This window comes from Gracilibacillus lacisalsi DSM 19029, from assembly GCF_000377765.1.
In the GTDB taxonomy this organism is placed as follows: Bacteria; Bacillota; Bacilli; order Bacillales; family Amphibacillaceae; genus Gracilibacillus; species Gracilibacillus lacisalsi.
In genome coordinates this window covers 114,307-171,977 of the sequence record NZ_KB898663.1, presented here as the reverse complement: position 1 = coordinate 171,977, position 57,671 = coordinate 114,307, and the positions used below count along the sequence as shown (strand labels likewise).

The following is a 57,671-nucleotide window of genomic DNA, read 5'->3' as shown; positions in this document are numbered from 1 at the left end:
AAAAAATTGAATCTCGCGAAGAACTATTAAAAAATAGATTGCGTTCGATTCAACAGAACGGTGGTAGCACAAGTTATTTAGAAGTAATCTTAGGTGCTCAAAGCTTTGGGGATTTTATCAACCGTGCTACAGCAGTAACCAAAATCATGGACTCTGATAAAAAAATTATGGAAGAACAAGAAGCTGATAAAGAGAAATTGGAAGAAAACAAAGTTGCAGTTGAAGAAAACAAAGAAGAAGTAGAAGAAAAACAAGTATCTTTAGAAGAAGATAAGGAAGAATTAGAAGATACTAAGACTTCTTTAGTAGCACAAAAACAGGAATTAGATGAGATTAAAGCAACATTAAATCAACAAATGGATAGTAAAGAAACGCTTATGGCACAATTGGAAACCAAAGAGGAAGAATTGCATGATCATAAGATGAGCTTAGCTGAAGAACAAAAAATTATTGCAAACAGAGATGCTACATTAGAAAAAGCAATAAATGAGGCTAAAAAAGAAAAAGAACAAATTGAACAATTCTCTAAAAATGATGAGCAAAATAATTCTGAAGTTGCGCCAACCCCTAGTGGGAACTCTACATTTATAAGACCTGTAGAGGGTTACATAACTGATTGGTATGGCACTCGTGGTGGTACACACTATGGGATTGATGTAGGTAACGCGTCAGCTAAAAATGGTGGGGACGTTCCAATTGTAGCTTCAGCAAGTGGTGTTGTTCATTCTTCTTATTTCTCAACATCTTATGGTAATGTAGTATTTATTACGCACATCATTGATGGTCAAGAGTTCACCACAGTTTATGCACATATGAAATATACACCTAAAGTTAGTGCTGGTGAGGTAGTTTCACAAGGTCAAACTATAGGCTATATGGGTAGCACTGGAAGGTCAACTGGTCCCCATTTACATTTTGAATTATATAAAGGTCCTTGGGTATCTGTACAAGATGGACGAGCACAAAAAACTATAGATCCTTTAAATTATTTCTCATATTAAAATTGAAAGACATCACAAAATACTTGTGATGTCTTTTTTAAACCTTCATAATATAGAAGTAAAGATATTTTTAGGAAGGATCCAAAAACTCAATTCTAAATGGAAAGAACAAAGAAGTGGAGTGTGGGATCAAGAAGCTAACTCTGCTAACCATCTGAGGTGTTAAAATCCTGATGGTAGTCTCACTTTATTTAAGGCTATGGGGTGGAATAATGAATATTAGAAAAAGGTATCTCGTGTTAATTTTGTTTGTAGCGATTGCTTTTGGAGCAGTTGGTACATATGTAGGCTTGGCTTTCTTTGCAGATGGAACAAGCTCTAATGGTAATTTAGCAAGTTTAGATCAGGATTTACTAACAGAACTGGCTGATCAACAAGAAACAATCGAAGAAAATATGGGGAAAATGTCAAAAGTAGTAGATGCGTTTTCCATTATTCAAGAAAATTATGTAGAGGATGTTGAAGATACACAATTAATTGAAGGTGCGATACAAGGTATGCTTCAATCTCTCGAAGACCCTTATAGTGTTTATATGGATCAGGAAACGATGGAGCAATTCAATGAACAAATTGAGTCTTCTTTTGAAGGAATCGGTGCTGAGGTCTCGATGACAGAGGGAAATGTGACGATTGTTGCACCGATAAAGGATTCTCCAGCTGAAAAAGCAGGGTTAAAGCCTAATGACCAAATCCTTTCGGTTGACGGGGAAAGCGTGGAAGGATTAGACCTTTATGAAGCCGTCAATAAAATACGTGGCGAAAAAGGTTCACAGGTCGTATTGGAAATCAGACGACCTGGCGTCGATGATTTGTTAGAGATAGAACTGACCAGAGATGCGATACCGTTAGAAACGGTTTATGTTGATACAAGAGAAGAGAATGGAAAGTTAATTGGTATTATTGAATTAACCTCATTCTCGGAGAATACTGCTAGTGATTTTGAGAATGGCTTAGCGGACTTAGAGGAACAAGGTATTGATGGATTAGTGATTGACGTGAGAGGTAACCCAGGTGGTTTGTTACCTTCTGTCCAAGAAATTCTAAGTAATTTTGTTCCTGAGGATACCCCTTATCTTCAAATTGAGGATCCTTCAGGCAAGAAAACAAGATATTTCTCGGACATAAGCTCTGCTAAAGACTATCCAATTGTCACATTGATTAATGAAGGTAGTGCTTCTGCCTCTGAAATTTTAGCCGCTTCTCTAAATGAAGCATTAGATTATGATATTGTTGGTGAAACATCATTTGGAAAAGGAACGGTTCAACAGACTGTATCAATGGGAGACGGTAGTACAATCAAAATTACGCGATTCAGATGGTTAACACCTGAAGGTAATTCGATCCATGAAGTTGGGGTAGAACCAACAATTGAACAAAAGATGCCGGATTATTATTACACCAATCCTGTCCAAGTCGATGAACCATTAACTTTTAACGAGAGTGATGACAAAATTGAAAATGTGCAAATTATGTTGGAAGGACTAGGATATGAGCCAGGAAGAACAGACGGCTATTTTAATGAAGAAACCCAAGCGGCAGTTGAAGCGTTCCAGCAAGATCAAGAACTGAATGTAACAGGTGAGGTAGACGAAAAGACTGCAGAAGTATTGCAAACAACGATCATCGAAAAAATCCGAGACCACCAAGATGATTACCAATTAGAAAAAGCAATCAACACCCTAACCGAATAAGCAAGCATTCAAGCTGTCATAGAATTTACTATGACAGCTTTTTAAAAGTGTCCAGTAAATACTCAAAAGTGTCCAATAAATCTACAAACAAGTGTTTAGTGTAAAAAAATAATGTACAACCATTTTAACTAAAATGAAATTATGGGTAGCCAAATTTGATTTTTTTTATCATAATAGAAGTAATATACATATTTTTTACCAAGATAGATAAAAAACTAGATTTCGCCACTACATGAGGAATTGGCGAATGTTTCTAATGACGTTTGTTGGGGAGGGGTTGTTTGAGATGGATTGGTTGATTGAATTTGGCGGGGTTATCGTACGTGTTTTTATGCAGCCGTTTATCTATTTATTTGTACTGCTCCTAATGCTGAGCGGTTATTGGCGCATTAAAAAGGATCGTCAAAATTTTGGAACGAAAGTATATCCGTATTTTCACGAGGCAAAACATACATGGTCGATTTCGATCATGGTAGGATTGATCCTATCGATTTTAGCGATTGCGTTTGGTTTTGTCATTTCCATACCATTTGCTCTATTATTAGGTCTCGTTATGTTAATCGTTGCAATCGGTAACCGGTTCAGTTGGCTGTCAGCAGGGTACTCTTTAGCAATTGTGTCCGCAATGATGTATTTTCTCAACATATATGGGGAGAATTATCTTCCAAGTAATTGGCTCCACTTATTAGAAGCAACAGATTTATTTTATATACCTTTTATTATCGGTATCTTATTACTAACAGAAACGTGGATCTTAGCCAAATTACAGCATGATGATACATATCCGGAACTGGTAAAAAGCAGTCGCGGTAAATATTTAGGTCAGCATCGAATCAAAAAACTGACCATTATCCCATTTATTGCTTTAGTACCTGGTGGGTGGATAGAGCCTTTTGCAGAATGGCCATTATTAGAGATTTCTGGCGAGTCTTTTGGGGTGATGATTTTACCATATGTTTTCGGTTTTGAATATACCGTGAAGTCACGATTGCCACGTGATGCAGCCAAATGGCTATCCAAAAAGGTTGCATTATTAGCGATATTGATTTTGCTAATTGCAGCAGGCAGTTACTTCGTGCCATTTTTAACAGTTGTTGCGCTTGTTGTAGCATTTTTAGGAAAAGAATTTATACAGCTTGTTTACCGCTCCTCAGAAGAGCGCCGTACACCATATTTCCGCCCAGCCAAAAAAGGACTATTAGTACTTGGCACATTGCCAGATACTCCAGCTGTCGATTTAGGTTTAATTCCTGGGGAAAGAATTGTGAAAGTGAACGAAATATCAGTAGAAAATGAAGAAAGCTTTTATCAAGCAGTGAATCAAAATCGAGCATTTTGTAAATTAAGTGTGAAGGACTTAAACGGGGAAATCCGCTTTGCGCAACGAGCATTATATGAAGGCGAGCATCACAAACTAGGAATATTGTTTGTGAAAGAAACTGATAGTTACGTACAAGAAACCAGATTAGAAAAACAAGAGAGCTGATGATCAGCTCTCTTGTTTTTCATTAAATTGCAAAAGTTCGCGAATCTCTTCTTCTGATAATTTTGATAGTAACGTTTCGCCTGGCTGAATAATTTGATCGACAAGTTCGCGTTTCCTCTGTTGCAGTTGATAAATTTTTTCTTCAATTGTTCCCTCGGTAATAAAGCGAATCACTTGTACTACGTTTTTCTGACCGATTCGATGTGCTCTACCTGCAGCTTGTTCCTCCACTGCTGGATTCCACCATAGATCATATAAAATGACAGTATCTGCTCCTGTTAGGTTAAGACCTGTTCCACCAGCTTTCAGAGAAATCAGGAAAAATCCTTTTTCTCCTTCATTAAATGCTTCGACCATCTTCATTCGTTGTTCTGAAGGAGTGGAACCGTCTAAATAAAATACTTCCTGACCATTAGCTTCAAGTGCATCACGGATAATCTCCAACATGCTGGAAAACTGTGAAAAAATCAAAGTTCGCTTGCCGTTTGCTTCCAATTCAGTTGTTAACTCCATTAATTGCTCAAGCTTACCTGATTTTCCGCTATAATTTTCCAAGAACAAGCTCGGATGGCAACAAATTTGTCGTAGTCGGGTGAGACCTGCTAAGATTTGCAGTTTGCCACGGTCAAATCCTTTTTCTTCAATGGTTTGATCTAGTTCATTTTGGATCCGTTGCAAGTATCCAATATAAACTTCTTTTTGATCCTTCGTTAGTTCGGAATATTGAACAGACTCAATTTTATCCGGTAGTTCATCCAGTACTTCTTTTTTCACTCGTCGTAAAATAAATGGCCTAGTAATCTTGGCGATATAATCTGTATCTAGGTTACTGAATGCTTTTTTGCTGCCGAAAAGTCCGGGTGATATCGTATAAAAAATCGACCATAATTCATCCAAAGCATTCTCGATAGGTGTACCACTCAGTGCGAAAAATTGTTTCGCCTGTAATGACCGCACCGCTTTTGCTGTTAAGGTTAAATGATTTTTGATCGCCTGTGCTTCGTCTAAAATGATGCAATCAAACAAATGATTTTCATACAAATCCTGGTCTTTCCTAAGCGTCGGATAGGATGTAATGAGAATATTGGTATCTTGATGCTCTTGCAACAATTTTCGTCGATCCTGCTTAGGTCCGATAATAACACCCGTAGTCAATGTCGGTGCGAATTTTTCAACTTCTTTTTTCCAATTGTATAACAGGGACGCAGGTGCAATGACGAGTGCTTGATAATGTCCTACTTTATCATTTGCTTCTGACAGAATGTAACTGATCGTCTGCAATGTCTTACCTAATCCCATATCGTCCGCTAAAATACCGCCTAAATGATAATGCGATAATGCTTTCATCCATTGAAATCCGGTAACTTGGTAGTCGCGGATATCCGCTTCTAACTGATCTGGTAATTCAAATTGTAATTGCTCGGGATGCTTTAACTGCTCCAGCATTTGCTGAAATGATTCACTATAGCGATGATCAGTCTTATTCAATGCTTCTTCGACCTGGAAACTTCGAGCAGCCGGAATCGATATTTTGCCATCTTCCATCTGTTTTTTGGACAAGTCTAGCGTCTTTTGCAGCTTTTGAAAGGAAGAAAAGTCATCTGATTCTAGACGGATAAGTGCTCCATTCGGGATCCGATAATATCGCTTTTTTTCGACTAAAGCTTGCAAGATATTTGCGACATTTTCGTCTGAAATACCTTCCAAGTCGAATTCGATATCTAGCATTCCTTCAGACGGACGATAATCGACGTTGGATTGTAAGGTAATTTGATCGATTCCTTCGACCATTTGTTTAACACTTCTTGAAAGGAAGACAGATGCCACGTTTTCCATGTGATAGACACCTTCATGGATAAACGAATAAATCGCATCATCATTAAACAAATAAAACGCCTGGTTCATTTCGATAAAAGCTTCATCACGAAGCATTTGCATTATTTCCTGTTCCTTGTGTGTTTCGCGCTTTACAATTGTTTCTCCTGATCCTTGTTCAGAGTAAGGGGTAAATACGGACTCGCCATAGTGATATTCCACTTCAGCTTTTAAGGCTCCATCGATTTCGTCGACAAAGATTTTCGTCTGTAATGGTGCCGTGTTAATCTGCTTTTCCATTCTTTCCGTCATATTTAATGTACCAACCTGTTCAAATTGCGGCATGACATTTTTGACGAAGACATCCATTTCATTTGGCGAAATCATTTGTTTTTTCTTATTTTGAAAAGGGATCACACGGAACAATTTTTCTAAAATCATTTTCTGTTGATACGTTATTTTGTAAAAGTGATGTTCATGGATCACGTATCGGTAACTATCTAAAAAGTAATATTCAGATAGATCGGTCATTTCTAATGTATAATTATTGGACTGTTGATAATCGAGATGAAACTGTAGCTGATTATTCATTTCGCTCACTGCTATTGCTGGATATTCCTTACTGTTTTCATGTCGAAATACATAGTCCATTTCCGTTAGTTGATCTAACAATTGGTCAATTAAGCTTGGAGGAATATAAATACTTCTAGGTTGCTCCAACTTTAAAACATAGCTATTTCCGAATAGGCGCTCTTGTTCATAACAAGTCAAAAGCATTTCGATCATCTTTTGATCTTTGGATGTAAAGTAATGAATCGATGGATAAAAAGTAAAACTTTGATTTACTTTATAGGAGTCACCACTACTCAATGCTTTTAAAAATCCGCGAATATCCCGAATTACATACGGTCTTTTATCCCCGATTTTTACTTCGATACTAAGGGCATACTGAGAGTTTTTATTTGCCTTTGTTAAGGACAAAAGGTATTCCGTCTCAATCACTAGTGGTGTCTCCGTCTGTTCTTTTTTATCACGAAATGTATGTAATAATTGTTTAGCGAACAGATCAGTATCCTGTGTAGGTGCTTGTTGTGCACCACGATCCACTGCAAATTTTCTGCGATTAGATTGAGCATCCTGCGTAATGGCTAACAGCACTGCCGCAACATGTTTACATGTACCATGTGCTTCAAAGGCTGGACAGTTGCAGGTCGTATCTACCTTCATGTCGTCCGTAAAATAAATGCGAACGGTATAAATTTTCGTTCCTTTTACAAGTCCGCGCCAAGAGTTGGATTCCGGATTATAGGAAAGCCCGTATACTTTTCCTGTTTGATAATATTGATAACCTCGTTTATAGAAACGTTCACCAGTAAGCTGGCGGATCGATTGTTCTGTCATTTGAATTTGTTGCAAATTGATCCCATCCTTATTTAAAGAATCCATCATTATATTATATCAGATTCTGTTTTTGATGCCATCCAGATGATATTTTTATTTTATCTCTGTTTGATAAGTGGTAAAATAGGAGAGGTTAAAAGGTACGTTAAGTAGAAAGTAGGTAACAATATGGGATTACAAGAAGAAGTGCAAAAAAGAAAAACATTTGCGATTATTTCCCACCCTGATGCAGGGAAAACAACGATGACAGAAAAGCTCTTGTTGTTTGGAAATTTAATACGCTCGGCAGGTACTGTCAAAGGGAAGAAGTCTGGAAAATTTGCGACATCGGACTGGATGGAAATTGAGAAGCAACGTGGGATTTCGGTCACTTCCAGTGTGATGAACTTTGATTATAAAGGGCATAAAGTGAATATTCTCGATACACCCGGTCACGAAGATTTTAGTGAAGATACCTATCGAACCTTAACAGCTGTCGACAGTGTAGTCATGATTATTGATGCAACCAAAGGGATCGAAGCCCAAACGATCAAGCTGTTTAAAGTTTGTAAAATGCGTGGGATACCGATCTTCACGTTTATCAATAAATTAGACCGGGAAGGACGCGAACCGTTAGAGTTATTAGACCAAATCGAGGATGTCCTGAATATTGAAACCTATCCTATGAATTGGCCGGTCGGTATGGGAAAACGATTCTTAGGTATATTAGATCGTTACCATGATCAATTTATCCGTTTTAATGGTAATGAAGAAGAAACCTATATACCTATGACTGAGATGGAAAAAGAAGAAGATATTTATAATCATCCGACCTATCAGGATACGGTGGAAGAATTGGAATTACTGGATGAAGCAGGTGATCAATTTTCGTTGGATCGTGTATTAGCTGGCGAGCAAACACCGGTATTTTTCGGTAGTGCGCTCGCTCCATTTGGGGTCCAGACCTTTTTCGATACATTCATCGATATGGCTCCTGCACCAGGACCGCGTCGTACCGAAGAAGAAGTCATCAGTCCTGATTATCCTGATTTTTCCGGATTCATTTTCAAAATTCAAGCAAACATGAATCCTCAGCACCGTGACCGGATTGCCTTTTTACGAGTCTGCTCAGGTCGGTTCGAGCGCGGGATGAATGCAACACTTGCTCGTACAGGGAAAAGTATTCGTCTGGGGCAGACACAACAATTTGTCGCATCCTCACGTGATACGGTAGAAGAAGCCTATGCCGGTGACATTATCGGTGTCTATGATCCAGGATCGTACCGAATTGGTGACACATTAATCGAGGGGAAGAAGTCATTTCAATATGATGAACTGCCACAATTCCCACCTGAAATGTTCCAGCGCGTAACAGCGAAGAATGTGATGAAGGCGAAGCAGTTTAGAAAAGGGATCGAGCAACTCGTACAGGAGGGTGCGATCCAATTGTTCCGTGGTTATCCAACCGATTCGATGATCATCGGCGCTGTAGGACAGTTGCAGTATGAAGTGTTCCAGCATCGGATGAAAAACGAGTACAACGTAGAAGTGATGCTTGAATCAATAGGTGATCGCATTCCACGTTGGCTAAAAAAAGAACAAGTTGATCCAACATTATTTGATGAACGCAATCTGTTAGTGAAAGACCGTGAAGACGAATTCCTCGTCTTGTTTAAAAATGATTTCGCATTAAGATGGTTCATTGATAAACATCCAGAGATCGATCTGATTGATTTATACGAAGTAAACCAATACGATCAAACCACATAATAAGAAAAGCCACAGCTGTGATAGTTGTGGCTTTTTGCTGACTGAAAGTTGATAATAAAGTACTCGAAGTTGATAGTAACCTCTAACATAGCTCCGTGTTCCACTACTATCCCTCCATTACATCATATCTTTTTATCATCCCGGCAGCTTTGGTTATAATGAAGAAAGAGAATCAAAAATAAAAACGAATATTTGTTCGCTTTTTGTTGGAATATAGTGTATAATATGACAAGTAGTATGAGAACGGAGGTATCAAGGTGGAAGAACAAACTTTTTCATTACAAGCACCTTATCAGCCACAAGGGGACCAGCCTAAAGCGATTAAGGAGCTGGTAACAGGCATTGAGAAAAAGAAACGTCACCAGACTTTGCTCGGAGCAACTGGGACTGGGAAGACGTTTACCATCAGTAATGTGGTCAAAGAGATTAATCGGCCAACATTAGTCATTGCACATAACAAGACGTTAGCGGGTCAGCTTTACAGTGAATTTAAAGAATTTTTCCCGAACAATGCAGTAGAATATTTTGTTAGTTACTATGATTATTATCAACCAGAGGCATATGTACCATCTACAGATACGTTTATTGAAAAAGATGCGAGCATCAATGATGAAATTGATAAATTGCGACACTCCGCAACATCTGCATTGTTTGAACGTAATGATGTCTTAATTGTTGCTAGTGTATCTTGTATTTATGGGCTAGGTTCGCCGGAAGAATATCGTAGCCAAGTGTTATCCTTGAGAGTAGGTATGGAAAAAGACCGAGATGAGTTATTAAGAGGTCTTGTCGATATTCAGTATGCTCGAAATGATATTGACTTCCAACGCGGTACATTCCGTGTTCGTGGTGATTCGGTAGAGATTATCCCAGCATCAAGGGAGGAACACTGTATCCGTGTCGAGTTTTTCGGTGATGAAATCGATCGAATTCGTGAAGTAGATGCGTTAACAGGTGAAATCATCGGTGATCGTGAACATATTGCGATATTTCCAGCATCTCACTTCGTTACTCGGGAAGAAAAATTAAAAGTAGCAATGGAAAACATCAAAAAAGAATTGCAGGAACAACTAGAAAAATTCCGCGAAGAAGATAAATTATTAGAAGCACAACGTTTGGAGCAACGAACCAATTATGATCTGGAAATGATGGAGGAGATGGGATTTTGCTCAGGAATCGAAAACTATTCCCGCCATCTTACATTAAGAGAACCTGGATCGACTCCCTATACATTAATTGATTATTTTCCAAATGATTCACTTATTGTGATTGATGAATCTCATGTTACCTTACCGCAAATTCGTGGGATGTATAATGGAGACCAGGCACGGAAACAGGTATTAGTCGATCATGGTTTCCGTTTACCGTCTGCATTAGATAACCGTCCATTGACATTTGAAGAGTTTGAGAAAAAGGTAAACCAACTGATCTATGTCTCAGCAACTCCAGGACCATACGAGCTAGAACATACACCTGAAATGACGGAGCAAATTATCCGTCCGACAGGTTTATTAGATCCAGAAGTGGATGTTCGCCCAATCGATGGTCAAGTAGATGATTTAATCGGGGAAATCAACAAACGAGTCGATCGCAATGAGCGTGTGTTAGTAACAACACTTACGAAAAAAATGTCAGAGGATTTAACTGATTATTTAAAAGAAGTTGGGCTGAAAGTAGCTTATTTACACTCGGAAATAAAAACATTAGAACGAATTGAGGTTATTCGTGACTTGCGAGTAGGGAAATATGATGTATTAGTTGGAATTAACCTTTTACGTGAAGGGTTAGATATTCCCGAAGTATCGCTTGTGGCAATCCTCGATGCTGATAAAGAAGGTTTCTTACGCTCTGAGCGCTCCTTAATTCAAACGATGGGGCGTGCGGCTCGTAATGAAAATGGTATGGTTATTATGTATGCCGACAGAGTCACCGATTCGATGCAAACCGCTATCGATGAAACGTATCGACGTCGTGAAAAACAACAAGCCTATAATGAGAAACATGGCATCACACCTCAAACGATCAATAAAGGAGTTCGCGACGTGATCCGTGCTACGATGGCGGCAGAAGATGAAGAACAATATGATAGTACAGCAAAACAAGTAAGTGACATGACGAAGAAGGAAAAGCAAGATTTAATCGAAAAAATGGAAAACGAAATGAAACAAGCGGCTCGCGAGCTCGATTTCGAACGAGCAGCAGAGCTTCGTGATCTTGTTTTAGAATTGAAAGCAGAAGGGTGAAATAAATGGCTAAAAAATCCATTTCGATAAAAGGAGCTCGTGCTCATAATTTAAAAAATATATCCATTGATATTCCAAAGGATAAGTTAGTTGTTTTAACAGGGTTGTCTGGTTCAGGTAAATCATCATTAGCTTTTGATACAATTTATGCCGAGGGACAACGTCGGTATGTCGAATCACTCTCGGCTTATGCTCGCCAATTCTTAGGCCAAATGGACAAACCGGATGTCGATTCAATTGAAGGTTTATCACCTGCCATCTCGATTGATCAGAAAACGACAAGTCGAAACCCACGTTCCACGGTAGGTACTGTAACAGAAATCTATGACTATATGCGTTTACTTTTTGCCAGAATTGGACATCCGATTTGCCCGATTCATGGTGAAGAAATTACTTCTCAAACAGTCCAGCAAATGGTCGATCGCATTACGGATTATCCCGAACGAACGAAATTACAAATTCTTGCGCCAGTCATTTCTGGTCGTAAAGGTACACATGTAAAAGTATTAGAGGACTTGCAAAAAGAAGGGTATATCCGTTTGCGCATCGACGGAGAAATGCGGGAAATCAGTGATGATATTCAGTTAGACAAAAATAAAAAGCATTCGATTGAAGTGGTGATCGACCGGATTGTTGTCAAAGACGGTGTTACAGGTCGACTATCCGATTCTTTGGAAACAGCCTTAAAATTAGGTGATGGCAAAGTTATTGTTGATATTATTGATGATGAAGAACTGTTATTTAGCGAAAATCATGCCTGTCCTATTTGTGGTTTTTCAATCGATGAATTAGAGCCAAGACTATTCTCTTTTAACAGTCCATGGGGTGCTTGTAAAACTTGTGACGGGCTCGGTTCACAATTGGAAGTTGACATTGATCTGGTAATCCCGAACAAAGACCTAACCCTTAATCAGGGGGCTATTGTTGCATGGGAACCAACAAGTTCACAATATTACCCGCAACTACTGAAAAGTGTTTGTAAGCACTACGGCATAGATATGGATGTACCCGTTAAAAAACTACCGAAAAAACAATTAGATAAAATTTTAAATGGCAGTGGTAAAGAAAAAATCTATTTCCGTTATGAAAATGATTATGGCATGCTGCGTGAAAACGATATTTATTTTGAAGGAGTATTAAATAATATTGCTCGTCGATATCGTGAAACGTCATCCGATTTTATCCGTGAACAAATGGAAAAATATATGACAACGAAAGCCTGCCCGACATGCGAAGGATACCGTTTAAACGAGGAAGCACTTGCTGTTAAAGTAAATGATTTGCATATTGGTCAAGTCACAGCACTATCAGTGACAGAAGCACATCACTTTTTTACATCACTTAAATTGTCTGAAAAAGACAAACAAATCGCACATATGATCATAAATGAATTAGATGATCGCTTAACATTCTTGAAAAATGTTGGTTTGGAATACCTGACTTTATCTCGCTCTGCTGGTTCGTTATCAGGTGGAGAAGCACAACGTATTCGTTTGGCAACACAGATTGGTTCAGCATTAACCGGTGTGCTTTACGTGCTAGATGAACCATCGATCGGCTTACACCAACGTGATAATGATCGGTTGATCCAGACATTAGAACGCATGCGCGATCTCGGTAATACGCTGATTGTTGTCGAACATGATGAGGATACAATGTTAGCAGCAGATTATTTAATTGATATTGGCCCAGGTGCGGGGGAACATGGTGGAGAAGTCGTAGCACAGGGAACTCCAAACCAAGTAATGAAAAAGAAAAAGTCATTAACTGGCCAGTATTTATCCGGAGATAAGTTCATCCCAGTTCCTGCTAAACGGTCTGAACCTAATGAACGTTTTATCGAAATTATTGGAGCAGAAGAAAACAATTTAAAAAATGTCGATGTCAAAATTCCGATCGGTATCTATACAGCAGTTACTGGTGTTTCTGGATCAGGAAAAAGCTCCTTAATCAATGAAATATTACACAAAAGTCTTTCGGTGCAATTGCATCGCGGGAAACAAAAACCTGGTAAACATCAAGAAATTAGAGGTATCGAGCATTTAGAAAAAGTTATCGATATTGATCAATCACCAATTGGAAGAACACCGCGATCCAATCCGGCAACTTATACAGGTGCGTTTGATGATATTCGTGATGTTTTTGCCCGAACGAATGAAGCAAAAATCCGTGGTTATAAAAAAGGTCGTTTCAGTTTCAATGTCAAAGGCGGTCGTTGTGAAGCCTGCCGTGGTGATGGCATTATTAAAATCGAAATGCACTTTTTACCGGATGTTTATGTGCCTTGTGAAGTCTGTGAAGGAAAACGATATAATCGTGAAACATTAGAAGTAAAATATAAAGGGAAAAATATTGCTGATGTGTTGGATATGACCATTGAGGAAGCAATGAAATTCTTCGAAAATATTCCGAAGATTAAACGAAAGTTAGAAACCATTTATGACGTTGGATTAGGTTATATCCGTCTCGGCCAACCAGCAACAACGTTATCAGGTGGTGAAGCACAGCGTGTAAAATTGGCAAGTGAATTACACCGCCGTTCAAACGGAAAATCATTATACATTTTGGATGAGCCGACAACCGGCTTGCACATCGATGATATCTCCCGTCTGTTAGCGGTAATCGAGCGTCTGGTTGAAAATGGAGATACTGTTATTATTATTGAGCATAATTTAGATGTGATTAAAGCAGCAGACCATATTATTGATCTCGGTCCAGAAGGCGGCGATGGTGGTGGAACGATAGTCGCAACTGGAACGCCAGAGGAAATCGCAGAAGTGGGGGAATCCCACACTGGAAGGTATTTAAAACCTATTTTAGAGAGAGACAAAGCGAGAATGGAAGCGAAGATAGGTAGTTAAGCATCGATGGCTGTCCCCTAAGGGCAGCCATTATTTCTATTCCAAGTTACTTACTATCAGAAAAGTCTTGCAATTCTGAGACAAGAACTTCTGCTCATACTATGCTAAAATAGAGGCAGAATGTTGGAAGAGGAGGAGTCCATTTTCTATGGAACCAATTGAAATCAATCAACTACAAGAACACATTGATAGTTTTGCAAATAAAGAAGTATATGTTCACTTGGAAACAACCAATGGAGCATATGCAAGTCATTTTAATCAAGATGCCTATAATGTAGGTGCGTTTATTCGGAACGCGAAAGTAACTTATCAGCGTGGAAAAGTAGTAGGCGCAGGCGCTACATATCGTGTTGGATTAAAACTGGATATTGGCTGGATATATGCAGAAGGTGTTAACCAGTTTGAAGTGGATGAGCAAAATAGACTTTTAATGGCAGGTCATGATCGTGAAGGAAGACTGATGGTAGCCTTACAAATAAGTGAATCACCATTTCAGTATTAACGAAGAGGGGGAATTATTGTGTCAGAACACGTTGTAGTTATTTATCCGCATCCAGATGATGAAGCATTTGGTGCATCTGGAACGATCACAACTTTTCGGGAAAAAGGGGTTCCTGTCACCTATTTATGTGGAACATTAGGTGAAATGGGAAGAAATATGGGTAATCCTACTTTTGCGACAAGAGAAACTTTACCTGAAATTAGAAAAAAAGAATTAATCCAAGCATGTGAAGTACTAGACATCAACTTGGAGATGCTAGGATACCGTGATAAAACATTAGAATTTGAATCGACTGAGGAAGTAGCAGATCATCTTTTTTCTTATTTAAACAAAATGAAGCCATCACTAGTTATAACGCACTACCCAGGACACGCTGTACATCCTGATCATGATGCATTTGGTGCAGCGGCAATTAAAGCAGTAGAAAAGTTCGCTGAAAATGAACGCCCTACTGTTTGGGCACAAGCAATCAGCCGTAATCATTTGGAAGAACTAGGTGAGCCAGATATCCAGAATGATGTAAGTGAAGTGTTCACCAAAAAATTTGAAACAATCCAAGCGCATAAATCACAGGCAGATGGTATGCTCTCCAAGGTCAGAAACGAAGCAGATGACATTGTAGAAGCAACCAAACAATGGTTAGGTGTCGAATCTTTTTACACATGGAAGTTTTAAGCAATATCTATAGAAAAAAATCATAGTATAATGACGAGGTTTAATCTATCTCTTTTGTGGAAAAGTAATAATATGAAACGGACCTAGGAGGATTAACGATATGAATAATAAATTGTATCGTTCCGAAACGAATAATATGGTAGCAGGAGTATTAGGCGGAATAGCAGAAGCTACTAATTTAGATGCGACGATATTACGCTTGATATATATTATCTTACTTATTTTTACAGCAGGATTTCCACTATTTATTCTATATATAGCAGCTGCAATCATTATACCTAAAAGAGGTGATTATTAAGCATGCGCTGGATTTTATCACTCGTATTTAATGCATTAGCATTAATGTTAATTGACTATTTATTTGATGGCTTTATCCTTGATGGTTTTGTCGTTGCTTTAATTGCTAGTGTGATTCTTGCCGTATTAAACGCCATTGTGAAACCAATTTTAGTCATATTAACGTTACCTATCACGATAATTACATTGGGCTTATTTTTATTGGTGATTAATGCTATCACATTGTGGCTAACACAAGCGTTATTAGGTAATAACTTCATTATCGAAGGATTTGGTACAGCATTTATAGCAGCCATACTCTTCTCGATTATGAACTTAGTCATTAATAAAATAGTAAAAGATTAACCGTTATGTGCTCACATAGCGGTTTTTTTCTGCTGAATCAAGAAAGTCATTCCTGTGCCGTTACAGTATTTTAAATAGGCAAAGCGTGTGTTGAAGAGGGTGGCCTTCGTTAATAATAATGCTATAACGTCATTAGTAAGTAGCTGATTGTCTATCTTGCTAAACGTAGTAAAACCCCATTATGTTAGCTGTATTAATCGTTGTAGAACATAATATAAAGCGGAGGGAAAATGTGTAGACTCCTACTGGAATAGCATGAGCTGAAGATCCATTTCGTGAAGAAATTCTAATTTTCTTCACGAAATTAGCTGAAGCCATGCCAGTGGAAAGCGAAACATTTTTCCGGAGCTTCTTCTAGCAGTTACAAAATGTCAAAATGGTTACTTGGTTAAATAACTAGCGAACTTCATACACCGTATTTGACTGAGATTCGTAGTATTTACCTTATGCAATTAGGACATATGCTCGAATTTTTTCGAATAAATCTGTACTATATCTTTGAAAAAGTGCTACAATAGTTACATCATGGAATAAAAAAGATAAGAAAGAATGGGACGAGGACACTGTTCCTCTGTTCCGAGATAAGGGGGGGCTTTTGTATGGCAAAGGTGCGTACACAGGATTTGTTGGATCGCTTTAAGATTGAACTAATTGCTGGTGCGGAGGGAGTTCATCGTGAGATTTTTATGAGTGAAGTTTCTCGACCGGGAATTGAATTGACAGGTTATTTTAAATATTATCCGAAAGATCGATTGCAATTATTAGGAAAAACGGAATTATCTTTTTTTTCAGAATTAACACCAGAAGAAAAAAAGGACCGCTCTTATCGTCTATGTACGGATATTACACCGGGCATCGTCGTGACCAGAGATATGGCCGTCCCAGTTGAGTTAGTGGAAGCATGTGAAGCTTCAGGTGTACCATTAATGCGTTCACCATATAAAACAACACGTGTCATTAGTCGTATTACTAACTTTTTAGAGGCGAAATTTGCCCCTTTTACAGCAGTCCATGGTGTTCTAGTTGATATATATGGGATTGGTGTACTGATTACTGGACAAAGTGGAGTAGGTAAAAGTGAAACTGCACTGGAATTAGTCAAAAGGGGACATCGTCTTGTAGCTGATGATAGCGTTGAAATTCGCCAAGAGGACTACGACCGTTTAATTGGATCATCCCCTCCTCTAATTGAGCACTTATTAGAAATAAGAGGATTGGGTATTATTAATGTCATGACCTTATTTGGTGCGGGATCGGTTCGCTCTCATAAACGAATTTCATTAGTGATTAATCTTGAAACATGGGATCAAAAGAAACAGTATGACCGATTAGGATTAGAAGAGGAAACGATGCAAATTATAGATGTTAAAATTCCAAAAGCAACACTTCCTGTTCGACCTGGTCGTAACCTAGCTGTTATTATAGAAGTGGCTGCGATGAATTTCCGCCTGAAACGAATGGGCGTTAATGCAGCAGAAGAGTTTTCCCAACGATTATCGAAGATGATTCAAAATGGGGAACAAGAGGTTTCAGAATATGATACAGATCTAGATATGGATTAATTAATGAACGGAGGAGATCAACTTTGTCATGTGAAGCTCCTGCACTTGATCCTGTTTTCCTGCAGTTAGGACCATTTTCTATCTATTGGTATGGCGTGATTATCGCATCTGGTGTCTTTTTGGCATTATGGCTTGCGACAAGGGAAGCAGACCGATTAGGTGTAAAAAAGGATTATATAGTTGATTTAGTAGTGTTTGCAATCCCGATTGCTATTCTATCTGCACGTGCATACTATGTCATATTTGAATGGGATCGTTATGTCGGGGAACCATGGTGGAAAGTGTTCGCAATTTGGGAAGGTGGAATTGCCATACATGGTGCATTGATTGGTGCAGTGTTAACGGCTATCGTTTATACACGAGTGAAAAAGTTATCTTTCTGGCAAATTGCCGATATTGTAGCACCAAGTCTTATATTAGGACAAGCAATTGGTCGCTGGGGTAACTTTATGAACCAAGAAGCACATGGTGGACCTATTTCAGAAGCTACATATCAAAATTTCCATCAATACTTACCAGATTTTATTATGAATCAAATGTGTATTGAAGGTACGATGTATCACCCGACCTTTTTATATGAATCAGTTTGGAATATCATGGTATTCATTTTATTATTAATCTTACGTAAATACCCATTGCGTCGCGGAGAAATGTTCTTGACGTATGTCATTTCGTATTCAATCGGACGTTTCTTCATTGAAGGAATGAGAACTGATAGTTTATATATTATTGGTGATCTGAGAACAGCGCAGTTTATTTCAATATTGTTAATCGTCGGTGCGATCATCATGATGATCTATCGTCGTAAGAAAGGTTTATCTGACAGAACGTATCAAGGTAAAAAAATAACACAAGATAAGAGGAAATAAGGAACTTTGAGCTTTTGCTATGTTCAAGCAAAAGCTCGTTTCTCGTCAGTTGGAGGTAAAAACATGAAAGTAGAAACCATTTTATTTGATTTAGATGGAACGTTAATCAATACGAATGAATTGATTATCGCTTCCTTTAGCCACACGCTAGAAAAATACGGAGATCGAACATATACAAGAGAAGAAATCCTCGATTTTATCGGACCGCCATTAGCGGATAGCTTGAAAAAAGTTAACCCAGAAAAGGTAGAAGAAATGATGGAGGCTTATCGAGAGCATAACTATGCCAACCATGAAAGATACGTGGAGGCATACCCTACTGTAGTCGATACCATCAAAAAATTGAAGGAATCAGGATACAAGCTAGGAATTGTCACTACAAAACTGAACGATACTGCTAAATTAGGTTTAAAAATCACCGGAATGGATCAACTTTTTGATGTATTAATCGGTCTTGATGATGTGGACCATGCAAAACCACATCCGGAACCGATTTTAAAAGCTATTGATGAATTAAAAGCAAACCCGATGACAACAATGATGGTTGGAGATAACTACCATGACATCGAAGCAGGTCATAATGCAGGTGTGCAAACAGCAGGTGTTTCCTGGACGATCAAAGGAAGAAAGGTCTTAGAAGACCATGATCCGAATTATATGTTAGAAGAAATGAGTGATTTATTACAAATCGTTGGAGTGGAATAACCATGCGAAAAACAAATCGATATCGTGTCCATGGTGCCAATAGTTTATGGCACGTCTATAAGACCGTTCCTTTCTGGAAAGTAATCAAAAATTTTATTGTTATCCAACTTGCTAGATATACGCCTTTTTTAAAACTTAAAAATGCGATGTATCGAACTCTTTTGAGGATGGATGTTGGGAACGAAACTGCTTTTGCGTTAATGGTCATGTTAGATATTATGTTCCCGGAAAAAATTCACGTCGGGAAAAATACGGTAATCGGTTATAACACCACGATTTTAGCTCATGAATACTTAATTGAAGAATATCGTTTAGGTGACGTTTATATCGGACAAGAAGTAATGATTGGAGCAAACAGCACTATCTTACCTGGCGTGAAAATAGGTGATAGAGCAGTTGTCGCAGCAGGCACGGTTGTACATAAAGATGTAGAAGCAGGAACGTTTGTTGCAGGTAATCCTATGCGAGTGATTTATACAAAAGAAGAAATGCAGGAACGTAAACAAAAGGATACCTTTTTTCAAAAAGCTGATGATCAATAATCTGATCATCAGCTTTTGTATAGTGATATCTTTGCTTTTAAAATACCATAAATGGTTGTTAGATGTGGGATATCAAGTTGATGTTTACTTGCTAATTCGATAGCTGCACCTTGTAAATGTTCTAATTCGACATGGAGTCCTTTGCGATAATCCTGGTGCATGGAAGACGTCGAACTGGCAGGTAAACTGTACAATGTTTTCCAAGCTTTCTCGAGATGCTGAACAGTCAGGTCTACCTTTTCACAAACAGCAATCTGTCTCATTTCATGAAGCAACTGTTGTATAATATCCTTCGTTTCCTCATGTATGAGAAGCTCACCAATTTCCATGTTACTGACGGTAGTGATTCCCGAAAATGCTGTAATAAACATATACTTATACCAGATATCCGTTACAATCTTATCACTGTAGATAGAGGTCATGTTGGCAGCAGCTGAAATCTCTGCTAGTTGTTCGCAAAAGTCAACCTGTCCTTCATCAAGAGGACCAAATCGGATTTCATCGATCTTGCTTGTGTGTTTTACATGTCCGTTGTCATCTAATGTCGCTATAATATTGGCTAGACCTCCAAGTACTTTTTCCTTGCCAAAATGATTAGTTAACACGTCGTAATGCTTAACCCCATTTAAAATAGGTAAAATATATGTATGAGCATCAACTAATTTTTCAAGTGTATCGATGACGCTTTCCATGTGGTACCCTTTTACTGACACGACGATAATATCAGCAGGTGCTGCTTGCGTTGGATCAGTAACGATCACAGGATTTTCGATCTGGTCATCGCCGTTCCTACTATTGATTTTAAGCCCATTTTCCTGCAATTGGGCAGCACGTTTCTCACGAACGATAAATTGCACATTAGCATCAGCTTTACTCCAACGAATACCAAAATAACTTCCTAATGCACCTGCACCAACAATTGAAATATTCATATCATCTCCACCTTTCTACCTTCATGATACTATAACTTCCACATTTGAAAAAAGCTCTTTCAATGTAGCAAAAGTGTGTTATAATGCTAAAGTCATTATATTTAAAATGAAGGAACGATTATATAGAAAATAAAGTTAGAATGGGAGGGGAATACAAAGCGTGACAAATCCATATCAAATAGAAGGAAACATCATACCTTTCATACCAGAAGGGGATTTTTATTTTTCAAAGGGAGTTGAAGCCTTTCAAAAACGAAAATTTGACCTCTCCTTAAAATGGTTTAAAAAAGCGATTGCCGACAAACCGGATAACCCGCTTTATCAATGTCAGGCATCAATTGTCTACACGGAAATGGGCTCCTATCATTTAGCTAATCAAATGTTGACGAAAGTGCTGTCTACCCACGGTGAAGATTATGTGGATTGCTATTATTTAATTGCTAATAATTATGCGCATTTAGGTCTCCTTCAGGATGCTGTTAAATATGCGGAATTATATATCGAAAAAGCACCTGATGGAGAATTTACGGAAGCAGCATCTTCCTTACTCGAGGTATTAGATTTGAGTGAAGTAGAAGAAGACGATGATGATGAGTGGATGCTAGAGGAAGAGGATGATCTGATAATTTATCAGGAAACAGCTTTTTATCACTTGGAACGTGAAGAGTGGGAAGAAGCCATTGCCATTTTAGAAGAAATGATCACATTGTTTCCAGAGTTTTCACAGGCAAGACATGAATATCACTATGCATTATTTTTTGCTGGTGAACGAGAAGAAGCCATTGCGATGGAGGAAAAATATTTACAAGACCATCCTGACTCGTTGTTCAGTTGTATGAATTTAGCTTGTTTTTATGCACATGAAGCCAATCAAGAAAGGCAGCAATATTATACGGAGCTACTTGATAATATTTATCCGATTCATGAACAACAAAAACTAAGGATTGCCGTGACATTTGCTCAAATTGGACTGTATGAACAAGCACTATATCGGTTTAAATTGTTGCATAAATCAAAGCTAAAAGGCCATCCTTCCTACTATAGATGGTTTAGTACTTGTCAGTATTATTTAGGGCTGAAGGAAATGGCGCAACATTTATGGGAGGAAGGTTGTAAGCAACATAATATTTTAGCAGTACAGACACCTCCATGGAAATGGGAAAAGTGAGCAGAATAGTAGACCTTTTATTTAGACCGTAGGATAATGGTTTTAAGATAAAGTAGAAAGGAATGACGATAATGACTGGAGAAAGAATTTATGATGTTATTATTGCAGGTGCTGGACCGGCTGGTATGACTGCAGCGGTTTACACATCACGTGCAAATTTAGATACATTAATGTTGGAAAGAGGAATTCCTGGTGGGCAAATGGCAAATACGGAGGATGTTGAAAATTACCCAGGTTATGATCACATCTTAGGACCGGATTTGTCGAATAAAATGTTCGACCATGCCAAAAAGTTTGGCGCGGAATATGCATATGGTGATATTAAAGAAGTTATTGATCAAGGTGATTACAAAACAGTTGTAGCTGGATCAAAAGAATATAAAACGAAAGCTGTCATTATTACAACTGGTGCGCAATATAAAAAATTAGGTATACCAGGTGAAGAAGAACTCGGTGGTCGCGGTGTATCTTATTGTGCAGTTTGTGATGGTGCTTTCTTTAAAGAGAAAGAACTTATCGTCGTAGGTGGAGGAGACTCTGCTGTTGAAGAGGGTGTGTATTTGACAAGATTCGCTAGTAAAGTGACTATCGTTCACCGTCGTGATGAATTACGTGCACAAAAAATTCTACAAGATCGTGCCTTTAATAATGACAAAATTGATTTCATCTGGGATACGATTGTGAAATCTATTAATGATAAAGACGGCAAAGTCGGCAGTGTCACATTATTCAATAAAAAGACTGGTGAAGAATATGAGCATAAGACAGATGGTGCATTTATTTATATTGGAATGGTGCCATTAAGTGAACCATTTAAATCATTAGGTATTACTAATGAGGAAGGTTACATCCCGACAAATGAGAATATGGAAACAAGTGTACCAGGCGTATTTGCTGCGGGGGATATCCGAGAGAAAGATTTACGTCAAATTGTAACAGCAACTGGTGATGGTAGTATTGCAGCACAAGCAGCACAGGCATATATTGAAAATTTAGAAGAAGCTGTTAATACACCAAGCTAGTAACTGTAATCTTTTCGACATAAATACGTAATTGGAAATTAACGTGTCTGTAACACGCACGAAATATTAATTAGATATAATGTAATTAACTAATTGACCCCCTTTTTAATAAATATAACTTGACGGCATAGGTTTCCATACCTATGCCAATTTTTTTGATGTGAAAATTGCTCATTATTGGTAAATGCAGAAAATCCTACAATAATGACTACTAATAGACAAATTCTTAATAAGTATTTTGGTGGTAGAGGGCATTCACTCCGTGTATAATGGAAGTATAAATACAAGTAGTCTCGTTACATAAATTTCTGAAAAGAGAGGAGTGTTTAACCTATGGGGAGACAATCTGAGGAAACCAAGCTTGTCATTATCACAGGAATGTCAGGTGCCGGTAAAACAGTTGCCGTTCAAAGCTTTGAGGATCTCGGTTATTATTGTGTTGATAACCTTCCACCAGCTCTCCTGCCTAAATTCCTTGAACTCATGAAAGACGCCACCAATAATATCCAAAAAGTAGCACTGGTAATGGACTTACGTGGTAGAGAATTTTTTGATACACTATTTGAGGCATTAGACACACTCGGACAAGAAGAATGGTTGGAAGAACATATTTTATTTTTGGATGCGAATGACCATGTTCTGGTATCCCGTTATAAAGAAACTCGCCGTTCTCATCCATTAGCGCAAGACGGATTACCACTTGAAGGGATCCATGCTGAACGAAAAATATTGGATGAATTGCGTGGCCGGGCACAACATTTCATTGACACGTCTAAATTAAAGCCGAAGGAATTACGTGAAGAAATTGTGCAACGCTATAGTAAAAAGGACCAAGAAATCTTTTCAGTCCATACGGTTTCTTTTGGGTTTAAGTATGGTTTGCCGATAGATGCAGATTTGGTATTTGATGTCCGTTTCTTACCGAATCCACATTACGTGGAGCAAATGCGCCCACTCACAGGTTTAAATACGGAAGTTTCGTCTTATGTATTTAAATGGTCGGACACGCAGAAATTTTTAGAAAAAACGATCGACCTATTGCAATTTATGCTTCCGCAATATAAGCGTGAGGGGAAAACTCAGCTCGTGATTGCGATTGGATGTACGGGTGGGCAACACCGATCTGTTGCGATTGCTGAGCATTTGGCAAAGCATTTTCAAAAAAATTATGTCACACATGTTAGTCACCGTGATATAGAGAAACGAAAGGGATAAAAATGTCACAATCTGACCCAAAAAAAGTAGTGGTCATCGGTGGTGGAACAGGGATGCCGGTTCTGCTTCGAGGACTCAAACAACAACCAATTGATTTATCCGCGATTGTAACTGTTGCTGATGATGGTGGCAGTTCTGGTCGCTTACGGTCTGAAATGGAAATGCCGGCACCAGGAGATATCCGTAACGTGATTGCCGCACTTTCTGATGTCGAACCAATGTTGATGGAATTATTTCAACACCGATTTACCAAAGGAAATGGTCTTTCCGGACATTCGATGGGGAATCTCTTATTAGCAGCTATGACATCTGTTACCGGAGACTTTTACAACGGAATTAAAGAGATTTCACGTGTGTTAAATGTAAAAGGGAACATTTACCCGATTGCTAATCAAAACATGTTTCTCCATGCCGAATATGAGGATGGTGAAATAGTAGTCGGGGAATCCAATATACCGAAAGCTAATAAACGGATTAAACGTGTCTTTCTAAAGCCAAACCCGGTATTGCCATTACCGGAAGCAGTTTCGGCTATTCAAGAAGCGGATTTGGTCGTGATTGCACCGGGAAGCTTATATACAAGCACATTACCTAACCTGATTGTTCCGCAAATTGGGGAGGCTTTGCGCAATACAAAAGCAAAAGTTGTCTATGTATGTAATGTTATGACGCAAGCTGGCGAAACTAATCACTATACTGCATCCGATCATGTGCAAGCAATCATGGATCACATTGGTACCGGATGCCTACAATCTGTTATTGTACACAATAAAACAATTGCTCGCGACGTACAAATGGTTTATGCGGAAGAAAATGCCGAACCGGTAAAATATGATCTGGATAAATTACGTGAGATGGGCTTGGAAATTATTGAAGAAGATATTGTCAAAGAATTAAATCATTCATTACGGCACGATACAGACAAAGTGGCGAACGTGTTGTGTTCGTTAATGTAGAGGGGTTAGCAGTTGGCGAAGAGGGGAGGGAGAAAGTTGTCGTTTGCAGCAGATATTAAAAAAGAATTAACGAAAATAGAAAGTGATGATTGTTGCGAACAAGCAGAATTAGCAGCATTGATTCGTATGAATGGTGCGATCTCTTTTTCCAAAAATCATTATTCCTTAGATGTACAAACAGAGAATGCAGCGATTGCACGTCGTATTTATACGTTAATAAAATCGATATACCAAATACCGGTTGAATTATTAGTACGTAAGAAAATGAAATTGAAAAAGAATAACGTCTACATCGTGCGGATGAAGGAAGGCGTAAAAGAAATGCTTCAAGACATGGAGATATTGGCAGCGCCCTTGCAATTTATTCGTACGATCTCAAAGAAATATACGAAAAAGCACTGTTGCCGAAGAGCTTATTTGCGAGGTGCATTCTTAGCTGGTGGATCAGTTAATAATCCAGAAACTTCTTCCTATCATTTAGAGATATATAATTTTCACGAAGAGCACAATCAATCATTGTGTGATTTGTTAAATGAATATCAACTTCATGCACGCATTTTGGAACGGAAAAAAGGGTTTATCACTTATATTAAAGAAGCAGAAAAAATTACCGAGTTTTTAAATTACATTGGCGCACATCAAGCATTATTTAAATTCGAGGATGTTAGAATTGTTCGGGATATGAGAAATTCTGTCAATCGCTTGGTGAATTGTGAAACAGCTAACTTAAATAAAACTATCGGTGCAGCATTCCGACAGGTTGAAAATATCCGTTTTATTGATAAGACGGTCGGATTGGATGCATTACCGGATAAACTACAGGAAATTGCCAAACTACGAATGGAACACCAAGATGTATCATTGAAAGAACTAGGTGAAATGGTCTCAGGTGGTAAGATTAGTAAATCTGGCATTAACCACCGATTGAAAAAAATCGATCAATTTGCAGATCAATTACGAAAAGAAGAGTTAACCATGAGATAACAAGAGGAGGATTTTCCCTCCTCTACAATATTATAAGAATAAGATAAGCTGTTCTTTAGTAAAATAAAATGATAGCGCTTGCTAAATAGGAGGGGTTACCATGTTAGAGAAAGAAGTTGTTATTGCAATAGATCCAGGGTTGCAAGCAAGACCAGCGGCTCAATTTGTACAAAAGGCCAACAGTTTCACTTCAGAAATCTTTATTGAAAAAGGCACCAAACGGATTAACGCCAAAAGTATTATGGGGTTAATGAGCCTGGCGTTGTCAAAAGGGAATACAATAAAAATTATTACAGATGGTAGTGATGACCAGGAAGCTTTAGACGAATTAGTGGCTTTTGTTGAAGGAAAAAAATAAAGATCTGTATAACACTGCTTTTTTGCAGTGTTTTTTGTTGAAAAAATATAGATAGCACCATATGATGGGAATAATAGCAGAACCATAGTAAGGGGTGACAGAATGAGCCTTAAATCGAGTATTTATAAAATTTTACGGATATGGAATGATGTTGATGCAGTTCGTAAAGGCAGAGCAGGAAAAAGGATTGGCCGTCGAGTAGCAGGGAAAGCAACAGGTAAAGCGCTAAGAAAGTTGTTTAAATAACAGGGCTAGAAAACCAATCTACATAAAAAAGCACTTCTCTTGGAGAAGTGCTTTGGCGTTTGCCTGTTATATAAGCGCGCCCGGAGGGATTCGAACCCCCGACACATGGTACCGGAAACCATTGCTCTATCCCCTGAGCTACGGGCGCATCAAGTGAGAATACTATCAGTATAAGATTCGTCCCATGATAAAATGCGACAAGAATAATTATAGCGAATCGCTCGTATAATTTCAATACATATATCAAACTTTGATTATTTGATTCTGGAGGTTTAAATCGTTACAGTTAAGGGTAGGATGAAGTTAGAAAATCAAATCGTTTGACCTTTTTTGACCATTCCGTTAAGATAAAAATAGTTAGATTTCATGAATGAAAAAAGCAAGTGTTAAAAGGAGGAATTTTTCATGAACTTAATCCCTACAGTTATTGAACAAACAAACCGAGGCGAACGTGCATATGACATTTATTCACGCCTTTTAAAAGACAGAATTATTATGTTAGGCAGCGGCATTGATGATAATGTGGCAAACAGTATCGTAGCACAAATGCTATTTTTAGCAGCAGAAGATCCAGATAAAGATATTTCACTATATATCAACTCACCTGGTGGTTCGATTACAGCCGGTATGGCGATTTACGATACCATGCAATTTATTAAACCTAGCGTATCAACAATCTGTATTGGTATGGCAGCGTCAATGGGTGCATTCCTTTTAGCTGCTGGTGAGCCTGGTAAACGATATGCATTACCAAATAGTGAAGTAATGATTCACCAACCACTAGGTGGTACACAAGGTCAAGCGTCTGACATTCAGATCCACGCTAACCGTATTATCGAAATGCGTAAAAAGCTAAACCAAATTCTAGCAGACCGTACTGGTCAACCTATAGAAGTAGTGGAAAAAGACACAGATCGTGACAACTTTATGTCAGCTGAAAAAGCTAAAGACTATGGTTTAATCGATAAAGTAATGGAAAAGAAACCATCTGACTTAAACTAAAGAACCAAAAGCGACGGTAGTAACTCACCGTCGCTTTTTTTATAAGAAAAGTATATAATACGCGGCATGATAGTGTTTTTGTATCATAGGTGGTCATTTTGAAATGATATGTACACGGAAAGCATCGCTCCGGCTGCCCGCTTCCCTTTCCGTGGGGTTTTACCTTCAGCTAACTTTTCCAAGCAAAAACCGCTTGAAAAAGTGGATCTTCAGGTAAAACAGTTTCCACAGGAGTTGAAGCGGGCGGCCTTCGCTATAAAGCATCTCTACAACGTATGTGACAGCTAACTTTTGAGGTTTTATACCATGTAAAATAAAAGACGTAATGTCCGTACGTTAAAAAAATGTAGAACGTTATTTAGCGTAGGCGCCCACTTCGACTCCTGTGGGATCAGCGTGATCTGAAGATCCACTTTTGTAAAGCGATCTTCTTTACAAAAGTTAGCTGAAGACAGGCCCCACGGAAAGCGAAGTGGGCAAGCCTCAGCGGTTGTTACGCCTATTATTCATGTCAAAATAACTACTTTGGACAGGAATGGGTGGGCTTTCCTGTTTTTTCTTAGTAGAAGGAGAAGTTGCCAGTAAATACCCCATACTAGCCAGTAATAATCAAAAAGTTGGTAGTAAACAACAGTCACTGTCGTGTTTTATTTTGAAATAATTTTCAGAAAACATATTGACATCATTTTGACGCCATGCTAAAGTATTAAATAACGAAAGTTAAAAGCAAGTAAACAACTCGGAATTCTATACTTCTTATCGAGAGAGGTGGAGGGATTGGCCCTGTGAAGCCTCGGCAACCATTAAGTAAATCGTCCTTAATACAGGTGCCAATTCCACTAAGCGTATATGCTTAGAGAGATAAGAGAGCGAATATATTTATTCAAGTCTCTCTATCTTTAGTATAGGGAGACTTTTTTATCATCAACTAAATAGCATCACTCTTATCCAGAGAGGCGGAGGGACTGGCCCGATGACGCCCAGCAACCATTAAGCAACGGCTTAAAAGGTGCTAATTCCTGCAGGATATTTATCCTGAAAGATAAGAGGAAGACTACTGTTCTGTCAGTTAAAGCCTTCTTCTTATCGAAGAAGGATTTTTTAATTTTCTGAATTTTAACTTGGGGAGGAAATAAATAATGACTGATTTTAAACGTTCAACTTACGATCCGGAAACAATTCATCTGCATGGTGGGCAAGCGCCTGATCCGACAACAGGTTCACGGGCAGTGCCGATCTATCAATCTACTTCTTACGTGTTCCATGACACAGAACATGCAGAAAGATTATTTGCACTTGATGAGCCAGGCAATATCTATTCGAGAATTGGTAATCCAACGGTAGATGTTTTTGAAAAAAGAATGGCCCTACTAGAAGATGGGGTTGCTGCTGTTGCAACTGCTTCAGGGATGTCAGCTATTACTTTATCGATTTTAAACTTAGCAAGTGCAGGAGATGAAATCGTCGCAGGGGTTAACCTTTATGGCGGAACGTACAACTTGTTCAATGTAACACTTCCGCGCTATGGCATTAACGTTAAATTTGTTGATCCTACAGATCCTGAAAACTTCAAAGAAGCTATTACAGATAAAACAAAAGCTGTGTACGGTGAAATCATTGGTAATCCAGGCTTACAAGTATTAGATGTTGAAAGAGTATCGGAGATCGCACATGATGCAGGTGTACCGTTAATTATCGATAATACCTTTGCAACACCATTTGGCTGTAAACCAATCACGTTAGGAGCAGACATTGTCGTACACTCTGCAACAAAATGGATTGGTGGGCATGGTACTTCAATCGGCGGCATCATTGTTGATGGTGGACGTTTTAACTGGAATTCTGAAAAATATCCAGCATTTACGGAGCCGGATCCAAGCTATAATGGTATCCGTTATGCAGTAGATTTCGGAACACTAGCATTTATAACAAAAGTACGTGTGCAATTACTTAGAGACTTTGGTGCAGCACTAAGTCCATTTAATGCTTTCCAATTGCTACAAGGACTAGAGACATTGCATATTCGCGTGGAACGACATAACCAAAACGCACAAGAGCTTGCAGAATACTTAGAGAACAATGAAGCAGTGGAATGGGTTAGATATCCAGGACTTGAAAGTCACCCGTCTCATGATTTAGCAAAAAGAATTTTAAATAATGGCTTTGGTTCGATTATTGTATTTGGTATCAAAGGCGGGCGCGATGCAGGACGTGATTTAATCAACAATGTTGCACTATGGTCACATGTTGCAAACGTGGGTGATGCAAAATCACTGATTATCCATCCGGCTTCTACAACACACCAGCAGTTAACAAAAGAAGAGCTCGAAGAAACGGGAGTTTCAGAAGAATTAGTTCGTTTATCTGTAGGGATTGAATCCGTACGAGATATCAAAAATGATTTAGATCAAGCATTAGTAAAGGCAACAGGAATTGGTGAAGAGAAAGAAAAACAAATTGTTGTTAACGATGAAGGTATTATTAAATGGGCATTAAATTCTCCATATGAACGATACATTGAAAATGGTGAAGAAGTAACGCGCCAAAAAACATTAGCTATTGTAGGACTCAGTGGAAAAGAAGCAAGACCAAGTTACCGTCTGGCAAGAAAAATGCAAAGACTAGGTTACAAAATTATTCCAGTCAACCCGAGAGAAACAGAAATTCTTGGCGAAAAAGCTTATCCAGACTTGAAAAGTGTACCGGTTGAAATCGACATTGTACAAGTATTCCGTAGTCCAGAAGCAGCAGTAGAGATTGCTAAAGAAGCAATAGAAGTAAATCCAAAAGTATTCTGGCTGCAAGAAGGGGTTGTCTCTCCAAAGGCAGAAGAAGTAGCGCTCGAAGGTGGCTTGCAAGTTGTTCATAACCGTTGCACATATAAAGAGGCACAGCGTTTAAGAGGAACGATTTCAACATATGCATGTGAAATTTAACAAAAAATAATAGGGGGATATCTATCATGAAAAGAGTACCATTAATTGATTTAAGAAGTTTTCTTGCAATTGCAGCATTTGGAATTATTATTATTTTGGCAGTTGGCTGTTCATCAGACAGCCAAGCGGACGAAGGAAAACCAGCTGAAATTCGTTTAGACTATGCTTATTATTCACCTACAAGTCTTGTATTAAAAGATTTTGGCTGGGCAGAAGAGGCATTCGGTGAAGAAGATATTGATGTAACGTGGAAACTAAGTCAAGGGAGTAACAAAGCGATCGAATTTTTAAACAGTGACAGTGTTGACTTTGGATCAACAGCAGGTGCAGCAGCACTTATTGCCAAATCTAATGATGTACCATTAGAAAATGTTTATATTTATTCTCAACCAGAATGGACTGCGCTAGTGACTAATGAAGGTTCAGGAATTGAGTCTATTGAAGATTTGGAAGGTAAAAAAGTAGCAGCAACACTTGGTACAGATCCATATATCTTCCTAGTTAGGGCTTTAGATTCTGTTGGGTTATCTACTGATGATATTGAAGTAGTACCTTTACAACATGCTGATGGTGGAAATGCATTATCTAACGGAGATGTTGATGCTTGGGCAGGACTTGACCCGCATATGGCAAAACATGAATTAGAATCAGGAGCAGAACTTTTTTATAGAGATATTAATCTAAATACGTACGGTTTCTTAAATGTTCGTGAAGAGTTTGCCGAGAACTATCCAGAATATGTTGAAAAAGTAATTGAATTGTATGAAAGAGCACGTCAATGGGTGTTAGATAATCCGGAAGAGGCTGCAGAATTATTGGCGGAAGAAGCTGATATTAGTATAGATGTTGCGAAAATTCAGTTAGTAGAAAGGACGGATTTGTCTAATCCAATACCTGGAGATGAACATATTGAATCTATCCAAGCAGCTGGTAATGTGTTGAAAAATGCTGGAGACTTGGAAGAAGGCGATGATGTCGAAGCATTAACGAATGAACTAATCAATCCAGAATATGCAGAAGCGGTAATCGAATAAAGTAAGATTTCCATTAGGGAGAGTTTGCGAAGTTTAAGGAATTTAGGAGGGGCAAAAAATGGCTGAGCAACAAAATAACGTAACGGCTGGCTATGTTAAACCAGCACCAGAAGCGAGAGGGAAAAAAGCATCCATTAAGAAGAAAAAAGATTCACTGGTAAAAACCGTGTTTATGGGTAGCATCATTCCTGTCCTTTTAATTATCATATGGGAGATTTTATGTCGTGCTGGTGTTGTCCCTTCTAATCAACTTCCAGCACCGAGTACCATAGTGGAAAAAATTATAAGTATGGCACAGGATGGATCGCTTTGGGGACATGTTTGGATTACGACCTATCGCGTACTTGTTGGGTTTGTTATCGGAACAGTTGCTGCGATTGTTCTCGGGTCATTTGTCGGTTTTTATAAAAAGGCAGAACAGCTTTTTGATCCGATGATTCAGGCGTTTCGCTCGATCCCATCGCTAGCATGGGTACCATTGTTTATTTTATGGCTGGGTATTGGTGAAACATCAAAAGTTACCATGATTGCAGTTGGGGTATTTTTCCCTGTCTATTTAAATATTGTTAGCGGCATATTAGGCGTAGACCGTAAATTAATTGAAGTAGGAAAAATGTACGGATTAAATACTTTACAATTGGTGAAGCGAATTATTTTGCCGGCTTCGTTACCGTCCTTTTTAGTGGGGATGCGTAGTGGTTTAGGGCTTGGTTGGATGTTTGTAGTGGCAGCAGAACTAATGGGGGCAAGTCAAGGATTAGGATTTTTACTTGTCTTTGGTCAGAATATGTCAAGTCCTGAAACGATTTTGGCAAGTATTATTCTATTTGCGATTATCGGTAAAATCACCGACTGGATTTTAAAGCTAGTAGAAGACCGTTCCTTGCACTGGCAGGATCGTTTGGAGAAATAGGAAGGAGTATTTAATATGAGTCTAGCATTAAGAGATGTAAGCCGTACGTTTAATGGTACTACTGCCGTACAAAATGTTAACTTAGAAGTGAAACCGGGAGAAATTATCGGTTTGCTTGGAACTAGTGGATGTGGGAAAAGTACCTTATTAAGAGCAATTTCAGGGCTGGATCCTGAATATGATGGTGAAATTGAAATTAACGGAACCGTATCAAAAGAAATTCATGATACAACAGGCTTTATTTTCCAAGAGCCGAGACTGCTTCCATGGTTAAGTGTGTTAGATAATGTAACATTCGGATTGACAGGTAGCCGTAAAGACAAGGAAAATAGAGCTATTGAGTATTTAGAAAGTGTAGGTTTAAGGGGAAAAGAAAAGCTCTATCCTCGTGAGTTATCAGGAGGTATGGCACAACGTGTAGCCATTGCGAGAGCACTGGTGACATCACCAGAAATTCTCCTTTTGGATGAACCGTTTAGTGCTTTAGATGCTTTCACAAAAATGCAATTACAAGATTTATTATTAGATGTTTGGAAAAAATATCAATCTACTATCGTATTAGTAACACACGATATAGATGAAGCAACTTATCTATGTGACCGTGTTGTTATTTTAAGAGGGCAACCAGGAGAGGTAGAGAAAGAAATTACGATAGAACAAGAGCGACCGAGGGATCGTGGAAGTGAAGAGTTAGCACATTTAAAATCAGAAATATTAGAATCTTTAGACTTGAACAAACAGTAACCGGTCTTCAAGGGGGAACATCAAATGACACAGCAGGCAACAACACATATTGCAACTATTAAAGGTGAATATAACCTAAGCAACTATGATGAAATAAGAGAAAATTTTGATTGGTCAGATGCAAAGGAACTATTATCTGCTGCGAAGACAGGAAAAATTAATGCAGCATATGAAACAATTGATCGTCATGTAGCGGAGGGGTATGGTGATAAAATTGCTCTCCATTATATGAATGAAGACGAAAAGTGCTCGTATACGTTTAAAGAGGTGAAGGATCAAACTGACCATTATGCTCGGATTTTAAAAGAACACGGGGTGACGAAAGGGGATCGTGTTTTCGTATTTCTCCCTAAAACACCTGAATGCTATATCGCGATCTTAGCAGCTATTAAAGTAGGGGCTATCGCTGGTCCTTTGTTTGAAGCATTTATGGAAGAAGCGGTTAGAGACCGTATCAATGATTGTGCTGGTACTTTACTAATTACTGATCAGGAGTTAGTTAAACGTGTACCGAAAGACGATATTCCTTCACTAGAGACGATTCTTTTTGTAGAGGATATTGAGAAAGAAACCATACAACCGGTGGAAGGTGACGAATATGTGGAATGGGTTGACTGGGAGGATGGTTTAATCATTCATTATACGAGTGGTTCTACTGGTAAACCAAAAGGCGTCTTACATGCCCATCGTGCAGCACAACATCATATCGTGACAGGAAAATGGGTGCTAGATATTAAAGATGATGATGTTTATTGGTGTACGTCACACCCGGGCTGGGTAACAGGCAGTGTATACGGCTTGTTTGCTCCACTATTGAATAGAGCAACCGTTGTGATCCAAGGTGGACGCTTCAGTGCTGAGAATTGGTATTCTTTAATTGAAGAGTTAGGAGTAACGATTTGGTATAGTGCACCGACAGCTTTCCGTATGCTTCTGTCGAAAGGGGACCTCTATAAACAGTTTGATTTATCTTCTGTACGACATGTATTAAGTGTTGGTGAACCTCTAAACCCTGAAGTAATCCAATGGGCATGGAAGAGCTTAAATGTCCGCATTCACGATACTTGGTGGATGACAGAGACTGGTGGACATTTAATTGTCAACCTTCCAGCTGAAAAAATCAAACCAGGTTCAATGGGAAGACCTTTTCCTGGCGTGCAGGTAGGTATTTTAGATGAAGAAGGTAATGAGTTGCCACGAGGTGAAGTTGGTCAACTAGCAGTTCGTACCCCTTGGCCAGGACTGATGAAAGAGATTTGGGGAAACAAAGACAAGTTTAAACCTTATTTTCAATATGAGGGCTGGTATATCTCTGGAGACCTCGCTTTACAGGATGAAGAAGGATATGTCTTCTTCCAAGGTCGTAACGATGACATGATCAACTCTGCTGGTGAGCGCATCGGTCCGTTTGAAGTGGAAAGCAAATTAATTGAACATCCTGCAGTAGAAGAAGCTGGTGTAATAGGTAAACCAGATGAATTGCGTGGAGAATTGGTTAAAGCGTTTATTACATTAAGATCTGGTTATAAGCAGTCAGAAGAACTATTGGAAGAGATTCGATTATATGTGAGAAAGAATCTTTCAGCACATGCTGCACCTAGAGAAATAGAAGTAATGGAAGAATTACCAAAAACCAAAATCAGTGGAAAGATTTTAAGAAGGCAATTAAAAGCATTAGAAATCGAAAGAGCTAATAAAATGAAAAACTAAAACATATAGATACTCTTATGAAGAGAGGTGGAGGGACTGGCCCGATGAAACCCGGCAACCTTAAGCTATCGATGCTTAAAAGGTGCTAAATCCTGCAAACTTTAGTTTGGCAAATAAGAGGGAGATAATAGCTTTAGTCTCTCTTGTTTATCAAGAGGGGCTTTTTTTGTTTCCCTAAATTATTAGGAGGCATATATAATGGTAAAAACAAATGTAAAGGGAAATTTTGTAGATAGTCTAGAGGAAGTAGCTGAAAAGCAATTATCCAAAGCAGCTAAATTATATTTAGATCAAATAACATCCAAGAAAGCAAATGCTACATCATTTATACTTGATAGCAATTCACCGTCTAAATTAAAAATTTCTCCATTATTATTAGGTGCAGTTGGTGCGCAGACTTATTTTCACGAAGATGGAGAATTAGCAACTGCAAAAGCTGCCAGTAAGCAAGGTGTACCTTTTATTGTTAGCAGTCATTCATCCTATAGCATTGAAGAAATTAGTGATGCTGTTCCAGGTAGTGAGCTATGGTTCCAAGCTCATATTTTTCAAGATTTAGAACTTACCAAACATTTTATCCAGCGTGCTGAACTAGCCGGTTATCAGGCAATAATTTTGTCAATATCTAAAGATGAAATTCATTTAAAAGCAGATCAACTAGTGAAAGGAACTACCAACTTTGTTGTTGATCCAATTTTTGCTAAGAAAAATTATGCAAATAAAAGCCCACTGGCAGAACAAGTGGCACAAGAATATCAAAAACGCTCTATTAATTGGGAAGAGATTCAATATATAAAGCAATTTACAACATTACCGATCTTTGTTTATGGAGACTTATCATTAGATGATGTTCGTTCAAGTCTGGAACAGCAAGTTGATGGGATTATCTTGTCCAATATTAATGCATCTAATCTGGAATTACTAGAACAGATTAATATTATCGCAAGTGAAAAATTAACCGTTGTTGTTGAAGTAGAAGTGAAGTCGAAAGATGAATTAAACCGCTACTTACAACAAGGTGCTGATGCTATTTCGATCCGAAAGAGTTATATTTATGGATTATCGACATCAGGGGTTTTGGGTGCAGAAGAAGTTATTGCTCAACTATTCACATAATTTTCAGATATCATTGTTTCGTAAGTAGCAAAAATGGGATATAGTATAACTATATCCCATTTTTGGATGGAAGGAATGGTTTTTGGTGACAATACGCAAAACAAAATTAAGAAAAGTAGTCATTATTGGAACAGGCTTAGTCGGTACTAGTTATGCTTATGCGCTATTAAATCAAGGTGTTGTCAATGAATTAGTCCTGATTGATTTGGATCAAGCGAAAGCAGAGGGAGAAGCTCGTGACTTAAATCATGGCATGGCGTTTGGAAATCCGATGCGTATCAAAGCAGGAGACTATCAAGAGTGCCATAATGCAGATTTAGTTGTCATTACAGCAGGGGCCAATCAAAAACCGGGTGAAACGAGGTTAGATCTTGTGACGAAGAATGCAAAAATATTTAAAGGTATTGTCGAAAAAGTCATGGATGTTGACTTCCAAGGCATCTTTGTTGTTGCGACCAATCCGGTGGATATTTTAACACATTTGACAAGAGAAATTTCAGGCTTGCCGAAGGAGCGTGTCATTGGTTCTGGAACGATCCTGGATACTGCACGTTTCCGTTATTTATTAGGAGAACACTTTGAAGTCGATCCACGTAATGTACATGCTTATATCATTGGTGAGCACGGTGATTCGGAACTGCCGGTCTGGAGTCATGTACAAATAGGTGGTGTACCTTTAAGTCAATATGCAAGTATCGATAACTTTTATCAAAACCAATCTATGACAGAGATATTTGAGAACGTTCGAGATGCAGCTTATCACATTATTGAACGAAAGGGAGCAACCTATTACGGAATTGGTCTAGGATTGGTCCGCTTAACAAAAGCGATTTTAAACAACGAAAATGCCATCCTAACTGTTTCCGCAAAATTAGAGGGACAATACGGATTGAATGATATCTATCTTGGTGTGCCAGTACTGCTAAACGAAAATGGCATCCGTGAAGTAATAGAATTAGAACTGACAGAGAAAGAAAATCAACAACTTTACCAATCAGCAGAAGTGATTCAAGAAATGATCGACACAGGAATGAAGGCAATAAAGTGAAACGATGATCGATCGAGGTCTTACAAGATTAGCATCGAACATAAACTGTGAAAAATGTAGCGATAGACTCAAACTGGATATATGGGCTGAGTGCGGACATTTGTTCCGTTATTTATGGCAAAATGACCGTTTTTAGACTGCATGCGGACATCTATTCCGTTATTGATCGAAAATGGTGCACATGTAAGCTGAAATGAACTGAATAAGGGATTCAATGTCCGCTAACATCAAAAAAAGTACGTTATTCTACCAAATAACGTACTAAATGTCCGCTCAACAAACTCAGTGTCGGGTTCCTACTAGGCATACAGACGTTTTATGGAGCAGGTTTTGTCGACCGTTTGTAATTAAGTTAAAGGGTGGGAAAGATGAAATTAAAACTATATGGTAAAGAAAACTGTAGCCTTTGTGATCAAGCAAAAGTGACGCTAGAAATGTTGCAACAAGACTATTTATTTGAAATTGAAGAAATTAATATTTATAATGATGATGTACTGTTAGAAGCTTATCATCTCATGATCCCTGTCATTAAACATGAAGATACGATTGTCGATATGGAGCTAGTCGACATGGAAAAGATCGAAAGTTATCTAAAGAAGAAAAATAATTCAGAAAATAGTTGAGAGATGTTAAGCCATTTGATACAATAATTATGGAAGTTATTTTTTTTGTTCTAAGTGGGACGAAATGCGACTAGGAGGGACAAAAATTCCCCGGTAAATGATAAAGGAGCGTTTCCGATTGAAGGATTTATTAGATATTCAAGAAAAATTGTACCCAGATTTACTCGATATCATGCAGAAACGATACAAAATACTTCATTACATACAAATGATGCAACCAATCGGACGCCGTAGCTTAGCTGACAATATCAAACTAAAAGAACGAGTAGTTCGTAGTGAAATTGAGTTTTTAAGCAAGCATGGGTATATAATGGTAACCTCTAAAGGAATGCAGGTTACAGACGAAGGGGATACGATTATTGAGAAGTTATCCTCATTTATGAGTGAAATTTCCGAATTTCGTGTTTTAGAATCTCAAATTAAGGATAAATTACAATTGGAGCATGTCATTATCGTATCTGGAAATAGTGACACACAACTATCTGTAAAGCAGGACATGGGGAAAGCATGTGTGCAGTTTTTGAGTTCCATATTAACTTCCAATCAAACAATAGCAGTTACAGGTGGCACGTCGATGGCGGAAGTAGCTAATCAGATGAAGCCATTAGAACATGCTGCGAATTGTACGTTTGTTCCAGCAAGAGGCGGTTTAGGAGAACAAGTAGAAAATCAAGCTAATACCATTTGTGCACAGATGGCTAAAAAAGCTAATGGTAATTATCGGATGTTATATGTTCCCGACCCGTTAAGTGAAGAAACATACCATTCCATCATTGAAGAACCAGCTATTAAGGATATTTTAGAAATGATTCATGATACTAAAATAGTCTTGCACAGTATTGGTGACGCATTTACGATGGCAAAACGCCGTAAAGCTTCTGAACCAGTATTAAATAAATTAAGAAGTGGTAACGCTGTGAGTGAAGCCTTTGGCTATTACCTTGATGAACAAGGAAAGGTCGTTTACAAGGTACGCACTGTAGGCATGCAATTAGAGGAACTTGAGCATGCACAATATGTTATTGCAGTAGCTGGTGGTTCTTCGAAAGCAAAAGCCATTCAATCATACTTTAAACAAGGGAAAAGTAATGTATTGATCACAGACGAAGCGGCAGCACAGGAGTTGTTAAAGGGTTCATCCCTTTAAATATAAATTATAAAGGATACTTTAAGGAGGAATTAAGCATGGCAGTAAAAGTAGGTATTAATGGTTTTGGCCGTATCGGTCGTAACGTTTTTCGTCAAGCTTTAAAAAATGATGAGGTAGAAGTAGTAGCAGTTAACGATTTAACTGATGCGAATATGCTTGCACATCTACTTAAATATGACTCTGTACACGGAAAGCTAGAAGAAGAAGTTTCTGTTAATGGAGATTCTCTAGTTGTAGGTGGTAAGGAAATTAAAGTTCTTTCTGAGCGTGACCCAGCTAACTTACCATGGGGTAACCTTGGCGTAGAAATCGCTGTTGAATCTACAGGTATCTTCACACAACGTGATGCAGCAGCTAAACATTTAGATGCTGGTGCGAAAAAAGTTATCATTTCTGCACCTGCAAAAGAAGAAGATATTACAGTAGTTATGGGTGTTAACGAAGATCAATACGATCCAGCAAAACACCACGTAATTTCTAACGCTTCTTGTACAACAAACTGTTTAGCTCCATATGCTAAAGTATTAAACGATAAGTTCGGTCTAAAACGCGGTATGATGACTACTATTCACTCATATACTAACGACCAACAAATTCTAGATTTACCACACAAAGACTATCGTCGTGCTCGTGCAGCTTCTGAAAATATCATTCCAACAACTACTGGTGCTGCAAAAGCAGTATCTCTAGTATTACCAGAATTAGAAGGTAAATTAAATGGTATGGCTATGCGTGTACCTACTCCAGACGGTTCACTAGTTGACCTTGTTGCAGAACTAGATCAAGAAGTAACGGTTGAAGACGTAAATGGTGCACTTAAAGAAGCAGCAGAAGGTCACTTAAAAGGTATCCTAGGATACTCTGATGAGCCATTAGTATCTGTTGACTATATCGGAAACACTAACTCTTCTACTATTGATGGACTTTCTACAATGGTAATGGAAGGTAACATGGTAAAAGTAGTATCTTGGTATGACAATGAAATGGGATACTCTAGCCGTGTAGTTGACTTAGCTGCATATCTTAAAAAACAAGGACTATAAGCGTAACAAATGAACGGGAGGGGGATTGATCCTCCTCCCGTTTTTGCCTGAAGTTCATACGAGGTTAAACGGTGGGTCCCACACATCCCACCATCGAGATTGCAATATTCAAGTCCTTAAGGAGGTTCATTCGAATGAACAAACAAACGATTAAAGACATTGACGTAAAAGGTAAAAAGGTATTCTGCCGTGTTGACTTTAACGTGCCAATGAAAGACGGCGAAATTACAGATGATACACGTATTAAAGCAGCATTACCAACTATTAAATACTTATCAGAACAAGGTGCAAAGGTTATCCTCGCCAGTCACTTAGGTCGTCCAGGTGGAGAAGTTGTCGAAGAACTTCGTATGGATGCAGTTGCTAAACGTCTAAGCGACCTAAGCAACAAATCTGTGATTAAAACAGATCAAGTATTTGGTGACGAAGTAAACCAAGCAGTAAGTCAACTAGACGACGGTGACCTGTTATTAATTGAAAATGTTCGTTTTGAGCCTGGAGAAACAAAAAATGATCCAGTTCTAGCAAAAGAATTCGCAAGCCTTGCAGACTACTTCGTAAACGATGCATTTGGTGCAGCACACCGTGCACATGCTTCAACATCAGGTATTGCAGAACATATTCCATCTGCAGCAGGATTCCTTTTAGAGAGAGAATTAGAAGTGTTAGGAAAAGCATTGTCTGATCCTGACCGTCCATTTACAGCAATTATCGGTGGTGCTAAAGTAAAAGATAAAATCGGTGTGATCGATAATTTATTAGACAAAGTCGATAATTTGATCATCGGTGGTGGTCTTGCCTATACGTTTGTTAAAGCATTAGGACACGAAATTGGTAAATCACTATTAGAAGAAGATAAAATCGAATTAGCAAAAGAATATATGCAAAAAGCTAAAGACAAAGGTGTAAACTTTGTTATGCCTGAAGATGTTGTTGTTGCCGATGATTTCTCAAATGATGCGAATACGCAGATCGTTGATATTGATTCGATCCCTGCTGATTTAGAAGCATTGGATATTGGACCAAAAACTCGCGAAAAATATGCAGATATTGTTAGCGATTCTAAGCTTGTTATTTGGAACGGACCAATGGGTGTATTCGAATTAGAAACGTTTGCTAATGGTACAAAAGCTGTCGCAGATGCACTAAGTAAAACAGAAGGTTATACTGTAATTGGTGGTGGAGATTCTGCAGCAGCAGTTGAGAAATTTAACTACGCAGAGCAAATGGACCACATCTCAACTGGTGGCGGTGCTTCCTTAGAATTTATGGAAGGTAAAGAACTGCCTGGTGTTAGTGTACTAACCGACAAGTAATCAAAGGAGAGGTGAAGAACATGCGTAAAAAAGTAATTGCAGGTAACTGGAAAATGAATAAACTACTAGGTGAAGCTGTACAATTTGTCGAAGATACCAAAGACAAAGTAGCTAGTAATGACAAAGTAGAATCTGTAGTTTGTGCACCTTTTCCTTATTTACCAACATTAGTGGAAAAAACAAAAGGAACAGATTTAGAAGTTGCAGCACAAAACATGCATTTTGAAGAAAGTGGTGCATTTACTGGGGAAGTAAGCCCAAGTATGCTTGCTGACATTGGTGTAACATACGTAGTGCTAGGACACTCTGAGCGTCGTGAAATGTTTGCTGAAACAGATGAAACAGTAAACAAAAAAGCTCATGCTGCCTTTGCTCATAACTTAGTACCAATTGTTTGTGTTGGTGAAACACTAGAACAACGTGAAGCAAATCAAACGATGACTGTTGTGGAAGAACAAGTAAAAGCAGCAGTTGCAGGCCTTTCAGAAGAACAAGCTAAAGAAACGATTATTGCTTATGAGCCAATCTGGGCAATTGGAACAGGAAAAACAGCTACTTCTGAACAAGCTAACGAAGTATGTACACATATCCGTAAAGTTGTAGCAGACGCGGTTTCTGCAGCAGCAGCTGATGCTGTTCGTATTCAATACGGTGGAAGTGTCAAACCAGCTAATGTGGACGAATTATTAACACAATCTGATATCGATGGCGCATTAGTAGGTGGTGCAAGTCTTGAGGCTGATTCCTTCTTACAGCTAGTGGAGGCTGGTACAAAATGAGCCAGAATAAACTAGCAGCACTAATCATTCTTGATGGTTATGCATTAAGAGATGAAGAAAAAGGAAATGCAGTCAAACAAGCTAATACACCAAACTTTGATCGTTACTGGAACCAATACCCAACAAGCCAATTGACTGCCTGTGGAGAAGCGGTTGGTCTTCCAGAGGGGCAGATGGGTAACTCAGAAGTTGGCCACCTAAATATTGGTGCCGGTCGTATCGTGTATCAAAGCTTAACTCGTGTTAATTTATCGATTAAAGATGGCGACTTTTTTGACAATCAAGTATTACTAAATGCAGTAGAACATGCGAAAAAGAATGACAAAGCACTGCACGTTTTCGGACTGTTGTCTGATGGTGGTGTACATAGTCATATTGAACATATGTATGCAGTATTAAAGCTTGCTGCCGACAAAGGTCTTAAAAAAGTATATGTACATGCCTTTTTAGACGGTCGTGATGTTGATCAAAAATCAGCTAAAATCTATATTGAACAAGCTCTAGAAAAAATGAATGAATATGGTGTCGGAGAGTTCGCTACGATTTCTGGACGCTATTATTCCATGGATCGTGACAAGCGTTGGGATCGTGTTAAAAAGTCTTACGATGCGATGGTATATGGAGAAGGGCCTAAATATACCGATCCACTCGAAGTGGTAGAAGATTCATACAAAAACGAAATCTATGATGAATTCGTCATTCCGTCTGTCATTACAGATGAGAATGGGGAGCCAAAAGCTACAATTCAAGATGAAGATTCCGTGATTTTCTATAACTTTCGTCCAGACCGTGCGATCCAAATTTCACGTACATTTGCGAATGATGATTTCCGTGATTTTGACCGTGGTGACAAAGCACCAAAGAATATTCATTTCGTTTGTTTAACAAACTTCAGTGAAACAGTCGATGGTTATGTTGCTTATGAACCAGTTAATTTGGATAATACTGTTGGTGAGGTCTTAGCACAAAATGATCTAAATCAATTACGTATTGCTGAAACGGAAAAGTATCCACACGTTACTTTCTTCATGAGTGGGGGACGTGAGCAAGAATTCCCTGGTGAAAAGCGTATATTAATCGATTCACCAAAAGTGGCAACATATGACTTGAAGCCGGAAATGAGCGCATATGAAGTTACAGATGCCTTATTAGAAGAGTTGGATAAAGAGGAGCAAAATGCGATCATCTTAAACTTCGCCAATCCAGATATGGTCGGTCACTCTGGTATGCTAGAGCCGACAGTTAAGGCGATCGAAACCGTTGATGAATGTCTTGGAAAAGTGGTTGACAAAATCATTGAAAAAGGCGGCCAAGCGATTATTACAGCAGACCATGGTAACTCTGATGAAGTAATCACGCTTGATGGTGATCCAATGACAGCTCATACAACCAATCCGGTGCCAGTCATCGTGACAAAAGATGGTGTAGAGTTGCGTGATGGTGGAATTCTAGCTGATCTAGCACCAACATTATTAGATCTATTAAACGTAGAAAAACCAAAAGAGATGACAGGCGAAAGCCTTATTCAAAAATAATTTTAAAAAGGAGAGTTTTACATTATGCCTTACATTACAGATGTTTATGCACGCGAAGTATTAGATTCCCGTGGTAACCCAACAGTTGAAGTTGAAATTTTCACAGAAGCAGGAGCATTCGGTTCTGCACTAGTTCCAAGTGGTGCGTCTACTGGTGAACACGAAGCAGTTGAATTACGTGATGGTGATAAAGACCGTTACTTAGGAAAAGGTGTTTTAAAAGCTGTAGAGAACGTTAATGAAGTAATTGCACCTGAATTATTAGGTATCGACGTAACTCGTCAAGTTGTGATTGACCAACTTTTATTAGAACTTGATGGTACAGAAAACAAAGGAAAATTAGGCGCGAATGCAATCCTTGGTGTATCTATGGCAGCAGCACATGCAGCAGCTGACTACTTAGGAGTACCTTTATACACTTACTTAGGTGGATTCAACGCAACAACACTACCTACACCGATGATGAATATCCTTAACGGTGGAGAGCATGCCGATAACAACGTAGATATCCAAGAATTTATGATTATGCCTGTAGGTGCTCCAACATTCCGTGAAGCACTTCGCATGGGTGCAGAAGTATTCCATAACTTGAAAAAAGTTTTAAGTGGAAAAGGCTACAACACTGGTGTTGGTGACGAAGGTGGTTTCGCACCAAACTTAAAATCAAACGAAGAAGCACTTTCTACCATAATTGAAGCAATCGAAGCTGCTGGTTACAAACCAGGAGAAGAAGTGAAGCTTGCAATGGACGTAGCATCTTCTGAATTCTATGAAGATGGCAAGTACAACCTTAAAGGAGAAGGCGTTGTTCGTACTTCTGAAGAAATGGTTGCTTGGTATGAAGAAATGATTAACAAATACCCAATCGTATCTATTGAAGATGGTTTAGATGAAAACGACTGGGAAGGTCACAAGCTACTAACTGACCGTATCGGTGACCGTGTACAATTAGTTGGAGACGACTTATTCGTTACAAACACAAAACGTCTTGCACAAGGTATCGAGCAAGGTGTAGGTAACTCTATCCTTGTAAAAGTAAACCAAATCGGTACACTAACAGAAACTTTCGAAGCGATCGAAATGGCAAAACGCGCTGGTTATACAGCAGTTATTTCTCACCGTTCTGGTGAAACAGAAGATGCAACGATTGCAGATATCGCAGTTGCAACTAACGCTGGTCAGATCAAAACAGGTGCACCATCTCGTACAGATCGCGTTGCGAAATACAACCAACTACTTCGCATCGAAGACGAACTAGTAGGTACAGCAAAATACGCTGGAAAAACAGCATTCTACAACTTAAACAAATAAGCAATAGCATGATTAAAACAGCACCCCAATAGGAGGGTGCTGTTTTTGTTTTAGAACAGAAAGTATAAAATCACGCAATGAACGTGTTACACGAAGTGGTTATTTTGAAATGTATAACGCTTCGACTAATTACTTTCCTCGGCCACGGCCTCAACTAACTTTGCAAAGTAAAACACTCTGCAAAATGGATTTTCGACTCGAACTCTTAAAGCAGATTAGTCTCCGCTATGAGTAAGTGCAATAATTCTTATTGGAAGTAATAGCTTGACTTTTTACAATGGACAAAGTGAAAAGTCCGCTATTGGCAACGGTAAAAGCAACCGTATATTACTTCATACTAGCGTTGTAGAGCAAATCTGAGCGTAGGCAGCCCACTTTCACTCCTGTGGGAATTGTTTGACCTGAAGATCCACTTTTTTTAGCGGGTTTTGCTCAAAAAAGTTAGCTGAAGGGCAAACCCCACGGAAAGGGAAGTGGGCAGCCGGAGTGATGGCCAAACAGTTGATATATTTCATAATGACTACTTGAGGAATCATCGATCTTACTTAGCATCGAATTATTATCATGAATCTCTCTATAATTTGTATGAAGAATCGAAGATAGTCTGAAACGAAAGCAATTTAAGATTTGGTACCTTGATGCTTATTCTTGTAGTGGGCAATTCAAATTCTTCTTGACAGTTTACGGATCGGAGTGTAATATGAATGTGGTTGTAAATGATAATCTTTTTCAATTAGACTAATTACATAAGAGAGGGGACAGACTTTTTATGAAAAAGGGACTATTGCTATTAATGCTGGGATTGCTCGTTAGTATCTTTATTGTTGCTTGTGGAACTGACAACAGTGAAACAGAAGAGGAGCAAAATCAGGAAGAACCAAATACAGAGGATGAAGCAGCTGCAGAGAGTGGTGCTATTACTGTCTCAGACGTTCATGGAGAGCATACATTTGATGAAGTGCCAGAACGTATTGTTGTATTAGAGTGGGTTTATGCGGAGGATTTATTGGCGCTTGGTGTGCAACCAGTGGGCATGGCTGATATTGAAGGATACCAATCATGGGTTAACATAGAACCTGAATTAGATGAAGAAGTAGAAGATGTAGGGACTCGTCAGGAACCAAATTTGGAAGCTATACATGCCTTAGATCCAGATGTTATTATTACTGCTAATTATCGTCATGAAGCGATTATGGACAGTTTAGAAGATATTGCACCAACATTAGCTTATAATCCATATCCTGACGAAGTAGAAGGTACACAATATGAAGAAATGGAAGCTACCTTCAAGGAAATGGCTAAACTTGTTCAAAAAGAAGAGCAAGCAGACGAAATTTTAACTGAATTGGATCAAAGCTATCAGGATATTGAAGCAGAAATTGCGGAAGCAGGTATAGAGAATACTGATTTTGTATTATCACAGGCATATAGCTCTGATAACTCTCCTGTTATTCGATTATTTAAGGATAATGCGATGGCAACGGAGATTATGACTAAAATCGGCTTGGAAAATGCCTATCAGTCAGAAGGGTTCCAGCTTTACGGTTTTGATGAAACTAGTGTAGAATCATTACAGACTGCTCAAGATGCTCATTTCTTCTATATTGTGCAGGAAGATGATAATGTCTTCACTAATCAATTGGCAGGTAATCCTGCGTGGGAAGAGCTTGCATTTGTGAAAGAAGATCGAACATATCAATTGCCAGGTGATACATGGACATTTGGTGGTCCATTATCTGCCGAAGTTTTTGCGAATCAAATTAAGGAAGCATTAAAACAAGAGAAGTGATAAGGATGTCAAAACAGAGTTATATAGCAAGAGCGGTTCTGACCTTCGGGGGTGGAACCGTCCTTTTGCTTTTCTTACTATTTATACATATGAATCAAGGTAGTGTCTCGATTGCACCCTCTACTATTTTTAATGCGATTTTCTGGCCGGAAGATCAGTTGGAACACCATACCGTTCGTTTTCTACGCATGCCACGAGCAGTTATTGGTATATTGGCAGGTGGCGCATTAGCTGTATCTGGAGTGCTTTTGCAAACGATAACGAAAAATCCGTTAGCATCTGCCAGTACCTTGGGGATTCATTCTGGCTCTTATTTTGCGGTCGTATTTGCTAGTGTATTTATTTCAGCAACAAGTGGTTGGAGTGGCTTATTAGTTGCTTTTCTAGGCGGTATTTTAACAGCAGTTCTTGTATATACGTTGGCGGGTGTGGCTAATGCGAATCCTGTCAAAATGGTATTAGCGGGCATGGTTATTACGATGATGTTCTCCGCTTTTACTTCGCTATTACAGATCTTTTTTGAAAATGAGACAGCTGGTCTATTTTTATGGGGATCAGGAACACTCGTGCAAAATAACTGGCAAGGTGTACAATTTGCCTTACCTTTTATCATATTTGGACTTATAGGCTCTTTATGGATTGCGAAATCTTTAGACTTGTTTCAATTGGGAGAAGAAGTAGCGACTGGCTTAGGACAAAAAGTACAGCGAATCAGAATCGTCACGGTAATAATTGCTGTTTTTCTCACCTCAGTAACCGTCAGTGTGGTTGGACCGATCGGGTTTGTCGGGTTGATTGCACCTCATCTAATTAAATTATTAGGTTTTCAAAAGCATTATGTAGTCATTTTAGCTTCTTTTTTATGGGGAGCAGTTGTCTTAATAGGTGCTGATGTCCTTGCTAGAATATTAGATCCGTCTTTTTCCGAGTTGCCTGTAGGAGCTATTACAGCATTTATTGGTGCTCCGTGGTTAATCTGGCTAATTATGAATAAGCAAAACAAGAAATATAGTAGCAAGGATACAGGTATACTAGCAGGGCAAATTAATTCGCCAGTGATCCAAAAATGGGGAATTCTCATCCTTAGTTTGATTGCAGTAATGATTTTATTTGTCGGTATTTCTACTGGAAATAATGGTATCCAATTAATTCAGACCTTTCAGGCGCTCTTTTTAAACAATGATGATTTTATTAAAAATATGGTGCTTGATTTACGATTACCAAGGTTATTAGTTGCTGCAGTAAGTGGTGTGTTGTTAGCGATTAGTGGTTATATTTTTCAGGGAGTATTACGTAATCCACTAGCAGATCCATCTGTAATTGGTATTACATCAGGTGCTGGTGTTGGAGCGTTAATTTTCCTCTATATTGGTTCTATTTCGGCCGTATGGGTTCCGTTAGGTGCGTTTATTGGTGCAATTGCAGCCTTTATAGTTGTTATGGTCCTTGCTTATCGTGCCGAATTCCAGCCGGCTTTGTTAGCATTACTTGGTATCGGTATATCTGCGTTTGGTTCAGCTGTGATTCAAATTATGGTAGTTCGCTCAGATATGGCAGTAGCATCTGCATTAACTTGGTTATCTGGCACGACCTATGCAAAAAGTTGGTCGGAATTGGTATATTATTTAGTTGGACCACTGATTATTCTTGTCCCCATTGTCTATTTAGTCAGTGACCGGATTCATACATTAGGACTGGGAGATGATACAGCAAAAGGGTTAGGGTTATCGGTATTGAAGACGCGGTTTTATTTAGCATTATTAGCATCTGTTGTAGCGGCTGCAAGTGTTGCAACGGTCGGTACAATAGGATTTGTTGGATTAATTGCACCACATGTTGCTCGTTTGTTGTTAGGTCCGGCACACAAGCATTTGTTTTTCACTACAGCATTGTTAGGTGGTGTCATTCTCATGGTTGCTGACGTATTAAGTAGAACGCTATTAGTGCCTAAAGAAATCCCTTCAGGAATCATAGTAGCGATCATCGGAGCACCTTATTTCCTATGGTTAATGAATCGCTCAAATAAAGTGAGACTATGATCAGTGCGGGATTTAACCCATTGATCACTAGGGTGTTAGCGTTTGTTCATCCGCCACTTTGAGCTTCTTTGATTTACTTGAAGCTTGAAGTGGGGAGGGCTTGCTCTGTATTAAATAGAAAACGATTGCAATCATAACTGTTTCGTATTAGAATACTTGGTAGGGCATTCATGTATGCGCTTTATTTTAATGAAAGTAGCACATACATAAGATAAAACGGGAAAGCCCACCCGGTCCTTTTCATTGACCAAAATAATGTATCGATGGTATAAAGTAGTTATTTTGAGATGGATATTGGGCGTAACAACCGCTACGGCTTGCCCACTCCGCTTTCCGTGGGGCGTGTCTTCAGCTAACTTTTGTAAAGAAGATCGCTTTACAAAAGTGGATCTTCAGATCACGCTGATCCCACAGGAGTCGGAGTGGACGCCTACGCTCATTAATGCTCTACAATGAATGTACTCGCTGACATTCCAATTTTATTACTCAGGTTAAGAAAGCTCGAGAAGTTAGCAGTCACAAACGTTGTAGAACAGTTTCATAGCGGAGGCCGTCCATTTCCACTCCTACGGGATGATTTTCGACTAAGATCCACTTTAGTAAGCGCTCTTTGCTTATCAAAGTTAGCTTAGGCGAAAAAACCGTGGAAAGGGAAGTGGACAGCCGCAGCGATGGTTTCCTATAAAGCTATTTCAAAATGGCTACTATGCTTACAAATGCGTTGATACCGCGGATTATATACTTTCCTATATTATAAAAAAAACGACCCAGAATAAATTCTGAGTCGCTTTCGGATTATTGATTCGTTTTTTCACGGACAAATGTTTCTACTTCATCTGCTGTATCCATGCTTAGAAGCTGATCCTTGTATGAAGCCATTTCTTCTTTTGATAGGTCTTTAATTTGTGTACGAGCAGGCAAGATGGATGTTGCACTCATACTAAATTCATCAAGACCTAATCCAAGTAGAATCGGAATGGCGATGGAATCACCAGCCATTTCCCCACACATTCCAGCCCATTTACCTTCGGCATGTGCTGCTTCAATCACATTATTGACAAGGTTAAGGATTGCTGGGTGATATGGTTGGTACAAGTAGCTTACTCGTTCATTCATACGGTCAGCTGCTAATGTATACTGAATTAAGTCATTTGTTCCAATACTGAAAAAGTCAACTTCTTTGGCAAATTGACGTGCAATAACTGCAGTAGAAGGAATCTCAACCATAATACCAACTTCGATATTCTCTGATACTTCTGTTCCTTCATTCGTCAAGTTTTCTTTTTCTTCCAAGAGAATAGCTTTTGCTTGACGGAATTCATCCAGTGTTGCAATCATTGGGAACATAATTTTTAAATTTCCGTATGTACTTGCACGAAGTAGTGCGCGTAGTTGCGTACGGAAAATATCATCACGTTCTAGACAAAGACGGATGGCACGATAGCCAAGGAATGGGTTCATTTCATCCGGTAATTCTAAATATGGAAGCTCTTTATCTCCACCGATATCCAGTGTGCGAACGACTACAGGCTTGTCTCCCATTTGTTCCAATACCGATTTATAAGCTTCAAATTGCTCATCTTCTGTTGGAAGTTCATTTTTACCCATGTATAAGAATTCGGTACGATATAAACCAACACCTTCACCACCATTGTTGATAACACCTTCTACATCGTTTGGTGTTCCAATGTTAGCTACTAATTCAACATGTGTACCGTCTTTAGAAACAGTAGGCTCATCTTTCAGTTTAGCCCATTCTTGTTTTTGCTTTTCAAAATTTTCTTGTTTCTTTCGATATTCTTGCACTTCATCTTCTGTTGGATTGATAATGACAGCACCATCAATACCATCGACGATTAAGATGTCTCCTTCTTTTGCTTGCTCTGTAATCGTTTTGGTTCCAACTACTGCTGGAATTTCTAAAGAGCGAGCCATGATGGCGGAGTGAGAAGTACGACCACCAATATTCGTTGTAAAACCTTGCACAAATTGTTTATTTAATTGTGCCGTATCAGATGGAGTTAAGTCTTCCGCAATGACAATTACTTCTTCATCTATTAAGGCAGGATTCGGGAAGGAAACCTCTAATAAATGTGCCATTACTCGTTTCGTAACATCCTTAATATCAGCAGCACGTTCTCTCATATATTCATTGTCCATATTTTCGAACATGTCAATAAACATTTGTGCTGTTTCATCTAATGCAAATTCCGCATTGACTTGTTCTGACTCAATCTTATCCTTGATTGGATTAATGAGCTCAGGATCACCTAGTACTAGTAAATGAGCAGAAAAAATTTCCGCATGCTCGTCTCCTAAGGAGGTACGAGCATGCTCTTTAATTTTTTCTAATTCTGATTTAGAAACTTCTAACGCTTTCGTTAAGCGCTCAATTTCATTTGTTGTATCATCTACTTTCTTTTTGTCAAAAGAAAGGTCTGGAATAGCGAGTTTGTAAGCTTTAGCAATCGCAATTCCATTAGATGCTGCTATACCTGTTAATTGACTCATGTATGAATTACTCTCCTAGACCTTCTGATTTGATAACTTCAACCACTGCGTCTAGTGCTTCTTGTTCATCAGAACCGTCTGCAACGATTTTGATTTCAGCACCTTGAGGAATACCTAGAGACATAACACCCATAATAGATTTTAAGTTAATGGATTTCCCGTTATATTCTAAGTTCATATCAGATGCAAAGCTACCTGCTTTATTCACTAGTACTGTTGCTGGACGTGCGTGAACTCCTGTTTCATCTGTAATTGTTACTGTTTTTTCTACTGCCATAAAGAAAAACCTCCTAATAAAATTATATTTAGATAGTACTACAACCTAATTTTACTCTTTCTATAGGTTATATTTCAAGGAAAATTATAAAGTAACATGCTTATTATAAAGATTGTGTAAAGTTGTGACAAGCCATTTGCTTTTCAATCCATGTGACAATATCGTGAAATATCTCTTTTTTATTGGTTTCATTTAAAATTTCGTGCCTGCCGTTTTCATATAAATGATAGTCAACATGTTCCAAACCTATAGAACGGTAAAATGCAACCGCTTTTTGTACACCTTGTCCATATTGTCCAACTGGGTCTTCTTTTCCACTTATAAAATACAATGGAAGATCTTTTGGAATGGTATCGGTTGTATCTTTCGATTGAATTAATTGTAATCCAGTATACAAATCGTAAAAAAACTGATTGCTCGGGGTAAAGCCACACCATTTATCTTGTTGATATTTTTCAACTTCATTTTGATCGGAACATATCCAATCAAAAGTCGTTTGATTATCTGTATTTTTGTTATAGCCGAAAAAAGTAAGTTTATTCATTAATTTTGCTTCTCTATTTTTTCCTTTGATATGACCGACTGTTTTAGCAAGTTGTTTGGCAATTTTCAATAAACCGTTTGGTTGGAAACCTGTACTAACGAGAATAACTCCTGTTAAACGTTCAGGTGCTAACGTGATATATCTTCTACTAATAAAGGATCCCATACTATGTCCAATAAGAAAAATCGGGATTTGTGGATGTTTAGCTTCAATCATCTCTGTCAGTTCGATGCAATCTTGTACGACACGATCAAACCCGTTTGCATCAGCAAAATAGCCAAGTGCGTTTGCATGATCACCAGTGTGACCATGTCCACGATGATCATGACCATAGACTGTAAATCCGTGTGCTGTTAAGTATGTCGCAAAGCTCTGGTACCGTTCGATATGTTCGACCATGCCATGAGCAATTTGAATAATTGCCTTTGGTGACGAGCTGCCTTGCCAGCGCTTAACGAAAAGTTCATGGTCATCATTGGTACGAAACCAAAAAGAATCACTCTTCACCTTGTTTACCCTCCTTTTCTATAGCTGGTCCGATAAATCTGAGTGGAATGCGGACATTTGTTCCGTTATCGGTGACAAAATTACTGTAATGGTTCATGCGGACATCTATTCCGCTATTCATTGAAAATAACGCAAATGTAAGCTGAAATGACTCGAATAAAGGATTAAATGTCCGCTCTACAAACATTATCCAGTCTCGTTATGGTCCTTTCACTATTTCATATTTCTTCTTATTATATCACTAGGGGGATGATTAGTAGAAACTTCTTGCTATTTGGTATACTTTTTGCTACATTGTAAATATGTATTTGTACGTCTAAGGGGGGTTTGCAACATGTTAACCGTTGCAATGACTTTGTTAATTATTGATGCCATCGTATTAATCGTATTTGTATTATTACAGTCCGGAAAGAGTGCAGGACTATCTGGAGCTATTTCAGGTGGCGCCGAGCAATTATTCGGGAAGCAAAAAGCAAGAGGTGTCGATGCAGTATTACACCGTGGAACAGTCATCACGGGTGTATTACTATTTGTTCTTACTTTTGCTATTGCTTATCTATTATAATCAATAAAGGACAAATTAATATAGCATCAATAAAACATCCTTTGCAAAAATGCAGAGGATGTTTTTGTTTCAACATTAAAGGAATGTGAAAAAGATTAAAGGGAAATATACATTAATAGGATGTGGGCAGTCCAACTGTCTTGCTTGATGAAAGGAGTCTACATAGAAATGAAGATGAAACAACCAGAACCATTTATGTTTGAAGGAGACGAACGTGCGGTATTATTATTACATGGTTTTACTGGTCATTCAGCAGATATGAGAATGCTTGGAAGATATTTAAATGGTGAAGGGTATACATGTTATGCACCGATCTACCGAGGGCATGGCAAGTCTCCGGAAAAATTAATAGGTGTTACTGCTGAACAATGGTGGGAAGATGTTCAACAAGCTTATCAACATCTTAAAGATAATGGTTATCAAAAAATTGCAGTTGTAGGTTTATCGCTTGGAGGAGTATTAGCTTTACGGTTAGCAGGGAATACACCACTACAAGGAGTAGTAACGATGTGTTCGCCGATGTACTTTGACAATGAGCAGCAATTAACAATAGGTTTCCGAAAATTTGCTAAAGAGTATAAACAATTAGAAGGAAAAGAAGATGACAAAATCGAAGAAGAGGTAGAGCAATTATTAGAAGATTCAAAAGAACTTTTTCGAGAAATTGAAACGTCAATTACACGTGTTAAGGAAAATGTAGATATGATTTACACGCCGACTTTCGTAGTACAAGCAACAAACGATGAAATGATTAATCCGGAAAGTGCGAATTATATTTATGAAAATGTAGAATCTGATAATAAACAGATTAAATGGTATGAAAATGCAGGACATGCAATTACATTTAGCAAGGATAAAGAACAATTACATGAAGATGTGGCTGCATTTTTAGAATCACTGGACTGGTAATAGCCATACTATAAGAAAAACAACTGGAACTAGACATCTCTGTATATACTTACTTTTAAAGCAGAAAATAGAGAAAGAGGTGACGATATGGAATCATTACAACAACAAATACGAGACTATTTTAATGAAAATGCTACAAAGCCTTTGTCGGTACAGGAAATTGAAGAGGTTCTAGAATTGGAAGGCGCGGATCAATTTACAGAATTAATGAAGGCTTTAAACGATCTGGAGGAATCAGGTGAATTAATTCGAACACGAAAAAATCGCTATGGCTTACCAGAAAAAATGAATTTAATCCGTGGAACGATTCAAATGCATGCGAAAGGATTTGCCTTCTTAATCCCGGATGATGAGGGAATGGAGGATGTGTATATTAATCATGCCGATTTAGCGTCTGCTATGAATGGAGATAAGGTTTTTGTCCGTGTCGATCGACGTGATGATGATGGAAAAAGAGCGGAAGGCGTCGTCGTTAGGATTATTGAACGTTATACGAAAGAAATTATCGGTACGTATGAAGATAACGGTGCATTCGGTTTTGTTATCGCAGATGACAAACGAATACCAAATGATATCTTTGTACCGAAAGGAGAAGCAAAAGGCGCTGTAGACGGTCATAAAGTTATTGTTGAAATCACCAAATATCCAGAAGGTCGAATGAGTGCTGAAGGAAGTGTGGTGGAGATCCTAGGGCATAAATATGATCCTGGAATGGATATTTTATCGATCATTTATAAAAATGGTATTGCGATCGATTTCCCACCAGAAGTACTAGAACAAGCGGAAAATATTTCCGAGGAAATAAGCGAAAAAGATGTACAAGGGCGTCGTGACTTAAGAGATGAAACAATTGTTACAATTGATGGAGCAGATGCGAAGGATTTAGATGATGCGGTAACAGTTAAAAGATTGGACAATGGTAATTACAAATTAGGAGTTTACATTGCTGATGTGACTCATTATGTAAAAGAAGATTCTCCTATTGATAAGGAAGCTTTTGAGCGCGGCACAAGTGTTTACTTGGTTGACCGAGTTATTCCAATGATCCCACACCGTTTATCTAATGGTATTTGTTCATTAAATCCACAAGTTGATCGTCTCGTATTAGGCTGTGATATGGAAATTAGTCCGAAAGGTGAAGTAGTCAATCACGAAATTTTCCAGGCAGTCATTAAAACAACCGAAAGAATGACGTATAAAGCGGTCAATCAAATATTAGTTGATAATGATCAGGAAACGATCGATCGTTATCAAGCATTAGTGCCTATGTTTAAAGATATGGAAGATTTAGCCGAGATATTAAGAGGAAAACGATTTGGACGAGGTGCGATTGACTTTGATTTTAAAGAAGCACAAGTATTAGTAAATGACGAAGGAAAAGCACAAGACGTTGTGATTCGAGAGCGTTCAGTAGGAGAACGATTAATTGAAGAGTTTATGTTATGTGCCAATGAAACAATAGCAGAGCATTTTCACTGGATGGACGTTCCTTTTATTCATCGTATCCACGAAGATCCAGACCCGTCTAAACTGCAAACATTCTTTGAATTTATTGCAAGATTCGGTTATGTCGTGAAAGGAACATCGAATGAAATCCACCCGCAAGCATTACAAAATGTTTTAGATGAAGTAGCGGGAACAGATGAAGATATGATTATTTCTAAACTAATGTTACGCTCGATGAAACAAGCGAAATATGATCCGCAGGGGATCGGACATTTTGGGTTAGCAACTGAGTTTTATACGCATTTTACTTCACCGATCCGAAGATATCCGGACTTAATTGTTCATCGGTTAATCAGGACCTATCTCATCGAAAACAAATTAGATGAACAGACAAGGCAGCACTGGAAAGACAAGATGCCAGTCATTGCCAAACAAGCTTCCTTAAAAGAAAGAGCTGCAGTGGATGCTGAACGTGAAGTAGATGACTTGAAAAAAGCAGAATACATGCAAGATAAAATAGGGGAAGAGTACGAAGGTGTGATTAGCTCTGTTACAAACTTTGGTCTGTTTGTAGAACTGCCAAATACGGTGGAAGGTCTTGTGCATGTTAGCTATTTAACGGATGACTATTATCATTTTGACGAGCGGGCTTATGCAATGATCGGGGAAAGAACCGGTAATGTATTTCAAGTAGGTGATGCCATCACGATAAAAGTTGCACAAGTCAATCTAGATGAACGCGCTGTTGACTTTGAGATTGTTGGAATGTCACCAAGAAAAAAGAAACCTTCTAAAGAAGAAAAAGTCATCAATGCCAAGCGTGGTAATGGTGGATTAAAGAAGACAGCAAAAAAATCTCAAAAATCAGTAGCAAATGGCAAGAAAAAGAAAAAAGGTAGTAAAAAGAAGAAGAATAAATGATTAATTTTACCGATGCAGCTGGGATCTTGCTAATTCCAGCTGTTGAAGGTTGGGAAAGAATCAATCTTTCTTAGAAAATTTTAACTAACCATTCGCACGTTTCTCGATTTTTTGTTAAAATAGGCTTTACGTAGCAATAGGAGGAACGGATTATGGGAAAAAATGATGGAAGAGTAATCGCGCAAAATAAAAAAGCAAATCATGATTACTTTATAGAAGAAACATATGAAGCTGGCCTTGTCCTCCAAGGAACGGAGATAAAATCAATCCGAGCAGGACGAGTTAACCTAAAAGACAGTTTTGCAACGATTAAACAAGGGGAAGCATATATTAACAATATGCACATTTCACCATATGAGCAGGGAAATCGTTATAATCATGAGCCTACTCGTGCTCGAAAATTGTTATTACATCGGAAGCAAATCGATAAGTTAATTGGAGAAAGTCAGCAAGCAGGGTATTCGATTATTCCATTGAAAATCTATATTAAAAATGGTTTTGCCAAGGTCCTTATTGGTTTAGGAAAAGGGAAAAAGAAATATGATAAACGAGAAGATTTAAAACAGAAACAGGCCAAGCGTGATATGGATCGGGCAATCAAAGATCGATTGAACTAAAATTTACCAAGAGAGTTATCTTGAATTCCATATAATTTATGGTATAATATTAATTATCGGCAGGACATCTATAATTGAATAAGAGCGAGTAAGATTGCTCTTGTCCGTGGACCCTTATATTCTTAATATGGGGACGTTACGGATTCGACAGGGGTAGATCGAGCTCAGGTTGCGCGTCGAGGTTACGTCTCGTAAAACGTTATCGCCAATAATAACTGGCAAAGAAAACAATTACTCTTTAGCAGCTGCGTAAGCACTGTTAAAGGATCCTTCCTATCATCGCCCATGTGGTAGATTGAAGGGTCTCACTTATTAGTGGGCTACGCTGCCATCCTCCGTCTGTGGATCGGCAGAAGAGATTAATCAGACTAGCTACTCGGACGCCTGTTGGTAGGCAGAAGAGCTAGCGAATGCGTAATATACCAACTATGCGTGTAGACGCCTGAGTGGCGATATCCTTGGACGTGGGTTCGATTAGAAAATAGTCGCCTTATGTGGTAACACATAAGTGAAAATTCGGCTTTATCGGTGAAACCTACGTTGCCATTATGGTAATAAGGCAATACCGAGCGGTATGTGGAGTAATCCAACAGCCGTGTATCGACTTATAGGCTACCTTTTTAGGTAGTACTAGGATGCAAAATGCTACTTTCATTGCTAA

48 protein-coding genes, 1 tRNA gene, 1 other RNA gene and 3 riboswitches (1 of these 53 running past the window's edge) are annotated in these 57,671 nt (G+C 38.5%); of the genes, 43 read left to right on the top strand and 7 right to left on the bottom strand.

The annotated features are described in order from the left end of the window. The 3 genes from D569_RS0103340 to D569_RS22425 all read left to right on the top strand — a co-directional run. Window positions 1-1,001 carry the 3' portion of a PcsB-like coiled-coil domain-containing protein gene (locus tag D569_RS0103340; protein WP_018930984.1) on the top strand. The gene continues 409 nt to the left of window position 1, outside the view, so only the last 1,001 of its 1,410 coding nucleotides appear in the window; the start codon falls outside the window, past its left edge; it ends in the stop codon at window positions 999-1,001. 212 nt (window positions 1,002-1,213) lie between these two features. Further along, entirely contained in the window at window positions 1,214-2,692 is a 1,479-nt protein-coding gene (locus tag D569_RS0103335) for a S41 family peptidase (RefSeq protein ID WP_018930983.1), read from the top strand. A 247-nt stretch (window positions 2,693-2,939) separates the two neighbouring features. Next, window positions 2,940-4,178, top strand: a complete 1,239-nt coding sequence (locus D569_RS22425) for a PDZ domain-containing protein (RefSeq protein ID WP_169336427.1) — start codon at window positions 2,940-2,942, stop codon at window positions 4,176-4,178. Between the two features lie 3 nt (window positions 4,179-4,181). On the opposite strand, the gene D569_RS0103325 is transcribed toward D569_RS22425, so the two are convergent. Continuing rightward, a complete protein-coding gene (locus D569_RS0103325) occupies window positions 4,182-7,409 on the bottom strand; it encodes a DEAD/DEAH box helicase (RefSeq protein WP_018930981.1) in 3,228 nt (1,075 codons plus the stop codon). A gap of 153 nt (window positions 7,410-7,562) precedes the next feature. Here D569_RS0103325 and D569_RS0103320 point away from each other — a divergent pair, with 153 nt between their 5' ends. The 11 genes from D569_RS0103320 (at window position 7,563) to D569_RS0103270 (ending at window position 19,744) form a co-directional block, all read left to right on the top strand. Next, on the top strand, window positions 7,563-9,143 hold the full coding sequence (locus D569_RS0103320) for a peptide chain release factor 3 (RefSeq protein ID WP_018930980.1): 1,581 nt from the start codon (window positions 7,563-7,565) through the stop codon (window positions 9,141-9,143). A gap of 257 nt (window positions 9,144-9,400) precedes the next feature. Then, window positions 9,401-11,386, top strand: coding sequence for an excinuclease ABC subunit UvrB (gene uvrB / locus D569_RS0103315; RefSeq protein ID WP_018930979.1), 1,986 nt, complete (start codon window positions 9,401-9,403; stop codon window positions 11,384-11,386). Window positions 11,387-11,391: 5 nt separating this feature from the next. Then, window positions 11,392-14,247, top strand: a complete 2,856-nt coding sequence (gene uvrA / locus D569_RS0103310; RefSeq protein WP_018930978.1) for an excinuclease ABC subunit UvrA — start codon at window positions 11,392-11,394, stop codon at window positions 14,245-14,247. A 148-nt stretch (window positions 14,248-14,395) separates the two neighbouring features. Further along, the gene (locus D569_RS0103305) at window positions 14,396-14,749 is read left to right on the top strand and encodes a YojF family protein (protein ID WP_018930977.1); all 354 of its coding nucleotides are present in this window, start codon (window positions 14,396-14,398) and stop codon (window positions 14,747-14,749) included. Window positions 14,750-14,767: 18 nt separating this feature from the next. After that, window positions 14,768-15,424 carry a bacillithiol biosynthesis deacetylase BshB2 gene (gene bshB2 / locus D569_RS0103300; protein WP_018930976.1) on the top strand — a complete coding sequence of 219 codons (657 nt, stop codon included), beginning with the start codon at window positions 14,768-14,770 and terminating at the stop codon, window positions 15,422-15,424. Window positions 15,425-15,524: 100 nt separating this feature from the next. After that, window positions 15,525-15,722 carry a PspC domain-containing protein gene (locus D569_RS0103295; RefSeq protein ID WP_018930975.1) on the top strand — a complete coding sequence of 66 codons (198 nt, stop codon included), beginning with the start codon at window positions 15,525-15,527 and terminating at the stop codon, window positions 15,720-15,722. A 2-nt stretch (window positions 15,723-15,724) separates the two neighbouring features. Then, the gene (locus tag D569_RS0103290; protein WP_018930974.1) at window positions 15,725-16,066 is read left to right on the top strand and encodes a phage holin family protein; all 342 of its coding nucleotides are present in this window, start codon (window positions 15,725-15,727) and stop codon (window positions 16,064-16,066) included. Between the two features lie 599 nt (window positions 16,067-16,665). Further along, window positions 16,666-17,628, top strand: a complete 963-nt coding sequence (hprK, locus tag D569_RS0103285; protein WP_018930973.1) for an HPr(Ser) kinase/phosphatase — start codon at window positions 16,666-16,668, stop codon at window positions 17,626-17,628. A 23-nt stretch (window positions 17,629-17,651) separates the two neighbouring features. Next, window positions 17,652-18,497 (top strand): prolipoprotein diacylglyceryl transferase, encoded by an 846-nt coding sequence (lgt, locus tag D569_RS0103280; RefSeq protein ID WP_018930972.1) that lies wholly within the window; start codon window positions 17,652-17,654, stop codon window positions 18,495-18,497. Window positions 18,498-18,560: 63 nt separating this feature from the next. Then, a complete protein-coding gene (gene ppaX, locus D569_RS0103275; RefSeq protein ID WP_018930971.1) occupies window positions 18,561-19,202 on the top strand; it encodes a pyrophosphatase PpaX in 642 nt (213 codons plus the stop codon). A 2-nt stretch (window positions 19,203-19,204) separates the two neighbouring features. Next, window positions 19,205-19,744, top strand: coding sequence for an acyltransferase (locus D569_RS0103270; protein ID WP_018930970.1), 540 nt, complete (start codon window positions 19,205-19,207; stop codon window positions 19,742-19,744). A gap of 8 nt (window positions 19,745-19,752) precedes the next feature. On the opposite strand, the gene D569_RS0103265 is transcribed toward D569_RS0103270, so the two are convergent. Next, window positions 19,753-20,676: a ketopantoate reductase family protein gene (locus tag D569_RS0103265; RefSeq protein WP_018930969.1), complete on the bottom strand. Its 924-nt coding sequence runs from the start codon at window positions 20,674-20,676 to the stop codon at window positions 19,753-19,755. Window positions 20,677-20,836: 160 nt separating this feature from the next. Here D569_RS0103265 and D569_RS0103260 point away from each other — a divergent pair, with 160 nt between their 5' ends. From D569_RS0103260 to D569_RS24570, 7 genes are all read left to right on the top strand, one after another. Next, window positions 20,837-21,844 carry a tetratricopeptide repeat protein gene (locus D569_RS0103260; protein ID WP_018930968.1) on the top strand — a complete coding sequence of 336 codons (1,008 nt, stop codon included), beginning with the start codon at window positions 20,837-20,839 and terminating at the stop codon, window positions 21,842-21,844. Window positions 21,845-21,915: 71 nt separating this feature from the next. After that, a complete protein-coding gene (gene trxB, locus D569_RS0103255; protein WP_018930967.1) occupies window positions 21,916-22,866 on the top strand; it encodes a thioredoxin-disulfide reductase in 951 nt (316 codons plus the stop codon). 333 nt (window positions 22,867-23,199) lie between these two features. Beyond that, the gene (gene rapZ, locus D569_RS0103250) at window positions 23,200-24,081 is read left to right on the top strand and encodes an RNase adapter RapZ (protein WP_018930966.1); all 882 of its coding nucleotides are present in this window, start codon (window positions 23,200-23,202) and stop codon (window positions 24,079-24,081) included. A 2-nt stretch (window positions 24,082-24,083) separates the two neighbouring features. After that, entirely contained in the window at window positions 24,084-25,037 is a 954-nt protein-coding gene (locus D569_RS0103245; protein ID WP_018930965.1) for a gluconeogenesis factor YvcK family protein, read from the top strand. A 36-nt stretch (window positions 25,038-25,073) separates the two neighbouring features. After that, window positions 25,074-26,021, top strand: coding sequence for a DNA-binding protein WhiA (gene whiA / locus D569_RS0103240; protein ID WP_018930964.1), 948 nt, complete (start codon window positions 25,074-25,076; stop codon window positions 26,019-26,021). Between the two features lie 100 nt (window positions 26,022-26,121). Further along, on the top strand, window positions 26,122-26,379 hold the full coding sequence (locus D569_RS0103235) for an HPr family phosphocarrier protein (protein ID WP_018930963.1): 258 nt from the start codon (window positions 26,122-26,124) through the stop codon (window positions 26,377-26,379). 102 nt (window positions 26,380-26,481) lie between these two features. Further along, window positions 26,482-26,625 (top strand): hypothetical protein, encoded by a 144-nt coding sequence (locus D569_RS24570; protein WP_018930962.1) that lies wholly within the window; start codon window positions 26,482-26,484, stop codon window positions 26,623-26,625. Between the two features lie 75 nt (window positions 26,626-26,700). Here the strand turns inward: D569_RS24570 and D569_RS0103225 are convergent. Then, window positions 26,701-26,773: transfer RNA gene (locus tag D569_RS0103225), tRNA-Arg, on the bottom strand. A 257-nt stretch (window positions 26,774-27,030) separates the two neighbouring features. Between D569_RS0103225 and clpP the strand changes: the two genes are divergently transcribed. The 17 genes from clpP (at window position 27,031) to D569_RS0103135 (ending at window position 48,713) form a co-directional block, all read left to right on the top strand. Then, window positions 27,031-27,627: an ATP-dependent Clp endopeptidase proteolytic subunit ClpP gene (gene clpP, locus D569_RS0103220; protein ID WP_018930961.1), complete on the top strand. Its 597-nt coding sequence runs from the start codon at window positions 27,031-27,033 to the stop codon at window positions 27,625-27,627. 753 nt (window positions 27,628-28,380) lie between these two features. Then, window positions 28,381-28,495: riboswitch (SAM riboswitch) on the top strand. Between the two features lie 73 nt (window positions 28,496-28,568). Then, window positions 28,569-28,676: riboswitch (SAM riboswitch) on the top strand. A gap of 90 nt (window positions 28,677-28,766) precedes the next feature. After that, window positions 28,767-30,563: a PLP-dependent aspartate aminotransferase family protein gene (locus D569_RS0103210; protein WP_018930959.1), complete on the top strand. Its 1,797-nt coding sequence runs from the start codon at window positions 28,767-28,769 to the stop codon at window positions 30,561-30,563. A gap of 26 nt (window positions 30,564-30,589) precedes the next feature. Next, window positions 30,590-31,597 (top strand): aliphatic sulfonate ABC transporter substrate-binding protein, encoded by a 1,008-nt coding sequence (locus D569_RS0103205; RefSeq protein WP_018930958.1) that lies wholly within the window; start codon window positions 30,590-30,592, stop codon window positions 31,595-31,597. Window positions 31,598-31,655: 58 nt separating this feature from the next. Further along, window positions 31,656-32,510 (top strand): ABC transporter permease, encoded by an 855-nt coding sequence (locus D569_RS0103200; protein WP_018930957.1) that lies wholly within the window; start codon window positions 31,656-31,658, stop codon window positions 32,508-32,510. A gap of 15 nt (window positions 32,511-32,525) precedes the next feature. After that, the gene (locus D569_RS0103195) at window positions 32,526-33,254 is read left to right on the top strand and encodes an ABC transporter ATP-binding protein (RefSeq protein ID WP_018930956.1); all 729 of its coding nucleotides are present in this window, start codon (window positions 32,526-32,528) and stop codon (window positions 33,252-33,254) included. A gap of 24 nt (window positions 33,255-33,278) precedes the next feature. After that, complete coding sequence (gene acsA / locus D569_RS0103190) at window positions 33,279-34,964, top strand: acetate--CoA ligase (RefSeq protein WP_018930955.1); 1,686 nt, start codon at window positions 33,279-33,281, stop codon at window positions 34,962-34,964. Between the two features lie 12 nt (window positions 34,965-34,976). Then, a riboswitch (SAM riboswitch) is annotated at window positions 34,977-35,084 on the top strand. A 78-nt stretch (window positions 35,085-35,162) separates the two neighbouring features. Then, a complete protein-coding gene (locus tag D569_RS0103185) occupies window positions 35,163-36,080 on the top strand; it encodes an alpha-hydroxy-acid oxidizing protein (protein WP_018930954.1) in 918 nt (305 codons plus the stop codon). A gap of 85 nt (window positions 36,081-36,165) precedes the next feature. Then, window positions 36,166-37,128: an L-lactate dehydrogenase gene (locus tag D569_RS0103180; RefSeq protein ID WP_018930953.1), complete on the top strand. Its 963-nt coding sequence runs from the start codon at window positions 36,166-36,168 to the stop codon at window positions 37,126-37,128. A 368-nt stretch (window positions 37,129-37,496) separates the two neighbouring features. Then, complete coding sequence (locus tag D569_RS0103175) at window positions 37,497-37,751, top strand: glutaredoxin family protein (protein ID WP_018930952.1); 255 nt, start codon at window positions 37,497-37,499, stop codon at window positions 37,749-37,751. A gap of 118 nt (window positions 37,752-37,869) precedes the next feature. Then, a complete protein-coding gene (locus D569_RS0103170) occupies window positions 37,870-38,898 on the top strand; it encodes a sugar-binding transcriptional regulator (protein ID WP_018930951.1) in 1,029 nt (342 codons plus the stop codon). A gap of 38 nt (window positions 38,899-38,936) precedes the next feature. Next, window positions 38,937-39,944, top strand: coding sequence for a type I glyceraldehyde-3-phosphate dehydrogenase (gap, locus tag D569_RS0103165; protein ID WP_018930950.1), 1,008 nt, complete (start codon window positions 38,937-38,939; stop codon window positions 39,942-39,944). Window positions 39,945-40,078: 134 nt separating this feature from the next. After that, window positions 40,079-41,260 (top strand): phosphoglycerate kinase, encoded by a 1,182-nt coding sequence (locus D569_RS0103160; protein WP_018930949.1) that lies wholly within the window; start codon window positions 40,079-40,081, stop codon window positions 41,258-41,260. Between the two features lie 20 nt (window positions 41,261-41,280). Beyond that, the gene (tpiA, locus tag D569_RS0103155; protein WP_018930948.1) at window positions 41,281-42,039 is read left to right on the top strand and encodes a triose-phosphate isomerase; all 759 of its coding nucleotides are present in this window, start codon (window positions 41,281-41,283) and stop codon (window positions 42,037-42,039) included. Further along, window positions 42,036-43,574, top strand: coding sequence for a 2,3-bisphosphoglycerate-independent phosphoglycerate mutase (gpmI, locus tag D569_RS0103150; protein ID WP_018930947.1), 1,539 nt, complete (start codon window positions 42,036-42,038; stop codon window positions 43,572-43,574). Before tpiA ends, gpmI begins: the two co-directional genes overlap by 4 nt. Window positions 43,575-43,598: 24 nt before the next feature. Continuing rightward, complete coding sequence (gene eno / locus D569_RS0103145; RefSeq protein WP_018930946.1) at window positions 43,599-44,885, top strand: phosphopyruvate hydratase; 1,287 nt, start codon at window positions 43,599-43,601, stop codon at window positions 44,883-44,885. Between the two features lie 769 nt (window positions 44,886-45,654). Then, a complete protein-coding gene (locus D569_RS0103140; protein ID WP_018930945.1) occupies window positions 45,655-46,674 on the top strand; it encodes an ABC transporter substrate-binding protein in 1,020 nt (339 codons plus the stop codon). A 5-nt stretch (window positions 46,675-46,679) separates the two neighbouring features. Next, window positions 46,680-48,713, top strand: coding sequence for an iron ABC transporter permease (locus D569_RS0103135; RefSeq protein WP_018930944.1), 2,034 nt, complete (start codon window positions 46,680-46,682; stop codon window positions 48,711-48,713). Window positions 48,714-49,508: 795 nt separating this feature from the next. Here the strand turns inward: D569_RS0103135 and ptsP are convergent. The 4 genes from ptsP to D569_RS0103115 form a co-directional block, all read right to left on the bottom strand. Then, window positions 49,509-51,224 (bottom strand): phosphoenolpyruvate--protein phosphotransferase, encoded by a 1,716-nt coding sequence (gene ptsP, locus D569_RS0103130; RefSeq protein WP_018930943.1) that lies wholly within the window; start codon window positions 51,222-51,224, stop codon window positions 49,509-49,511. A 7-nt stretch (window positions 51,225-51,231) separates the two neighbouring features. Then, window positions 51,232-51,501, bottom strand: coding sequence for a phosphocarrier protein HPr (locus tag D569_RS0103125; protein WP_018930942.1), 270 nt, complete (start codon window positions 51,499-51,501; stop codon window positions 51,232-51,234). Between the two features lie 103 nt (window positions 51,502-51,604). Further along, a complete protein-coding gene (locus D569_RS0103120) occupies window positions 51,605-52,552 on the bottom strand; it encodes an alpha/beta hydrolase (protein WP_018930941.1) in 948 nt (315 codons plus the stop codon). Then, a complete protein-coding gene (locus D569_RS0103115) occupies window positions 52,542-52,739 on the bottom strand; it encodes a hypothetical protein (RefSeq protein WP_018930940.1) in 198 nt (65 codons plus the stop codon). The genes D569_RS0103120 and D569_RS0103115 overlap by 11 nt, the downstream gene beginning before the upstream one ends. Before the next feature lie 147 nt (window positions 52,740-52,886). Between D569_RS0103115 and secG the strand changes: the two genes are divergently transcribed. From secG to ssrA, 5 genes are all read left to right on the top strand, one after another. After that, a complete protein-coding gene (gene secG, locus D569_RS0103110) occupies window positions 52,887-53,117 on the top strand; it encodes a preprotein translocase subunit SecG (RefSeq protein WP_018930939.1) in 231 nt (76 codons plus the stop codon). A gap of 168 nt (window positions 53,118-53,285) precedes the next feature. After that, the gene (locus tag D569_RS0103105) at window positions 53,286-54,026 is read left to right on the top strand and encodes an alpha/beta hydrolase (protein WP_018930938.1); all 741 of its coding nucleotides are present in this window, start codon (window positions 53,286-53,288) and stop codon (window positions 54,024-54,026) included. An 87-nt stretch (window positions 54,027-54,113) separates the two neighbouring features. After that, the gene (rnr, locus tag D569_RS0103100; RefSeq protein ID WP_018930937.1) at window positions 54,114-56,393 is read left to right on the top strand and encodes a ribonuclease R; all 2,280 of its coding nucleotides are present in this window, start codon (window positions 54,114-54,116) and stop codon (window positions 56,391-56,393) included. Between the two features lie 152 nt (window positions 56,394-56,545). After that, entirely contained in the window at window positions 56,546-57,010 is a 465-nt protein-coding gene (gene smpB, locus D569_RS0103095; protein ID WP_018930936.1) for an SsrA-binding protein SmpB, read from the top strand. Between the two features lie 137 nt (window positions 57,011-57,147). Beyond that, window positions 57,148-57,487: a transfer-messenger RNA gene (gene ssrA, locus D569_RS23875) on the top strand. The last annotated feature ends 184 nt before the right edge of the window (window positions 57,488-57,671 follow it).

Coding starts and splice junctions, on each gene's coding strand:
- D569_RS0103335 (WP_018930983.1), top strand. CDS start 1,214: ATGAATATTAGAAAAAGGTATCTCGTGTTAATTTTGTTTGTAGCGATT.
- D569_RS22425 (WP_169336427.1), top strand. CDS start 2,940: ATGTTTCTAATGACGTTTGTTGGGGAGGGGTTGTTTGAGATGGATTGG.
- D569_RS0103320 (WP_018930980.1), top strand. CDS start 7,563: ATGGGATTACAAGAAGAAGTGCAAAAAAGAAAAACATTTGCGATTATT.
- uvrA (WP_018930978.1), top strand. CDS start 11,392: ATGGCTAAAAAATCCATTTCGATAAAAGGAGCTCGTGCTCATAATTTA.
- D569_RS0103305 (WP_018930977.1), top strand. CDS start 14,396: ATGGAACCAATTGAAATCAATCAACTACAAGAACACATTGATAGTTTT.
- D569_RS0103295 (WP_018930975.1), top strand. CDS start 15,525: ATGAATAATAAATTGTATCGTTCCGAAACGAATAATATGGTAGCAGGA.
- D569_RS0103290 (WP_018930974.1), top strand. CDS start 15,725: ATGCGCTGGATTTTATCACTCGTATTTAATGCATTAGCATTAATGTTA.
- hprK (WP_018930973.1), top strand. CDS start 16,666: ATGGCAAAGGTGCGTACACAGGATTTGTTGGATCGCTTTAAGATTGAA.
- ppaX (WP_018930971.1), top strand. CDS start 18,561: ATGAAAGTAGAAACCATTTTATTTGATTTAGATGGAACGTTAATCAAT.
- D569_RS0103270 (WP_018930970.1), top strand. CDS start 19,205: ATGCGAAAAACAAATCGATATCGTGTCCATGGTGCCAATAGTTTATGG.
- D569_RS0103265 (WP_018930969.1), bottom strand. CDS start 20,676: ATGAATATTTCAATTGTTGGTGCAGGTGCATTAGGAAGTTATTTTGGT.
- trxB (WP_018930967.1), top strand. CDS start 21,916: ATGACTGGAGAAAGAATTTATGATGTTATTATTGCAGGTGCTGGACCG.
- rapZ (WP_018930966.1), top strand. CDS start 23,200: ATGGGGAGACAATCTGAGGAAACCAAGCTTGTCATTATCACAGGAATG.
- D569_RS0103245 (WP_018930965.1), top strand. CDS start 24,084: ATGTCACAATCTGACCCAAAAAAAGTAGTGGTCATCGGTGGTGGAACA.
- D569_RS0103235 (WP_018930963.1), top strand. CDS start 26,122: ATGTTAGAGAAAGAAGTTGTTATTGCAATAGATCCAGGGTTGCAAGCA.
- D569_RS24570 (WP_018930962.1), top strand. CDS start 26,482: ATGAGCCTTAAATCGAGTATTTATAAAATTTTACGGATATGGAATGAT.
- clpP (WP_018930961.1), top strand. CDS start 27,031: ATGAACTTAATCCCTACAGTTATTGAACAAACAAACCGAGGCGAACGT.
- D569_RS0103210 (WP_018930959.1), top strand. CDS start 28,767: ATGACTGATTTTAAACGTTCAACTTACGATCCGGAAACAATTCATCTG.
- D569_RS0103205 (WP_018930958.1), top strand. CDS start 30,590: ATGAAAAGAGTACCATTAATTGATTTAAGAAGTTTTCTTGCAATTGCA.
- D569_RS0103200 (WP_018930957.1), top strand. CDS start 31,656: ATGGCTGAGCAACAAAATAACGTAACGGCTGGCTATGTTAAACCAGCA.
- D569_RS0103195 (WP_018930956.1), top strand. CDS start 32,526: ATGAGTCTAGCATTAAGAGATGTAAGCCGTACGTTTAATGGTACTACT.
- acsA (WP_018930955.1), top strand. CDS start 33,279: ATGACACAGCAGGCAACAACACATATTGCAACTATTAAAGGTGAATAT.
- D569_RS0103185 (WP_018930954.1), top strand. CDS start 35,163: ATGGTAAAAACAAATGTAAAGGGAAATTTTGTAGATAGTCTAGAGGAA.
- D569_RS0103175 (WP_018930952.1), top strand. CDS start 37,497: ATGAAATTAAAACTATATGGTAAAGAAAACTGTAGCCTTTGTGATCAA.
- gap (WP_018930950.1), top strand. CDS start 38,937: ATGGCAGTAAAAGTAGGTATTAATGGTTTTGGCCGTATCGGTCGTAAC.
- D569_RS0103160 (WP_018930949.1), top strand. CDS start 40,079: ATGAACAAACAAACGATTAAAGACATTGACGTAAAAGGTAAAAAGGTA.
- tpiA (WP_018930948.1), top strand. CDS start 41,281: ATGCGTAAAAAAGTAATTGCAGGTAACTGGAAAATGAATAAACTACTA.
- gpmI (WP_018930947.1), top strand. CDS start 42,036: ATGAGCCAGAATAAACTAGCAGCACTAATCATTCTTGATGGTTATGCA.
- eno (WP_018930946.1), top strand. CDS start 43,599: ATGCCTTACATTACAGATGTTTATGCACGCGAAGTATTAGATTCCCGT.
- D569_RS0103140 (WP_018930945.1), top strand. CDS start 45,655: ATGAAAAAGGGACTATTGCTATTAATGCTGGGATTGCTCGTTAGTATC.
- D569_RS0103135 (WP_018930944.1), top strand. CDS start 46,680: ATGTCAAAACAGAGTTATATAGCAAGAGCGGTTCTGACCTTCGGGGGT.
- ptsP (WP_018930943.1), bottom strand. CDS start 51,224: ATGAGTCAATTAACAGGTATAGCAGCATCTAATGGAATTGCGATTGCT.
- D569_RS0103125 (WP_018930942.1), bottom strand. CDS start 51,501: ATGGCAGTAGAAAAAACAGTAACAATTACAGATGAAACAGGAGTTCAC.
- D569_RS0103115 (WP_018930940.1), bottom strand. CDS start 52,739: ATGTTTGTAGAGCGGACATTTAATCCTTTATTCGAGTCATTTCAGCTT.
- secG (WP_018930939.1), top strand. CDS start 52,887: ATGTTAACCGTTGCAATGACTTTGTTAATTATTGATGCCATCGTATTA.
- D569_RS0103105 (WP_018930938.1), top strand. CDS start 53,286: ATGAAGATGAAACAACCAGAACCATTTATGTTTGAAGGAGACGAACGT.
- rnr (WP_018930937.1), top strand. CDS start 54,114: ATGGAATCATTACAACAACAAATACGAGACTATTTTAATGAAAATGCT.
- smpB (WP_018930936.1), top strand. CDS start 56,546: ATGGGAAAAAATGATGGAAGAGTAATCGCGCAAAATAAAAAAGCAAAT.